The 55,685-nt window shown below is 45.4% G+C and carries 65 protein-coding genes and 1 riboswitch (2 of these 66 cut by a window edge); of the genes, 28 read left to right on the top strand and 37 right to left on the bottom strand.

All coding sequences use genetic code 11. The features are described 5' to 3' along the window. On the top strand, positions 1–44 hold the 3' end of the coding sequence (locus MTR82_RS03040) for a four-helix bundle copper-binding protein (RefSeq protein WP_246807658.1). The gene continues 289 nt to the left of window position 1, outside the view; 44 of the gene's 333 nt are visible here — the last part of the coding sequence; its start codon lies beyond the left edge, outside the window; it ends in the stop codon at positions 42–44. Positions 45–102: 58 nt separating this feature from the next. On the opposite strand, the gene MTR82_RS03035 is transcribed toward MTR82_RS03040, so the two are convergent. The 3 genes from MTR82_RS03035 to MTR82_RS03025 all read right to left on the bottom strand — a co-directional run bounded on the left by MTR82_RS03035 (position 103) and on the right by MTR82_RS03025 (position 3,173). Next, complete coding sequence (locus MTR82_RS03035) at positions 103–780, bottom strand: response regulator transcription factor (RefSeq protein WP_246807657.1); 678 nt, start codon at positions 778–780, stop codon at positions 103–105. After that, positions 752–2,161: a sensor histidine kinase gene (locus MTR82_RS03030; protein ID WP_246807656.1), complete on the bottom strand. Its 1,410-nt coding sequence runs from the start codon at positions 2,159–2,161 to the stop codon at positions 752–754. Before MTR82_RS03030 ends, MTR82_RS03035 begins: the two co-directional genes overlap by 29 nt. A gap of 103 nt (positions 2,162–2,264) precedes the next feature. Then, a complete protein-coding gene (locus MTR82_RS03025; protein ID WP_341801982.1) occupies positions 2,265–3,173 on the bottom strand; it encodes a F510_1955 family glycosylhydrolase in 909 nt (302 codons plus the stop codon). 241 nt (positions 3,174–3,414) lie between these two features. On the opposite strand from MTR82_RS03025, the gene MTR82_RS03020 reads away from it, so the two are divergent. Next, positions 3,415–4,002, top strand: coding sequence for a YdhK family protein (locus MTR82_RS03020; RefSeq protein ID WP_246807655.1), 588 nt, complete (start codon positions 3,415–3,417; stop codon positions 4,000–4,002). Between the two features lie 289 nt (positions 4,003–4,291). Beyond that, positions 4,292–4,744, top strand: a complete 453-nt coding sequence (locus MTR82_RS03015) for a DUF305 domain-containing protein (RefSeq protein WP_052651604.1) — start codon at positions 4,292–4,294, stop codon at positions 4,742–4,744. Positions 4,745–4,907: 163 nt separating this feature from the next. On the opposite strand, the gene MTR82_RS03010 is transcribed toward MTR82_RS03015, so the two are convergent. Further along, a complete protein-coding gene (locus MTR82_RS03010; RefSeq protein ID WP_279576960.1) occupies positions 4,908–5,687 on the bottom strand; it encodes an alpha/beta fold hydrolase in 780 nt (259 codons plus the stop codon). Between the two features lie 281 nt (positions 5,688–5,968). Next, entirely contained in the window at positions 5,969–6,487 is a 519-nt protein-coding gene (locus MTR82_RS03005; protein WP_246807654.1) for a helix-turn-helix domain-containing protein, read from the bottom strand. A gap of 217 nt (positions 6,488–6,704) precedes the next feature. Here MTR82_RS03005 and MTR82_RS03000 point away from each other — a divergent pair, with 217 nt between their 5' ends. The 5 genes from MTR82_RS03000 to MTR82_RS02980 are packed head-to-tail and all read left to right on the top strand — an operon-like array spanning position 6,705 to position 10,864. Continuing rightward, positions 6,705–6,956 carry a PLDc N-terminal domain-containing protein gene (locus MTR82_RS03000; RefSeq protein WP_246807653.1) on the top strand — a complete coding sequence of 84 codons (252 nt, stop codon included), beginning with the start codon at positions 6,705–6,707 and terminating at the stop codon, positions 6,954–6,956. Further along, positions 6,931–7,821 carry an ABC transporter ATP-binding protein gene (locus MTR82_RS02995; protein WP_246807652.1) on the top strand — a complete coding sequence of 297 codons (891 nt, stop codon included), beginning with the start codon at positions 6,931–6,933 and terminating at the stop codon, positions 7,819–7,821. The genes MTR82_RS03000 and MTR82_RS02995 overlap by 26 nt, the downstream gene beginning before the upstream one ends. Further along, positions 7,818–8,585 carry an ABC transporter permease gene (locus MTR82_RS02990; protein ID WP_246807651.1) on the top strand — a complete coding sequence of 256 codons (768 nt, stop codon included), beginning with the start codon at positions 7,818–7,820 and terminating at the stop codon, positions 8,583–8,585. Before MTR82_RS02995 ends, MTR82_RS02990 begins: the two co-directional genes overlap by 4 nt. A gap of 19 nt (positions 8,586–8,604) precedes the next feature. Then, entirely contained in the window at positions 8,605–9,318 is a 714-nt protein-coding gene (locus MTR82_RS02985) for an ABC transporter ATP-binding protein (RefSeq protein WP_246807650.1), read from the top strand. Further along, positions 9,311–10,864 (top strand): hypothetical protein, encoded by a 1,554-nt coding sequence (locus tag MTR82_RS02980; RefSeq protein ID WP_246807649.1) that lies wholly within the window; start codon positions 9,311–9,313, stop codon positions 10,862–10,864. Before MTR82_RS02985 ends, MTR82_RS02980 begins: the two co-directional genes overlap by 8 nt. Before the next feature lie 795 nt (positions 10,865–11,659). Here MTR82_RS02980 and MTR82_RS02975 read toward each other — a convergent pair. From MTR82_RS02975 to MTR82_RS02960, 4 genes are all read right to left on the bottom strand, one after another. Beyond that, positions 11,660–12,310, bottom strand: a complete 651-nt coding sequence (locus MTR82_RS02975) for a vWA domain-containing protein (protein WP_246807648.1) — start codon at positions 12,308–12,310, stop codon at positions 11,660–11,662. 98 nt (positions 12,311–12,408) lie between these two features. After that, positions 12,409–13,404 (bottom strand): macro domain-containing protein, encoded by a 996-nt coding sequence (locus tag MTR82_RS02970; protein ID WP_246807647.1) that lies wholly within the window; start codon positions 13,402–13,404, stop codon positions 12,409–12,411. 117 nt (positions 13,405–13,521) lie between these two features. After that, on the bottom strand, positions 13,522–14,511 hold the full coding sequence (locus MTR82_RS02965) for a bile acid:sodium symporter family protein (RefSeq protein WP_246807646.1): 990 nt from the start codon (positions 14,509–14,511) through the stop codon (positions 13,522–13,524). Further along, the gene (locus MTR82_RS02960; protein WP_246807645.1) at positions 14,508–15,911 is read right to left on the bottom strand and encodes an FAD-binding oxidoreductase; all 1,404 of its coding nucleotides are present in this window, start codon (positions 15,909–15,911) and stop codon (positions 14,508–14,510) included. The genes MTR82_RS02965 and MTR82_RS02960 overlap by 4 nt, the downstream gene beginning before the upstream one ends. 177 nt (positions 15,912–16,088) lie before the next feature. Between MTR82_RS02960 and MTR82_RS02955 the strand changes: the two genes are divergently transcribed. Further along, positions 16,089–16,820 carry a FadR/GntR family transcriptional regulator gene (locus MTR82_RS02955; RefSeq protein ID WP_246807644.1) on the top strand — a complete coding sequence of 244 codons (732 nt, stop codon included), beginning with the start codon at positions 16,089–16,091 and terminating at the stop codon, positions 16,818–16,820. Positions 16,821–16,865: 45 nt separating this feature from the next. Here the strand turns inward: MTR82_RS02955 and MTR82_RS02950 are convergent, their stop codons facing one another. The 5 genes from MTR82_RS02950 to MTR82_RS02930 form a co-directional block, all read right to left on the bottom strand. Beyond that, positions 16,866–17,636, bottom strand: coding sequence for an SDR family oxidoreductase (locus MTR82_RS02950; protein WP_246807643.1), 771 nt, complete (start codon positions 17,634–17,636; stop codon positions 16,866–16,868). Further along, positions 17,633–18,169: an NUDIX hydrolase gene (locus tag MTR82_RS02945; protein ID WP_246807642.1), complete on the bottom strand. Its 537-nt coding sequence runs from the start codon at positions 18,167–18,169 to the stop codon at positions 17,633–17,635. The genes MTR82_RS02950 and MTR82_RS02945 overlap by 4 nt, the downstream gene beginning before the upstream one ends. 51 nt (positions 18,170–18,220) lie before the next feature. Then, on the bottom strand, positions 18,221–18,658 hold the full coding sequence (locus tag MTR82_RS02940; RefSeq protein WP_246807641.1) for a GNAT family N-acetyltransferase: 438 nt from the start codon (positions 18,656–18,658) through the stop codon (positions 18,221–18,223). 133 nt (positions 18,659–18,791) lie between these two features. After that, entirely contained in the window at positions 18,792–19,274 is a 483-nt protein-coding gene (locus MTR82_RS02935; protein ID WP_246807640.1) for a hypothetical protein, read from the bottom strand. Next, positions 19,249–19,542 carry a DUF2087 domain-containing protein gene (locus tag MTR82_RS02930; RefSeq protein WP_246807639.1) on the bottom strand — a complete coding sequence of 98 codons (294 nt, stop codon included), beginning with the start codon at positions 19,540–19,542 and terminating at the stop codon, positions 19,249–19,251. Before MTR82_RS02930 ends, MTR82_RS02935 begins: the two co-directional genes overlap by 26 nt. A 183-nt stretch (positions 19,543–19,725) precedes the next feature. Here MTR82_RS02930 and MTR82_RS02925 point away from each other — a divergent pair, with 183 nt between their 5' ends. Further along, positions 19,726–20,286: a cysteine hydrolase family protein gene (locus MTR82_RS02925; RefSeq protein WP_246807638.1), complete on the top strand. Its 561-nt coding sequence runs from the start codon at positions 19,726–19,728 to the stop codon at positions 20,284–20,286. Between the two features lie 79 nt (positions 20,287–20,365). On the opposite strand, the gene MTR82_RS02920 is transcribed toward MTR82_RS02925, so the two are convergent. The 12 genes from MTR82_RS02920 to MTR82_RS02865 form a co-directional block, all read right to left on the bottom strand. After that, positions 20,366–20,554 carry a hypothetical protein gene (locus tag MTR82_RS02920; RefSeq protein WP_246807637.1) on the bottom strand — a complete coding sequence of 63 codons (189 nt, stop codon included), beginning with the start codon at positions 20,552–20,554 and terminating at the stop codon, positions 20,366–20,368. A gap of 47 nt (positions 20,555–20,601) precedes the next feature. After that, complete coding sequence (locus MTR82_RS02915) at positions 20,602–21,102, bottom strand: hypothetical protein (protein WP_246808548.1); 501 nt, start codon at positions 21,100–21,102, stop codon at positions 20,602–20,604. A gap of 182 nt (positions 21,103–21,284) precedes the next feature. Further along, on the bottom strand, positions 21,285–21,956 hold the full coding sequence (locus MTR82_RS02910; RefSeq protein WP_246807636.1) for a Type 1 glutamine amidotransferase-like domain-containing protein: 672 nt from the start codon (positions 21,954–21,956) through the stop codon (positions 21,285–21,287). Between the two features lie 44 nt (positions 21,957–22,000). Beyond that, on the bottom strand, positions 22,001–22,462 hold the full coding sequence (locus MTR82_RS02905) for an NUDIX hydrolase (protein ID WP_246807635.1): 462 nt from the start codon (positions 22,460–22,462) through the stop codon (positions 22,001–22,003). 144 nt (positions 22,463–22,606) lie between these two features. After that, positions 22,607–23,200, bottom strand: a complete 594-nt coding sequence (locus MTR82_RS02900) for an NADPH-dependent FMN reductase (RefSeq protein ID WP_246807634.1) — start codon at positions 23,198–23,200, stop codon at positions 22,607–22,609. 14 nt (positions 23,201–23,214) lie between these two features. After that, positions 23,215–24,198, bottom strand: coding sequence for a ring-cleaving dioxygenase (locus tag MTR82_RS02895; protein WP_246807633.1), 984 nt, complete (start codon positions 24,196–24,198; stop codon positions 23,215–23,217). A 212-nt stretch (positions 24,199–24,410) separates the two neighbouring features. Next, positions 24,411–26,324 (bottom strand): FtsX-like permease family protein, encoded by a 1,914-nt coding sequence (locus tag MTR82_RS02890; RefSeq protein ID WP_246807632.1) that lies wholly within the window; start codon positions 26,322–26,324, stop codon positions 24,411–24,413. Continuing rightward, positions 26,311–27,126, bottom strand: coding sequence for an ABC transporter ATP-binding protein (locus tag MTR82_RS02885; RefSeq protein ID WP_246807631.1), 816 nt, complete (start codon positions 27,124–27,126; stop codon positions 26,311–26,313). The genes MTR82_RS02890 and MTR82_RS02885 overlap by 14 nt, the downstream gene beginning before the upstream one ends. Before the next feature lie 101 nt (positions 27,127–27,227). Beyond that, the gene (locus tag MTR82_RS02880; RefSeq protein WP_246807630.1) at positions 27,228–28,250 is read right to left on the bottom strand and encodes a sensor histidine kinase; all 1,023 of its coding nucleotides are present in this window, start codon (positions 28,248–28,250) and stop codon (positions 27,228–27,230) included. A 14-nt stretch (positions 28,251–28,264) separates the two neighbouring features. Then, on the bottom strand, positions 28,265–28,948 hold the full coding sequence (locus MTR82_RS02875; protein ID WP_279576959.1) for a response regulator transcription factor: 684 nt from the start codon (positions 28,946–28,948) through the stop codon (positions 28,265–28,267). Between the two features lie 104 nt (positions 28,949–29,052). Beyond that, positions 29,053–29,658 carry a lipoprotein BA_5634 family protein gene (locus tag MTR82_RS02870; RefSeq protein WP_246807629.1) on the bottom strand — a complete coding sequence of 202 codons (606 nt, stop codon included), beginning with the start codon at positions 29,656–29,658 and terminating at the stop codon, positions 29,053–29,055. Positions 29,659–29,836: 178 nt separating this feature from the next. Continuing rightward, positions 29,837–31,879 (bottom strand): GAF domain-containing sensor histidine kinase, encoded by a 2,043-nt coding sequence (locus MTR82_RS02865; protein ID WP_246807628.1) that lies wholly within the window; start codon positions 31,877–31,879, stop codon positions 29,837–29,839. 201 nt (positions 31,880–32,080) lie between these two features. Here MTR82_RS02865 and MTR82_RS02860 point away from each other — a divergent pair, with 201 nt between their 5' ends. The 4 genes from MTR82_RS02860 to MTR82_RS02845 all read left to right on the top strand — a co-directional run bounded on the left by MTR82_RS02860 (position 32,081) and on the right by MTR82_RS02845 (position 34,646). Beyond that, positions 32,081–32,416, top strand: a complete 336-nt coding sequence (locus MTR82_RS02860; protein WP_246807627.1) for a hypothetical protein — start codon at positions 32,081–32,083, stop codon at positions 32,414–32,416. 92 nt (positions 32,417–32,508) lie between these two features. After that, complete coding sequence (locus MTR82_RS02855; protein WP_052651574.1) at positions 32,509–32,691, top strand: hypothetical protein; 183 nt, start codon at positions 32,509–32,511, stop codon at positions 32,689–32,691. A 152-nt stretch (positions 32,692–32,843) separates the two neighbouring features. Further along, positions 32,844–33,413, top strand: a complete 570-nt coding sequence (locus MTR82_RS02850) for a TetR/AcrR family transcriptional regulator (RefSeq protein ID WP_234398998.1) — start codon at positions 32,844–32,846, stop codon at positions 33,411–33,413. A gap of 57 nt (positions 33,414–33,470) precedes the next feature. Next, complete coding sequence (locus MTR82_RS02845; protein WP_246807626.1) at positions 33,471–34,646, top strand: MFS transporter; 1,176 nt, start codon at positions 33,471–33,473, stop codon at positions 34,644–34,646. Between the two features lie 72 nt (positions 34,647–34,718). Here the strand turns inward: MTR82_RS02845 and MTR82_RS02840 are convergent, their stop codons facing one another. The 4 genes from MTR82_RS02840 to MTR82_RS02825 form a co-directional block, all read right to left on the bottom strand. Next, positions 34,719–35,342: a flavodoxin family protein gene (locus tag MTR82_RS02840; RefSeq protein ID WP_052651571.1), complete on the bottom strand. Its 624-nt coding sequence runs from the start codon at positions 35,340–35,342 to the stop codon at positions 34,719–34,721. Between the two features lie 144 nt (positions 35,343–35,486). Then, entirely contained in the window at positions 35,487–36,029 is a 543-nt protein-coding gene (locus tag MTR82_RS02835; RefSeq protein WP_246807625.1) for an NADPH-dependent FMN reductase, read from the bottom strand. Between the two features lie 211 nt (positions 36,030–36,240). After that, the gene (locus tag MTR82_RS02830) at positions 36,241–37,191 is read right to left on the bottom strand and encodes a DUF4871 domain-containing protein (RefSeq protein ID WP_246807624.1); all 951 of its coding nucleotides are present in this window, start codon (positions 37,189–37,191) and stop codon (positions 36,241–36,243) included. After that, positions 37,178–37,729, bottom strand: coding sequence for a sigma-70 family RNA polymerase sigma factor (locus tag MTR82_RS02825; RefSeq protein ID WP_246807623.1), 552 nt, complete (start codon positions 37,727–37,729; stop codon positions 37,178–37,180). The genes MTR82_RS02830 and MTR82_RS02825 overlap by 14 nt, the downstream gene beginning before the upstream one ends. Before the next feature lie 271 nt (positions 37,730–38,000). Between MTR82_RS02825 and MTR82_RS02820 the strand changes: the two genes are divergently transcribed. Then, a complete protein-coding gene (locus MTR82_RS02820; protein WP_052651564.1) occupies positions 38,001–38,594 on the top strand; it encodes a DedA family protein in 594 nt (197 codons plus the stop codon). Positions 38,595–38,760: 166 nt separating this feature from the next. Continuing rightward, entirely contained in the window at positions 38,761–39,438 is a 678-nt protein-coding gene (locus MTR82_RS02815) for a YoaK family protein (protein ID WP_246807622.1), read from the top strand. A 37-nt stretch (positions 39,439–39,475) separates the two neighbouring features. Here the strand turns inward: MTR82_RS02815 and MTR82_RS02810 are convergent, their stop codons facing one another. After that, positions 39,476–40,135: a helix-turn-helix domain-containing protein gene (locus MTR82_RS02810; protein ID WP_246807621.1), complete on the bottom strand. Its 660-nt coding sequence runs from the start codon at positions 40,133–40,135 to the stop codon at positions 39,476–39,478. A gap of 167 nt (positions 40,136–40,302) precedes the next feature. On the opposite strand from MTR82_RS02810, the gene MTR82_RS02805 reads away from it, so the two are divergent. From MTR82_RS02805 to MTR82_RS02795, 3 genes are all read left to right on the top strand, one after another. Beyond that, a complete protein-coding gene (locus MTR82_RS02805; RefSeq protein WP_246807620.1) occupies positions 40,303–41,238 on the top strand; it encodes an LCP family protein in 936 nt (311 codons plus the stop codon). A 48-nt stretch (positions 41,239–41,286) separates the two neighbouring features. Beyond that, on the top strand, positions 41,287–41,574 hold the full coding sequence (locus MTR82_RS02800) for a hypothetical protein (RefSeq protein ID WP_246807619.1): 288 nt from the start codon (positions 41,287–41,289) through the stop codon (positions 41,572–41,574). Positions 41,575–41,698: 124 nt separating this feature from the next. Next, positions 41,699–42,169, top strand: a complete 471-nt coding sequence (locus tag MTR82_RS02795) for a DUF948 domain-containing protein (RefSeq protein ID WP_246807618.1) — start codon at positions 41,699–41,701, stop codon at positions 42,167–42,169. Positions 42,170–42,278: 109 nt separating this feature from the next. On the opposite strand, the gene MTR82_RS02790 is transcribed toward MTR82_RS02795, so the two are convergent. Then, positions 42,279–42,602, bottom strand: a complete 324-nt coding sequence (locus tag MTR82_RS02790; protein ID WP_052651552.1) for an IDEAL domain-containing protein — start codon at positions 42,600–42,602, stop codon at positions 42,279–42,281. Positions 42,603–42,922: 320 nt separating this feature from the next. Here MTR82_RS02790 and MTR82_RS02785 point away from each other — a divergent pair, with 320 nt between their 5' ends. Then, positions 42,923–43,624 (top strand): DNA alkylation repair protein, encoded by a 702-nt coding sequence (locus MTR82_RS02785; RefSeq protein ID WP_246807617.1) that lies wholly within the window; start codon positions 42,923–42,925, stop codon positions 43,622–43,624. A 147-nt stretch (positions 43,625–43,771) separates the two neighbouring features. Continuing rightward, positions 43,772–44,506, top strand: a complete 735-nt coding sequence (locus tag MTR82_RS02780) for a Bax inhibitor-1/YccA family protein (protein WP_246807616.1) — start codon at positions 43,772–43,774, stop codon at positions 44,504–44,506. A gap of 64 nt (positions 44,507–44,570) precedes the next feature. Here the strand turns inward: MTR82_RS02780 and MTR82_RS02775 are convergent, their stop codons facing one another. Beyond that, positions 44,571–45,236, bottom strand: a complete 666-nt coding sequence (locus MTR82_RS02775; protein ID WP_246807615.1) for a DUF1643 domain-containing protein — start codon at positions 45,234–45,236, stop codon at positions 44,571–44,573. 239 nt (positions 45,237–45,475) lie between these two features. Here MTR82_RS02775 and MTR82_RS02770 point away from each other — a divergent pair, with 239 nt between their 5' ends. Genes MTR82_RS02770 through MTR82_RS02760 form a run of 3 tightly spaced genes read left to right on the top strand, consistent with a single transcriptional unit; the run spans position 45,476 to position 48,540 of the window. Then, positions 45,476–46,636 carry a Gfo/Idh/MocA family protein gene (locus MTR82_RS02770; RefSeq protein WP_246807614.1) on the top strand — a complete coding sequence of 387 codons (1,161 nt, stop codon included), beginning with the start codon at positions 45,476–45,478 and terminating at the stop codon, positions 46,634–46,636. A 33-nt stretch (positions 46,637–46,669) separates the two neighbouring features. Next, positions 46,670–47,413, top strand: coding sequence for a ThuA domain-containing protein (locus MTR82_RS02765; RefSeq protein ID WP_246807613.1), 744 nt, complete (start codon positions 46,670–46,672; stop codon positions 47,411–47,413). Positions 47,414–47,430: 17 nt separating this feature from the next. Next, positions 47,431–48,540, top strand: a complete 1,110-nt coding sequence (locus tag MTR82_RS02760) for a Gfo/Idh/MocA family protein (protein WP_246807612.1) — start codon at positions 47,431–47,433, stop codon at positions 48,538–48,540. Positions 48,541–48,724: 184 nt separating this feature from the next. Here the strand turns inward: MTR82_RS02760 and MTR82_RS02755 are convergent, their stop codons facing one another. The 4 genes from MTR82_RS02755 to MTR82_RS02740 form a co-directional block, all read right to left on the bottom strand. After that, positions 48,725–49,495, bottom strand: coding sequence for a DUF4240 domain-containing protein (locus MTR82_RS02755; RefSeq protein ID WP_246807611.1), 771 nt, complete (start codon positions 49,493–49,495; stop codon positions 48,725–48,727). Positions 49,496–49,573: 78 nt separating this feature from the next. Beyond that, positions 49,574–50,188, bottom strand: coding sequence for a trimeric intracellular cation channel family protein (locus MTR82_RS02750; RefSeq protein WP_246807610.1), 615 nt, complete (start codon positions 50,186–50,188; stop codon positions 49,574–49,576). A gap of 188 nt (positions 50,189–50,376) precedes the next feature. Then, entirely contained in the window at positions 50,377–50,739 is a 363-nt protein-coding gene (locus MTR82_RS02745) for a Na-translocating system protein MpsC family protein (RefSeq protein ID WP_425023611.1), read from the bottom strand. A 178-nt stretch (positions 50,740–50,917) separates the two neighbouring features. After that, positions 50,918–52,210 carry a M48 family metallopeptidase gene (locus MTR82_RS02740; RefSeq protein WP_246807609.1) on the bottom strand — a complete coding sequence of 431 codons (1,293 nt, stop codon included), beginning with the start codon at positions 52,208–52,210 and terminating at the stop codon, positions 50,918–50,920. Positions 52,211–52,392: 182 nt separating this feature from the next. Then, positions 52,393–52,498: riboswitch (TPP riboswitch) on the top strand. 89 nt (positions 52,499–52,587) lie between these two features. On the opposite strand from MTR82_RS02740, the gene MTR82_RS02735 reads away from it, so the two are divergent. The 4 genes in view from MTR82_RS02735 to MTR82_RS02720 are tightly spaced (at most 1 nt apart) and all read left to right on the top strand, a layout consistent with a single transcriptional unit that may run on beyond the window. After that, a complete protein-coding gene (locus MTR82_RS02735; RefSeq protein ID WP_052651530.1) occupies positions 52,588–53,178 on the top strand; it encodes a YkoF family thiamine/hydroxymethylpyrimidine-binding protein in 591 nt (196 codons plus the stop codon). A gap of 1 nt (position 53,179) precedes the next feature. Beyond that, complete coding sequence (locus MTR82_RS02730; protein ID WP_052651528.1) at positions 53,180–53,761, top strand: ECF transporter S component; 582 nt, start codon at positions 53,180–53,182, stop codon at positions 53,759–53,761. Continuing rightward, positions 53,754–55,184 carry an ABC transporter ATP-binding protein gene (locus MTR82_RS02725; RefSeq protein WP_246807608.1) on the top strand — a complete coding sequence of 477 codons (1,431 nt, stop codon included), beginning with the start codon at positions 53,754–53,756 and terminating at the stop codon, positions 55,182–55,184. Before MTR82_RS02730 ends, MTR82_RS02725 begins: the two co-directional genes overlap by 8 nt. Beyond that, positions 55,165–55,685 carry the 5' portion of an energy-coupling factor transporter transmembrane component T family protein gene (locus MTR82_RS02720; protein ID WP_246807607.1) on the top strand. Its footprint extends 232 nt past the window's final position, so the window shows 521 of its 753 coding nt (coding positions 1–521); it begins with the start codon at positions 55,165–55,167; the stop codon falls past the right edge of the window. The genes MTR82_RS02725 and MTR82_RS02720 overlap by 20 nt, the downstream gene beginning before the upstream one ends.

The raw sequence follows: 55,685 nt of genomic DNA, 5'->3' as shown, positions 1-55,685 counted from the left end.
AAGCTTGCCGCAGATGCGCAGAAGCTTGCCGGAACATCGCCTAATTACATGAACTCCCCACCGGAAAACGTATTTCCGGTGGGGAGTTCTTTTCTTTGAGCGTTATTCTGTCTCATTCACCCATTTGTAGCCAATCCCCCAAACAGTCAGGAAATGGTCATCGATGGGGAATCCGACCTGCCGAATCTTTTCCCGAACATTCCGTACGTGCGAATCGATGGTCCGTCCTTCCGTTTCCGAATCGAATCCCCAAACCAATTGGATCAGCTGGTCCCTGCTGAACACTTTGTCCGGATTTTTCAACAGCTGCCCCAGCATCAGGAACTCTTTCGGTGTCAGCTTGATGGATTGGTTTTGATAGCTGAGTTCGAACCGGTCTTCATCCCAGAAGAGGCCCTTTACTTCAATGCTTTTTTTAGGCGCTCTTCTGCGCAGCAGCGCTTCCATCCGAGCCAGCAGTTCCCCTTCATTGAACGGCTTCGTGACGTAATCATCCGCCCCCAGTTTCAGCCCCTTAATAATGTCCTCCTGTTGCTCACGAGCCGTCAGCATAATGATCGGCACATCCGAGACTTTCCGGATTTCCCGGCATAGCTCCCAGCCGTCCATTTCGGGCATCATGACATCGAGGAGTATCAAGTCATAGGTTTCTTTGTCCAAATAGCGTAAAGCTTCAAAAGGTCCCAGCGCTTTTGTACTAAGATAGTGGTGGGGCTTTAAATACAATGCCACCAAATCCAGCATCCGTTTTTCATCGTCCACCAACAGCACTTTCTGCAAACGAATCCCCCCTTGTCAATTCAATACGGACCGTCGTCCCTTTGCTTTGTTTACTTTGAATCGAAATTTGGCCGCTGTGCGACTCGACGATTTCTTTGGCGATGGCAAGACCGAGACCGCTGCCGCCGTGCTGCCGAGACCGGGATTTGTCGACGCGGTACAGCCGCTCAAAGACAAAGGGAAGAGCAGCTTCTGGAATGCCTTCCCCTTCATCGCTGACACTAATCACTACCGTATCCTCCTCTTGCACAGCGAGAAGCGTCACCACCGTCCCTTCCGGCGAGTATTTCCGGGCATTGTCGAGTACATTCAACAGCACCTGCTGAAAGCGTTCCGGATCGATGAATGCCGTCATATCCGGAGGACACTGGACGACCAAGAAAATGTGTTTCTCATCGAACGCGGGACGGACCAAACCGGCAACCGAACGAAACAGCCGATTGAATGAAACCTGCTCTTTTCGGATGGAAAACTGGTTGTGATCAAGCTGGGCTAATTCGAATAATTGCCGAATCAATTCCGTCAAATGGGTCGTTTCCTCCCGGATGATATCAATGTACTCCCGCCGTTCATCATCAGACGTATCCGGACGTCCGGCTATGTCAGCGTAGCCCTTGATGTAGGTCAGTGGCGTTCGCAATTCATGCGAAATGCTGGCCAGGAATTCGTTCCGTGCCTGCTTTAAGCGATTCAGATCCGTCGATAAGGTGTTAATGGCGTTCGCCAGCTCCCCCAGTTCGTCATTCCGGTCGAGATGAAGGCTGACTTCATTATTCCCTTCGCTCAATTGCTCTGTGGCTTCCTTCATCCGAATCAGTGGAAGCGTGATCAAGCGCGATAAGATAAAAATTGCAGCAATGGTAAGGCCGAACGCAATCAATCCAACGAACAAAAATTGATTCCGAAGGTGTTCGACTATCCCTTTGATGTGGTTGGTTTCAGCAAACATAAATACATGCCCTCGGTGTTCACCTGCTACCGTAATGGGACTGTCGGTCGCAATAAACCGTTTTTCATCCCACCGATCCTCCACGATTTCTCCTTTTTGCGGAACTTGACCAAAATCAGTGTGCTGCAGCACATCCCTCATTTCGGGTTCAATCGTATCGGAATGGGTCAGCTCATTCCCTTCCGCATCCGTGATGATGACAATGAAATCGGAAGCCGATTCCATCATGGCTACATGGTTCAACGTGCTGGATTCAAAGCTGTCTTCCAGCACTTCGCTGTGCGTGTTCCCCCGGGCCAATAGATTGGACATGACTTCTTCCACCCGTTCTTCTACGTAGTTGACATATAAGATCAAGAACAACACCGACTCGATGAGGATGATAAAGACAAAAAAAAGCAATCCGATTCTCAAAGCAAGTTTATTGAACATGGCAACCCTCTTCCAGCCTCAAAGCATCAGGTTCAGGGGCATGCTGTCCCTTCCTGTGAGTCATTAGTTTCAATTCACGCATTCCCTTTCTAGTTTACGTATTTTATTGGGTTTTGCTGTTTTGCAGCAGCGGTTCCCAACTTTGGGTGCCGTCTTCAGACAAGAAGGCATCGCCCCGCAGTGTGTAAAAAGCCAGTTCCTGGTCATTCGCCGGATTTACGGCGATAAAAGCGATGCCATCTTCCGGAAGAGCCGGTATGTTCAGTCTTTTCAACGCCTCATTTTCACCAGTATACTGCATCAAAGCCGCCGCTGTCCCGAAGCTCCCGAAGTACAGCCCTTGCTCGGTGAAATGCACCGCGGTCCCTCTTTCTCCTTCAGCCGTAAGGGCTTGGAACGATTCTCCTGCATCTTCCGAGAAATAAATGCCTGTCGAAGTAGCCGCCGCCACAAAAGCTGAATCTGTCGGGTGAAGAGCCAGTCCTATCACTTCGCCTTCCAGTCCTTCAGCTTTTACAGGTTGCCACGACTCCCCTTTTTTCGTGCTTCTATAAACGCCTGCTTCCAGCAAGGAATTGGGCGCCGGATTAATCAAAAGGAGGTCATGGCTATTGTAACCGACAGCCATGGCATGAAAATCCGTCTCTCCCTGGAACGCAATTTCTTCAAGGGTTTCTCCACCGTCCACACTGCGCTGAATTCCAAGCGGATTGGGTAACTCAGAATCTGCGCTCGGGTGGCCAGACGTAATAAAACCGTCATCTGTCGCATTGAACCCCATGTAATCATGGAAATTATCCGTTGTTTCGAACCACTCACCGTCCCGGTAGATTTTCAATCCAATGTGTGACGCAAAATACAAGCCTTTGTCATTTCCCGCATAGCCCATTCCATGGACATGATTCATTTCTCCATCGTACGGGGCCTCAAAAGAGCCCGTATCCTCTCCGCTGCAGCCGGCCAACATAATTACCGCCAACAGTGCACCGATCGCTTTTCTTTTCATCTTCATTTCTCTATTCCTCCAGCTCTTTCTTTCTAGAAAATGTTCTTCTCCACCAGTTTACTAAATAAGTTTCGATTTTTTGTGCAGTTTCTTCTATAGAATAGAGAACTTCCCTTAGTGGTTCACGAACTTGCCATAATCCACTGTCCAGACTTTTTACACAAGAAAATGTCATGGTTCCTGCACACAATATGCAAAGTTAAGGGGTAGAGTATCTAAAGACAAATGTAGAAAGAAGGAGATCGCAATGCCGAAAAACAAATGGATAATGGGGATACTGTCACTTGTAGCCGCCGTCACGTTAAGCGCCTGCAATACAGATAGCGAGACGAGTGAAGAATCAATGGATATGAATAATGCAACCGAAGAAAACATGAGCGAGGATTCGGGGCATATGAATATGGACCATTCCGGTACAGGAGAAGTACCAGCAGATTTACAGGAAGCGGAAAGTCCAACCTATGAGGTAGGAAGCCAAGCCATCATTGAAACGGATCATATGGAAGGGATGAAAGACGCGGAAGCTACGATTGTTGGAGCTTACGATACGACTGTTTATGCCGTCACTTACACTCCGACCAATGGCGGCGAACCGGTGGAAAACCACAAATGGGTCATCCACGAAGAACTTGAAAATCCAGGAGACCAACCGTTGAAACCAGGTGATGAAGCAACAATCGCTGCCGATCACATGGAAGAAATGGACGGTGCCACAGCTACGATTGATACTGCCGAGGAAACAACTGTCTACATGGTTGATTTCACACCAACGACTGGGGGCGAACCGGTCACCAATCATAAATGGGTAACTGAAGCTGAATTATCAGCCAAATAACCCAGCTTAAGCTGTAGCTTCTCCGATTCCCAAGTGCTGAAGATCATGCAAAACCAGAAAATATGCAGGATGCCGGCTAATCTGAGGGTGATTGGCCGGTTTCTTTATATTTCAGACGAAAATTGCATGGAGTGACGATAAAATTCGTTGCAATTCTTTCTTCTACAGTAAATTATGCATTTTCTATGGAGTTTATATGGGAATTTAAATGGTAAACAGATAAGAAAGGCATCGATCCCGTTCAGGCATTCTTGTCAAAATCAATTTTTAACTATAAGGAGAGGATTTTATGAACAGTTACGTTAAGTTTGGAATCATGATTGTCACTTCGACCTTTTTGATGTATTGGTTGATGTTCTTAAACGTTTTTCAATTCGAACATATCACATTCAGTGAAACAAGAATCTATATGGCGTTGATTATGGGCTCTGTCATGGCCATTGTCATGCTGTTATTCATGTGGCCAATGTACAAGAACAAAAAAGTGAATTCGTTGATTTTAGCTGGCAGTGCAGTAGTATTCGCGCTTTCACTTTGGCTCGTCCGCAGCCAAATATTAATAGAGGACACCGGATGGATGAAAGCGATGATCCCTCATCATTCCATCGCTATCCTAACTAGCGAACGAGCCAATATTTCAGATCCACGAGTGAGAGAGCTGGCTGATGCGATTATCAAGACGCAACGCGAAGAAATCGCTAAGATGAAAAGAATAATAGAAGACCTGGAGGACGAGGAATAACCGGCTCAAAAAAGGAAGGCCAAGCAGCGATTGCAATTCGCTTTTGGCCTTCCTCTTTTTCTAGAAATAAATTTCTCTCCTTATCGATTTTCTGCCGATAAGTTTTGATATGTAAACTCTAATTTTAGTTAGTGCCTCTTGGACAGCAATAAGGTAAAGGGTATTATCTTATCGATATGACCTCATGTGGTAAAACATTCTTTTCCAGCCAGTTTTTAAGCATTAGATTAAAATAACTTGGGTTTACTAGAGATATGCCGTGACCTACACCAGGCATAATGATTCCTACACAATTTGGATTTTTCGATACTATATCCGAGGCTGACTTCTTCATTAGTCCTTTTTCTTTCTCTCCAACAGTAACCAACACCTTACTCCTTGTTTTATCAAATTCATCAGGTATTTTAAATGACATATTTTCTTCTAATATTCGAATAAGTGTAGCTGAACTCATTTGAGAACTCTCTTTATAATATTCTTCAAAATATTCTTCCTCAATATACAGGATTTTGGATTGGAGCTTTGAAAAATGTCTATTCTTCACTAGCAGTAAAGTAATTTTAATAGATGGTCTGATCATTTTTCGTACAAACTCATTCGGCCTTACTAATGCACTATTGATAATAGCGCTGTGAATTAAACTTGGATTCATACTCAACATTTGAATGAGCACTTGTGCACCCAATGAAAAACCGACAACAATTATTTTCTTACCACTAGCTAGCTTCTCTATTAACTTAGATATATCTTCCGCGCTTTTGCGAATTGAAAAGTATTCCGTACTCTTGCTTCTCCCTTGTTCCGGTAAATCGATTGTGATGCAATGATAGTCAGTAAAATATTGGATTTGCTTATCCCACATCCAACTGCTAACTCCTCCGCCGTGTAAAAATACCATTAGCGGAGCATTCTTATCTCCATGCTCTTGATAATGTAATTTCAACTAATCCATCTCCCTTAATATTTTTGATTCGTCATGATAAGGTTTAAAAATTCAAAAACTTAATATTAGATGTTATTTTACATTAAATTTCCATTTTATACAATTTTACACCAAAACCTTAAACCGTTTTAAAAATTACCCTTATACAAACTAAAAGGGAAAGCAATGCTGATCAGCACTGCTTTCCCGTTTGTATTTTGCTGATTTAATAACTGCTTCTGATAAGCGGGCATATGGAAACCAAATATAAATATAAAAATATTTCTCCTCCAAGGAGATAATCACGGAATAATTACTAACGAAATCGTGCGGTCAGTCCCTTCTTCCGTTTCTTTCATATTAAAGTATTTTTCCATTAATGTACTTAACTCCGATTGAAAATCGTTGAATGAATCATTTGTTAAGTTCAGTTTCACTAAGGAAAACGTTGATCGATCCGGCAATTGATTTGCAGCGCTGCTTTCATAATAGTTTTTATAGTTTTGTAAAATGTACATGAAATAGTAGGTGACAAATTTTATTTTTTCGTTATAAGTGGCCGACTGCCAATCTTCCTCACTGATCTTGTAGGCTTGCGTATTCAAAGCATATAGCTTCTCTTCAACTTTACCGATACGGTTTATTCCAACAATTTTCAACAAATCATCATCAACCATTGAATTTACATGCCTGTACAACGTCGCTTGCGATACCTCTTCTAGTAATTTGTTCAACTGCATGATTGATAATCCTTCATCGGCAGCTATTAATTCCAAAGCTATTTTAAATCTGACCTGGTTTTTAAATAAATCAAATTCCATTTCATTTTATCTCCTTTTTCTTTGTGCTTAGTTAGCTATTATATATTCTTTCTTGCCGTTTACCAAATTCCTTAAAAATTAGTCTCGGGTCTCCAATCATATACTAATTATTTTGTGCATAAATTAGTTTGCTTGGAAATATATATTCTTAAACTCAAGAATGTAGTTGACTTTTCAATTATCATTATTGATAATGATAATTGAAAGGGGAATACCTATGAATACTGACATTACGGCTTTACTTGAAATTGAATGGGCCGAAATACTTCCTTTTGCGTTGCCTGTTGTCGTTTTTAATTTTTTAATCATTGGAATTGCGCTTTACGATTGGTTCAAAAGAAGAAATCTGATTGCCGCACCGTATGTTTGGCTGGCCGCCATTATATTGCTCCAATTGCTCGGACCCATTTTATATCTAGTGATTGGAAGGAGATTGATACAAAATGATTACAGTCGAGAAACTTCATAAGACGATCAAAAAAAGAAAGATTTTGAGCGATGTCACCTTCTCGATTGCAGAAGGCGAGTGTGTGGGCTTGTTGGGACCAAACGGAGCAGGCAAAACGACGCTCATCAAATGCATGACCGGCATTCTGCAGCACGAGCAAGGCACCATCACGTTCAATTCCAACCCCATCGTGCAGCACAAGAAAAACATTGGCTATTTGTCTCAGCTTACAGACTTCAAGCCGTGGATGACCTGTGAGGAATCCCTTCTTTTCTTCGGAAAATTGTCGGGCTTGGATAAGGGATTTTTAAAGGGGAACATTTCAGCGGTTTTAGAAGAAGTCGGGCTTAAGGATAAAGAAAACTACAAAGTGGACCAATTATCCGGCGGCATGAAACAGCGGCTCGGGATCGCCCAAGCCATTTTGCACCAACCGCTGCTGCTGATTTTGGATGAACCGGTTTCTGCGTTGGATCCGATCGGCCGAAATGAAGTGAAAAAATTGATCTCCCGCTTAAAGAAGCGAACGACCATCATCATTTCAACGCATATATTGGACGACGCCAGTGAATTTTGCGACCGGTACATCATCATAAAAAATGGAAAGATTGTCGGAAACATAAACGGCGAATTTCAGAAATCAGACCGCAAACAAATTCTGGTTAAGACGGGGAATGTCCCGCAAACAAGTGAAGCATTGAAAAGTTCTGAGGTCGAATGCGTTGAATGGCTATCACCAAACACCTTTCTTTTAACGGGAGCTGAAGAATTGGATTTAAAGAAAGTCGTAAACGATTTCGCTGCAAAAGAAATGGATATTACGTCCATTGAGTTTTATGAAAGAGGGATAAAAGAAATTTTCCTGGAGATGGTGTCGGACACATGACAAACTTTTATACATTAACGCGCACTGAACTAGTAGAAGCCGCAAAAGAATTTAAGTTCATCTGGTTAACCCTGTTTTTCGTGATCTTGGGTATTACTCAACCGCTGATCACTAAATACATGGACGTTATCCTTGAAAATGTTGGCGGCGCAGATGGCATCACCATCGATCCGAACCGGCCGGTGCCAAGTTCTGCTGAAGTTCTCCTGTCGACCATTTCCGGCCAATTCAATCAAATCGGACTCATCATCTTGATTATTAGTTTCATGGGGCTGATTGCAGCCGACCGCAACAGCGGTATGCAAGATTTCGTATTGACCCGCCCTGTTTCGCTGCGCTCCTACCTATTGTCAAAACTAATGGGAAATTGGGTAATCAGCATGTTCAGCATCTCCATTGGGGCAGCCGTTTCCTATGGTTACACCATTTTCTTATTCGGTTCTTTCTCTTTTTCAAACTTTCTGCTGTTTGTGCTGTTGTACAGTTTGTGGATCCTCTTCATCGTGAGTCTGGCCATCTTGATCAGCACCTTTGTCAAGAGCCCCATCCTAATCGCCGTCACGACAATCGCCGTTTCTATTTTCTTTATTCTGGTCAAGGGATTCAATCACCTCTTGTTCCAGCTATCCCCAGGCGGCATCCTAAACCTGGCGGAGAACCAGTTGCTGTCGGTCCACGACTTAAACTACTTCAGTATTGCAACTTGTTTGGCATTCATTTTACTGAATCTCTCATGGGCCAATAGGAATCTGAAAAAGTCGTAATTGAAGGAGGCTGGTTCAAATGTTATCAATAAACAACTTGACCAAGTTATACAAAGGATCTGAAAAAGGCATTAGAAACTTAACCTTGGATTTGGTGGAAGGCGATATTTGCGCCTTCATCGGCATGAACGGAGCAGGAAAAACAACTTCCATCAAATCCATCGTGGGCATTCATGGCTTTGATCAAGGAGATATTGAATTAGATGGCGTGAGCATAGAGAAAAACCCACAAGAATTTAAACAGATGGTCGGTTACTCGCCCGACACTCCAGTGCTCTACGGGAATATGACGGGGTATTCGTACCTGGAACTGATTGGAAGCATTTATCAAATTGACAACGAGACGATAAACGAGCAATTGAACACCTTGCTGAAAAAGCTCAATTTCGGCAGTGCTTTCCATGAGTTGATTTCTACCTATTCGCATGGCATGAAACAAAGACTGGTGCTTATTTCCATCCTTATGCACAATCCAAAGCTGATCGTATTGGATGAACCCTTTGTCGGATTGGATCCGAACGCCACTTATTTTTTACAGGAAGAAATGAAAAAAAGGGCAGCCGAAGGATCCATTGTGTTGTATTCGACCCACGTTTTAGAAGTAGCGGAAAAGCTATGCAATAAAGTGGTCATGATCCACAACGGCGAAGTGGTCGTCAATGATACGATGATCAACCTATTGTCTGAGAGCAGCTTGGGCGAAAAATTCAGGAGCATCACAGCACATGAGTAAGCTAATTCAATTGCAAAAGTATATCTTGGCAAATGATTTTCAGTTTTCCAGATTGGAATCATCCAATAACCAGGACGACCGAAAGCACGCTGTTCTTACGTTGGCAGGCTATTGTGCCGCTGTTGTTATGGCCATTGGATATATTGTCTATATCGCTTTTGATTTGTACATCAACGAAGAATCCATGTTATTTTTTCCGATTCTTTCGTCTATTTTGTTTTGGGCCTTGGGGTTCTGGACCATCTTAAGCAGCATTAAAAAAATGATTTTTTCTTCAGATACTGAACTAATTTTCAGCCTGCCTATTCCATTATGGCAAGCCAAGCTCTTTAATGTAATCAAACTCATGATTCTTTATTTACTCATTACTGCAATAGCCGTTTTTGCTGGCATCTTGTTGCATATGTTCATTCTTCCCGACTTCTGGTTCGTTCTATTATCCAGTTTTATCCTTGTAGTGATACTTCCTTTACTAGTTATTACAACAACATTCATCATTTCATTAGCAGTAAAAATTCTTCTTAATTTTTTAAGAATCCATAGTAATGTGATCGAAGCTTTGCTTACATTTTTTTTATTCCTTTCACCTCTTTTATATATCACATACAACTCTGCGTCATTGAATTACAAAGACATTTTTTCTACTAGTTCCCCACTCTACTTGTTCGGCATCATTAGCAACTCTACCTCAGAATTAGGATTCTTTAACTTGCTGAGCTTGCTAGCAATAACTCTCGTTCTTGTTCTCATAACCGGATACGTATTTACTAAAAGATATGCTTTCTTAGTTGCAAGCTATTCTACTTCGTCAAAAAGGAGAGCACGTGATTCTAGCACGGTTTCTTCCAATAGTTCATTTAAAAGTCTATTCTCAAAAGAGCTGAAACTTTATCTATCATCTATTACCTATGTCAGCAATACAGTACTTACACCGGCTTTATTACTCATTGGCAGCCTGGCTTACTTGTTCAATAGTTCCCCTCTTTTGTATGACACTACCTTGGAACTGTCCTTTATCACGTTATCAAGCAAATATATCTTCATTCTATTTACGACTGTATGTATTCTTTTGACCACAACCACTTCATCAAGCCTATCTTTTGAAGGCCAAAGCATCTGGATTTTGTTGACGTCTCCCCTCTCTTTAATGGACCTTGCAAAAGCCAAAATCGCGTTAAACATGATGCTTTTTGTGCCAGGATTAGCTTGTGCTATTTTGGTCTATACTCAAAATTTCAGTTCATCGTTATTGGATTCATTGCTCTTCATTTCTTTTACAATCACAAGTTTACTGCTTATTAGTATTGTTGGCTTCTTTGTCAATTTGAAATTCCCTAATTACAACTGGTCCAGTGAAATGGAAGTAATCAAGCAGGGGAAATCTACTATAATCACCGCTATGATCAGTACATGTCTCATCTCGATCACTGCGATTTTGATTCTACTAGATTTCAATTTCACCTTTCATCTTCTCTTATTGGTCAATATCTCCATAATTTCATTCTTAATTTATAAACTAAGGGAATGCACATTACTTAGGGAATAAAGCAATAAGCTCCACCAAGTATGAATTAAACATCATCTTTGGAGCAATTGGCCCCAGACCCTTCGGCGCCATCTCCCTCTTAGTGTGGCTCTTGGGAGATGCATTTTGCATTCGTTGATTCTTACCTTTATTCGGCCTGTTATGAGCAGTGGCTGGCCTCATTGTAAGTACTTATTAAATGATACTTTTATCATTTAGTGCCTTTTCTTCGTTTTAGTATAGAATGTTTACATTATTCAAAAAAGGGAATTTTTAGTATAAAGAGTTATGAGAAAGGAGATTTCCATGTTTGAGTCAAGTATAGAGGTAGGAATTGTGCTGTTTCTATTTATTTACTCTGTCGTTGTTTCTTTTATGTTACTTTCTCAGAAAAGAAAAAAATCTACTCATTGATGAACTGAGCTCCATTTAATGGACAATCTAATAAAAGGATAGCTTAAGTTGGATTGAGATAAGATGACTTCGATGTTTTGCGGAGTCATCTTTTTTAAATTCCATTGTTTACAAACCTCCGTTGTAACAATCCATGTAGTCATCCACAAGCCCCTTCAACTTAAATTATTAATTGTCTATTTAAAATCGATATCATTTGTAATTCGAACTTGAATAGTGAACTGCTGGAATATGTGCAAAGTAAACCACTTCTCTATTGAAATAAGCGTTCGTAAAAGTACACTTATACGAACGCCTCCAGTACCAGCATAGAACCCACAAAAAAACGTTCGCAAAGCTCCTAAAGCACTTTACGAACGTTCTCCTATTCAGATAGATATTTACGAACGTTTTTTTGAGATTCTACTTTTGAGTGCGCTGGCTGAAATCAGCTTCGATGTCCTCTTTCCAATTCCGATGCAGTTTCTTGCCTTGGCGGAAGGAACTGACGGTTTCATTCAGAACGCGGAAGTTGAGTTCAGTGCCCAGTTCATCGGCATGGTAGTTGACAGCGCGGTCTTCTTGGATGCCAAAGTTTTTCGCGGAAGCGATGGCGTCAATATTGGCACCGAGGAAGATGAATTCCCAGCCGAATTTCTCTTTCTGGCAGGCGATCATCTTTCTGATTTTCGCGTAATTGTACTCACAGCTTGCGTTTTCCATGCCGTCGGTGGTGATTACAAATAGCACTTTCTCAGCCTGCTCTTCTGCACTGGTCCGCTTCTGCACATTCACCAGCTTTTGAATGGAAGATCCGATGGCATCCAAAAGCGCGGTCGTACCGCCGACTTCGTATTCTTTTTCGGTCATCGGCGCGATGCCGGCAATCGCAATGCGGTCATGCAGCAACTCGAAGCCGTGATTGAATAGGACGGTTGTGATTTTTGCGTCGCCTGCCTCTTTCTTCTGTTTTTCGAGCAGCGCATTAAACCCGCCGATTGTGTCTTTTTCAAGCCCCGCCATCGATCCGCTTTTATCGAGAATAAACACAATTTCAGTACTGCCTTTTTTCATCTTGATTTCCTCCTTGGGTGTCCTGTATGGTACAGGCGTTTGTGATACTCCAAGGATAATCAATTGGCGGGTACAATCGGTCGCTTCAAAAGCGACATTCAAGCTCCGAGCAGCTTCTGCTCAAAAGCAAAGAGGGCTTCGTTGATTTCGAAGATATCATAGATTTGGTGGGTAATGAAATATTCGATGATGACATCGAATTTTTGGCTATGGGAAAAAGCGTAGCCTGCGGTTCGCAGCAATTCCGCTGTTTCTTCCAGGTCCAGTTCCAGCGCAATCGCAAACGCGAATACGGTTTTTTTGAGCGGCGTATAGTCCGGTGAATTCCGGATCTTCGAAAACAATCTCCGGTCGATATTCGCTTTTTTATAAACCGCTGTATCGGTCATCCCTTTTTCGTCGATAAATTGAAGGAGCCTGTCCGAAAAAGTTCCTTCAATCCGGCTCAAGGCTTCTTCCAGGCCATTGATGGATTGCCGGCCCACTGCCCGTTCTTTGGTTGAATGGAACACTTCTTCTGAAATCCGATGGTTCCGAGCATATTTCAGCTCTTGCTGATGGACATAGTGTTCATCGAGGTAATTGCCGATGGATTGGGATAATTTTTCGCTAAAGCCGAATGACGCTTGGTCAAAGACGACCAGGTACACGAGCATTTCATGTTCCGGCTCCATTAAGAAACGATGGATTTCCGAAATGGCGACTTGCAATGCCTGTTCTTTTGGGTATCCGTAAATGCCGGAAGAGATTAGCGGAAAAGCGATCGAATCACAGGTTAAGGAATGGGCGAGCCGAAGCGAATTTGCATAGCACGACCGGAGACGTTCTTCTTCCTTGTGCTTTCCTCCATGCCAAATCGGCCCTACTGTGTGGATAATGTACTTGGCATCCAATTTGAAGGCTTCTGTACTGACCGCTTCCCCGACCGGGCAATAGCCGATTTCGTTGCAGGCTTGCTGCAGCTTTTCGGCACCTGCTGCATGGAATATCGCGCCGCATACGCCGCCGCCCATCTGGAGTTCTCTATTCGCGGCATTGACAATGGCATCCACCTGCATTTTAGTAATGTCATTTCTTACAATTTCTAACGGCATCTGATCGTCCCCCTTTCTTCTATTATATATTCCCTCAACTTTTAAAAGCAGCAAGCCTAATAAAAAAGCTTATCTCAAAATCCGGCCATGGCCGTTTTCAAGATAAGCTTCTGATGGTTATTTTTCAAGATTTGCTTTTGGTGTAGCATGAAGGTTTTGCGCCGGTTCCCTTTCAGCAGCAACAGCCGGTTTTTTCGACCAGATTGTCGCAAGAATCGGACCGGAAATGTTGTGCCAGATTGCACCCCAAACGCTTGGCAAGGCAGCCAATGGACTAAAGTGTGCGGTCGCCAAAGCCACGCCGAGGCCGGAATTTTGCATGCCGACTTCAATTGAAATCGCGCGGCGGTCGTTTTCATTTAACCCCAGTGCAAAAGCCGTCAAATAGCCAAGGAGCAGCCCGAAGCCATTATGAAGAAAGACTGCGAAAAAGACGATCGCGCCTGAACTGATGACGTTTCCGGCATTTGCTGCAGTGACTGCTGAAACAATGATCAAAATCGCCAATACCGAGATCAGCGGTACGATGGTGATGCTTTTTTCCACAAATTTCGGCAAGAAGCGCTGGACCATGAAGCCTAAAGCAATCGGAACAATGATCACTTGAATAATGGACATGAACATTGAAACCGGATCAACCGGAAGCCACTGGCCAGCGAGAAGCAGCAGCAGCAGCGGCGTCATGATCGGTGCCATTAATGTAGAAAGAGAAGTCATGGCAACCGACAAGGCGAGATTTCCTTTTGCTAAATACACCATGACGTTTGACGCGGTTCCTCCGGGAACACAGCCAAGGAGCACGAGCCCGGCCGCAAGTTCCGGCGGAAGATTCAATACTTTCGCGATGGCAAAAGCTGCAAGCGGCATGATGATAAATTGGGCAGCAACGCCAATGATAACGGGAAGCGGCCGGGTCAAAACAATTTTAAAATCAACGGGCTTCAATGTCAGCCCCATTCCAAACATGACAATTCCCAGCAAAATGGTGATGTATGCGCCGAGCGGAAGAAATGGATCGGGAAGTAAAAAGGCGATAAGTGCAATCAGGATGACCCAGAAGGCGAAATATTTGCCGGCAAAATTGCTGATGGATTCTAAAACTTTCATTGGACCGCTCCTCTCGTTTCTCGCTTGATCAATTTATTTGGATTTAACCGGTTGTCAGGATCCAGCGCCTGTTTAATTCGTTCCATGACGAGCAGTGCAGCCCCGTGTTCTTGCTGCTGGTATTTCTGCTTGCCGATTCCAACGCCGTGTTCACCGGTGCAAGTGCCTCCCCGTTCGAGTGCATAAAGAACAATCTGCTCATTCAGCAACTGGGCTTTAGCCACTTCTTCGGGGTCATTCATGTCCATCATCAGCAAGACATGGAAGTTGCCATCCCCAACGTGTCCGACAATGCCGCCGACCATGCCTAAGGCGAATACTTTCTCACGGGCATCGGCGACAGCGCCTGCCAGTTCCGAAATCGGCAGACAGACATCTGTCACCATCATTTTCTTGCCTGGATTTCCATGGATAAAGGCATAAGCTAAATTATGGCGCGCTTCCCACAACCGGTTGCGCCCAGCATTATCGGTTTCAAACTCGATGCTTTCGCAATTATGCCCTTCAACAATTTCGTTCATAAAGGCGATGTCTTGCTTCAGCCCGGCTTCATTGCCGTGAAATTCAAGAAATAAGGTCGGTTTTTCTGCATAATCCGTTTCGCTGAAAAGATTCACTTGGCGGATTGAGACTTCATCCACCAGTTCCACTCTCGCAATCGGGATGCCCGCCTGCAAAATCGAGACAACTGCTTCGACCGCATCTTTAACGCTTGGAAAAGAAGCACGTGCTGCCGATACATGCTCGGGGATGCCGTAGACTTTCAACGTCAATTCTGTAAAGCAGCCGAGCGTCCCTTCTGACCCCGTGAATAATCCATTCAAATGAAGGCCGGATGACGACTTCGCCGCTTTGTTGCCCGTATGGATTACCGTCCCGTCAGCAAGCACCACCTCGAGATCACGGACCTGGTCGCGCATGACCCCGTATTTGACGGAAGTCGTTCCGCTCGCATTGGTCGCCGCCATTCCGCCGAGTGTCGCATCCGCTCCTGGATCGACCGGGAAGAACAGTCCATATTTCTTTAATTCTTTATTCAATTGCGTACGGGTAACGCCTGGCTGAACTTTGACCAAAAAATCATGTTCCATCACTTCGAGCACCTGATTCATCTGAGAGAAATCGATTGTAATGCCGCCGTTGTCCGGTATCACATGCCCTTCCAAGCTCGAACCAAGCCCAAATGGAATAATAGGAACGTGCAAACTCTTTGAAATTTCCATGATGTTCACGACATCTTCCGTCGTCGCAGGAAATACCACGATATCCGGCAGTTTTTGGGCGTGATATGATTCGTCCCTGCCGTGCAATTCCCGCACCGTTTCATTCAAAGTAATCTGGTCTGTGCTCAACTTCGTTTGTAAAGCCTCAACGGCTCGTTCAATTTCCTGCAGCTTCATTGCCGTTCATCCCCTCATTTAACTATCAATATAAAGACATTTTTCAATTGGTCCGACCAATAAAATTTATTATACCGATTAATCTGAATTTTTCAATGATTATTTTAATTTATTGATTATTTTTTCGGTAGTTGATAAGGTGAAAGAACTAATGGTTTATCAGGAGGAGCGAAATGAATGGTTTCTGGAAAGAAAAAGACATCGCAAATTATTGCGGGAAAAATCGAAGAATTCTTTTTGAATGGAGATTTGCATCCTGGCTCCAGACTGCCGTCGGAGCGTGAACTCGCTGGCCGCTTCGGTGTTAGCCGCTCTTCTGTCCGAGAAGCGCTGCAGCAGTTGGAATTGGCTGGAGCCATTGTGATTCGGCAAGGCGGCGGCAGCTACATCAACACGAGCGAAGTTCAGAAAGTGAGCCGTTTGCTTTCCGATTCCATCGTTGAAGCAGAAAGCCATCTTGTCCAGGACATGCTCGAACTTCGGCGCGCACTCGAAATCGAAGCGATTTCCCTCGCAGCGGTTCGAGCTGTTCCTGCTGATTTAGCGAACATCAAACAAGCACTTGATGAGATGAGGAATGCCTTATACGATGCGGAAAAAGGAATCAAAGCGGATTTGCATTTCCACCAGCGCATTGTGGAGGCATCGCATAATCCCTTATTGATCCATCTTGTTCAGTCATTAGCGGAAAAAATGGAAGATTCCATCCGGGCAACCCGCACCCATCGGTTTATGGATGTGGACCGATATGAAGATACTTATGTGGAACACGCCGAATTATTCGAAGCCATCTCCATCCGGAATTCCGCGCTAGCAAAAGAACGGATGGAAAAACACATCACCCGCATTTTGGACGAACTTGATCTGCCGGATTTTCCATTGCCAGCCCAACCGGACAACGTGGGGTAAAACAAAAACGCCTGCTGAAAAGATCAGCAGGCGTTTCGTTTTCATCTACCGCATAAATCCGCCTTCGGAATGGATGATTTGCCCCGTGATCCAATCGGCATCCGGTCCAGCCAAAAACTGGATCAATTTTGCCGCATCTTCCGGCTTGCCGATTCGGCCAAACGGAAACCGCTCCTGCAAGTATACTTTCAAGCGATCGTCCATCCAGCCAGTGTCCGTCGGGCCCGGATTGATGGCATTTACCGTTATGCCAAGCGGCGCGGCTTCCGCTGCCAGCGTGATGGTCATCGCTTCAACCGCCCCTTTGGTTGCGGCATAAGCTAGTTCACCCGGCATCGCTCCTTGGAACTGCCCCGAACTCAAGTTGATGATGCGGCCTCCTGTACCTTTCTTAAACGCCTTGGCGAATTCACTGCAAAGAAGCGCCGTTCCGCGGACATTGACTTCGTAGTGGCGGTCCCAAATATCTGCCGTCAACTCGGTAAACGGACCGCTAGTGGAATAAGCGGCATTGTTGACCAAAATATCCGGCAGTCCCATTTTGCGGATAACCGTCTCCATCAACAGAGCCGGCGCTTCTTTTTGAGACAGATCCAATTCCATTGTTTCTGCTTTTACACCAAATTTCCTGAGTTTGAAAAGCAATGCTTCCGGCTCGTTAACCTCCACTCCCCATGGCATTTCCCGGTCATAAGCCGTCCAGTAACTAAAAAATAAGTCGCAGCCGTTTTGGGCCAGTTCCAGGCAGATGGCCGCTCCGATGCCATCCAGCCGGCTCGCACCGGTCACTACCGCCAATTTTCCAGCGAGTTTCATTCAACCACCCCATTCGGCTTTTCGGAATTCAAAAAAGGCATGATCCGGCTCCGGTTCAATTGGAACCGATCCCATATCCTTGAGACAATTAGTCCTTGCTGGACCATATCTTCAAATTCCGACAGAGTGACGAGTTTCGCATCGCAAACTTCCCCCGGCTGCAAGACGAGGTCTTCCGGCTGGATCGGAGCCGTTCTTTTCCAGATGTAGCTATCCAGAAAATAATTAGGATAGCGAATTTCCCCCAGAAACTCCAGCTCTTTTTCTTCCGCCACGAGGCCCGTCTCTTCTGCCAGTTCACGCACAGCCCCTTGTAGACTCGATTCACCTGCAGTCACGGAGCCTCCCGTCGTTTCCCAAAGGAGCGGATACGTTTTTTCCGCATCTCTTTGCGTCAAGAGAATCCGGCCATCCGCATTCACTGTTAAAATCTCCACTACCACATGGTATTCACCCGGCTGCTGGGATTCTCCTCTTGTATGTAATTTGTTTATCGGTCTTTTGTTCTCATCTACCAAATCCCAGACTTCCATTCGGATCTCCTCTTTTCTATGGCTTTCTTTTATATTGGTTAATGGCATCTTCTAAAGCTTCAAGCTCATGGAAATCGTTCTCGTTTGGAATCCGAGATTTTCATATAATTTCACAGCAAAATTCTCAGCTTTTGCGCTTAGTCGAACTTCCGCATAGCCTTCTTTCTGAAAATGGCTAATTGCTGCATCCATTAAAACTTTGGCATACCCGTTGCCTCGAAATTCCTTCAACACAAATAATTCATAAATAAACACATTCTTTTCATCAGTGAATTGGTCTTTACCGATGCCTAATAGTACCCACCCCAACAGCTGATCTCCTTCTGTAGCAGCTAAATAAAAGCACCCCTTATCCAGCAGCGACTGAATAAGCTGCCGAATTTTTTCAATGGTTGGCCTGGCTTCTCCCAGGGTACCGTCGAATATGGCCTGTGGAGACAACGAGAGAATCGTTTCCATCAATCCTTCATTTGGTTCGCTTATCTTCATATTCGTCCTCCTGTTGTAACAGTTTTTCTGGTATGCCATTTTACTCCCCGTAAAAGCGATAAAACCTTCGGTACTGGCTCGCAATGAGCCGGCATTCCGAAGGTTTTCTTTTACAGGATCAAACCATAATCGGTCAAACCAACAATGATTTTTCGTACTTGCCGAAGAATTGATTGATCGTAATGATGGAGCCGGTAATGATTGACATGATCTTTTGGTCGATCGTTTCTTTGCTGCCTTCAGTTTCCTTAAAAATCAGTGAGCTTCTCCACAACTCTTTCAAATTGCTGTATTCGTGCGGAAGCTTTTCAGCCAGTTCAAGCAATTGTTCTTTGTGCGTCACTTGTTCCAGCAAGGTTTTGACTTCCTGCAGCAGCTTGGAACTGACCGCCATCCTTTTGGTTTCAAATACATACTGGGATAATAGGCACATAAGCCGTATTTCGTCCTGTCTTAAAGCGTGAGAATTTGGGGCAGAAGAAGCCAGAGCCACGGTATTGTTTACAAATGGATGGATAATGGTGCAGTAAATGGTGCGGTCGATCATTTCATCACTTCCCCGTTCTAAATTTGCGGATTTTTTATCGCTCTTATTCTTTTTTCCAATAAGAAGCACCGTCTTTGCTCCGATTAACGAAACCGTATTCGATCAAATATCGGCGGATTGAAACATAGTCATGATAAACCTTTTCCAAAATTTCGTTCATTTGGAGTTCCGTGTAAGTTCGATCCGGATCGAACCTTGAGGCAATGGATTCTAAAAGAATCAGCTTTTTTTTCTCCTTGCTCGGAAACACTTCAATGCGGTTTGTAAAATCACCTTTGAAATAGTTTGCTAAAATCTTTTCTTTTTCTTCAGCGGAAATTCCAGCAGCAAGATTCATTTTTAGGCTCCTTAACAGAAAATGTCCAATCGTGTCATTTATTCCAAAAGTATAACAAAAATTCCGATAAGTTGATACGGCCCTCCCATCAAAATATTCTCGGATGCGGTTTGCTATCCTCGTTATCTGACAGGATTCTCTATATGATGAAGAGGCACGGAAAATTAACGATGAGGTGAAAAAATGGGCACAGCATTGATCCTAATTGATATTCAAAATGATTATTTTCCAACGGGCAAGATGGCGCTTCACAATCCGGAAAAGGCAGCCGAGAATGCAGCAAAAGTTTTGGATTGGTTTCGAAAAAATCAGAAGGACACCATTTTCCATGTTCAGCACATCGCTGCCAACCCGGCAGCCGGTTTCTTCCTCCCGGATACAGAAGGCGCTGAAATTCATCCAACGGTCCAGCCACAGGAAAACGAACCCATTGTGGAAAAACATGCACCGAACAGCTTCCTCCGGACAGACTTGGAAAGCCAGTTAAAGGATAAAGGAATTACTAAGCTTATCGTGGCCGGCATGATGACCCATATGTGCATCGATGCCACTGTGCGCGCTGCAGCTGATTTAGGCTATGAAACCACACTAATCGAAGATGCATGTGCAACACGTGAGCTCACTTATCAAGACAAAAGGGTGCGGGCCGAACATGTGCATACTGCATTTGTCAGCGCACTCCAATCGTATGCAAAAATAATAACGACTGATGAGTTCTTAACACAAGATGGATCGGTCCATTGATCAGAAAAAGGAAGCTTGTTCCATGCAAGCTTCCTTTTTTGTTCCTATTTTATGAAACCCGCCCGTATAAACGACGCAGTCAGAGGAGAATCATCCACGAAATGCTGAAGATGATATAGACCGCTGGTATTGTCATCCAGAACGTATTTGTTGAGGTGTCTGGGTGTTTTTCTTTAATGACTTTTTTGATGATAGCGACTAAATTCAGGCAGAACACGATGGCTAAAATTGGGTTTAAATAAATCCCTGCTAATATTAAATTTTCCATCTCCCTGACTCCTTGCTGGTTTTTTTATATTAGAAATTCATTTTAATTTACAATACGGCATTGCGTTGCTTCCGGTTCTCTTTAATCAAATTCAAAAGCTGCAGGCCGTCACTTCGGCCACCGCCTAGAAATCGCGGATATGTAAATGGAAGCAATGGGCTCGCAAACAAAAAGAAGCAAATGCCTGCAAGATTGACAAAAATGCTCTCGGGCACACCCGAAGAAAAAATGGCAGCTGCATAAAATAAGGCAGCCCCTACAAGTGAAAGGAGCGGCCCGCCCAATAAAAAGATCGTTCGCGGACGAACTGCCGAAAGCGGGACTTCTCGCCAGTTAGGTTGAATGCAGAATCCATACAGAGCCAATGTCAGGTAGCATGTAATCCGGCCAAGTTTGATTTTCAGCTTCTTTTCTTTACTTGAAGACCCCAAATATATTTCGGCTGTAGCTTTCTTATTTTGCATAACTGTAGCAACAGCATGCCCTAGCTCATGAATAAATAGCCCCGTTGAAATCATCAGCAGAACCAGCATTATTTCCAGTATCATCCCCAATGCGTTCTCCCCCTTTTATACTGGCTCAACTCTTTAATTGAATTATTCGAGATCTTATAGATAATTTTACCATTTAAGATCATTTAATCCACTAATTTCTAAAAAATCCAATAAATAAAAAAGGCGCTTAAACTTAAGCACCTCTTCTCTATCGTTCACCTTAGTCAGTGAATGAATCAGCCGGTCGAAAAGGATTTCCATAGCCCTTCTGAAATCACTTCCACTTTTCCATCGGTCACTTTAATCGCCGTTTGATCGTCGATGGCATAAGACGGCCCCTGGATTTTCGATGCCCATTTTGCTGCATGATCCAACGTGTTTTCCGGAAGCGATTCGTTTTCCAGATGCGGAAAAATCGAGAAGCCGATGAGGCTAATGCCTTCATCTTTTCCACTGGGCGGCATCCAGCCCATAAAATCTTCGCCAATCCGCGGAGCCAGCGCCATACTGCCGGCACTCATGCCGACATAAACGGCCTCTAACTCTGGCAGCAATTGCGCAAGTCCGGATTCGCGCATCCAATGCGCCAAATAGAGTGCGTCCCCTCCTGAGACAAGAAAGACGTCCGTTTTTTCGATCAGCGGCAACCATCGTTCCCGTGGAATACTCGGGAGAGCCGTAAGTTCCAATATTCCGACGGATTTCCAGCCAAAATTCACCATCGGGTTTTCCGAATTGCCGCTGATAAATTCCCAAGTCTTTATACCGGGGCCGACCCACGGATGCCCGTACATGGCCGTCGGTATGCAAAGCGCCGAACATTCTGATACGGGTTTTCCGAGCGATTTGACCAATGCATCCTCAATGCTTTTATTTGTGATGCCGGCTGATGTGAGCATATACTTCATGATTCCCTCTCCTTTCACGCCATTCACTATCGTCTTAGACGGAATTATTTTAGGATAGGCAGATTCGGTTGATGGACCCAGTCCAAGATAAATCTGGCTTGGTGGGGATTCAAATGCGGAAACTGATCCGGCGAGAAGAAACGGTGTTCCTTGCTTTCTTCTGCATCTTGGATCAACTCCCCTGCAAAATCCGTTGCATGGAAAATAATTTGGACACTGAAAACTTGATCTCCATTTGCGTATTCAGCAAAACCTTCTTCGCCAGAATAAAGGCCGAACAGCTTTAAATCTTCGACTTTCAAACCGGTTTCCTCGAGGGTTTCACGCACCGCTGTCTCCTCGAAAGTTTCTCCAGGTTCCATCACTCCTCCAGGAATCCCCCAGACATCATCGTCTTTCCGGTGCTGCAGCAAAATCTGGCCATTTCTTTCAATTATGATCCCGCAGCCGACAGTCATAAGCATCTTCGTGCCGATTACCTTCCTCATTTCTTGGATGTAATTCATGTTAGCCTCCTATGAGAAAAAAATTGTATCTTGTACCAAAGCCTTCCTTCCATGTATTTGAATGAAAAGCACATTGTCTACGAATCCAAAAAAAGCTGTCCCATCTGCCACAACATGTGGCCAGGCGGAACAGCTTTTCAAATTTTAACGGATCGTTTTCAAAGCGGTCGACCAAGGAATGACTTGGTCGAGCATTTGGTTTACCGAGGCTGCTTGCACAGGTGCAGGTTTGAACTCAGCGCCGTTCACGAAATCAGTGAACAACGAAAGAGCCGGATGGACGCGGACGTCCGCTACCAATAATTCGCCCAGGATACCGCGAAGGTGTTCAGCTGCGCGTGCACCGCCTACGGAACCGTAGGATACGATGCCGGCTGCTTTGTTGTTCCACTCAAGGCGCAGATAATCCAATGCGTTTTTAAGTGAACCTGTGATCGAGTGGTTGTATTCTTGCACGACAAAGACAAATCCGTCCTGGGCTGAAATTGCTTCTGACCAAGCGGCTGCGCCTGATGCGTCCCCGCCGTTTTCACCTAGCAAGGGCAGTTTGTAATCTGCGATATCAATGATGGTATAGTTCGCATCATTGCGTTGATCCGCCAGTTCTTTCACCCAATTCCCTACTTGCGGGCTTAAGCGCCCTTCGCGTGTTGATCCTAAGATGATGCCGATGTTTAACTTCGTCATTTCTATTTCCTCCTGTTGTTTGTTTCCAAATAGTTTTGATAAAAAGCTCATTTAAATGATTCTCCTTACAGATACTCTTTTTCGATCGTTTTCGTGCTGCGCACCGTATCGATTGGGCGAACCATTGCTTCGATCTGTTCACGCTTCGGCTCTAAAAACGGCGGCAATGATAATTTCTCGCCGACTGTTTCGTATGGTTCGTCTCCCATGAATCCAGGGCCGTCTGTAGCCCATTCAAAGAGAATTCCTTGCGCTACCCGGGCATAAAGCGATTCGAAGAAGAAGCGGTCCACGTAGCCGGAAGTACTGAATCCTAGCTGCTGCATCCGGTCAATCCACTCTTTCAAGACATTCGTATCCGCTACCCGGAATGCGGCATGGTGCACCGTGCCAAAGCCTTGCTGGCCGCGCGGCAATAACGTATTGTGCTCAACAATCACTTGTGCACCATTCCCGCCTTCGCCGACTTCAAATAAATGAAGCGATCCTTCTTTTGCGATTTCGCGCATCAACATCGCTTTTTCCAGCACTTCTTTGAAGTAATCGAATTCTGCAATGCGGACGTGGATCGGGCCCAGCCCTGTAATGGCATATTCCAAAGGAACCGGCCCATTCTGCCAAGGGGTTCCGGAAGCGACGCCCACATTTCCTTCATCAGATACCAGCATGTATTGCTGGTCGTCAAAATCCACGAAGGATAACGTCTTTTTGCCGAACACTTCTTTGATGCCTTTATGTTTCACTTCATATTTATCAAAACGCTTCACCCAGTATTCCAGTGCAGCGTCAGTCGGCACCCGGAAAGCCGTTTTGTAAATTTCATTCGTGCCGTGCGTTCCTTTCGGGATGCCCGGGAAATCGAAGAACGTCATATCGGTTCCTGCCGACCCTTTATCGTCTGCAAAGAATAGATGGTATGTTTGGATATCGTCCTGGTTGACGGTTTTCTTAACTAGGCGCATTCCAAGTACATAGGTGAAAAACTCGTAGTTTTTTTCAGCACTGCTTGTAATAGCCGTTACGTGGTGGATCCCTTTTAATTCGTTCATAGCAAATCTCTCCTCTAATCAATAATTATCTCGAATTCGAGATATATAGTTAAAAAAATAAAACCGTGGCAAAATGGCTTATCCATAAATTATCTTTAATTCGAGATAATCATATCATGGCATTTTGAACTGGTCAAGCATAAAGTTTTTTCTTTGCCTTCAATTAAAAAGAGCATCCACTCGCGGATGCTCTTTTCGGCTCGATCGCTTGGTTATCTCAAAGCCATTTTCACGGTTTTCCGGTAATACCCTACCGTCAATAAGGCAAAAAGCAAATAAATGGCAGCAAATAAAATCATGACAGTTATCGCTGAAACCAGTATGCTCGACTGGAAAAAGTAAGATAATGCTTTCAGGGCAAAAATCGAATGAATCAAACTGATTGCGAGCGGCAACCCAAAAACAAACAGCTGCTTGCGGATTATGCCATTCATAATCTCATTCACCGAAAATCCAAGCTGGCGCAGCGTCAAATAGCTTTGCTTTTCTTGTTCCGCTTCGTTCATTTGCTTGAAATACAGGATGCTTCCGGTAGAAACCAGGAACACGAGCCCCAGGAATCCAGCGATGAAAATCATCAGTCCGTTCGACTGCATTCCGTCTTGAACCGTTGAATAATAATCTTGGCGCGGATTGGCCCCATAATATTTCGGCTGGTGATAAATCGAGGATGCCGCTTCCAAGTCTTGTTCATTTAATATATGGAATCCATCGATTCGGCGGATTTCAACCGAGCCGCTGGCTTGCAACTCTTCCTTTAGTTGTTCATACTTCGTTGGGTTCACCACCACTTGGGTATAGAAAGTCTCCCAGTTGATGACGTTCCCTTCCCCGAATGCAGCAATTTCAATCGGTTCTTCTAAATCATCAAAGTAAAGGTCCGCCGGCAAGCGTTCGTCGTCCATGAACATGGAAAGGGATGACGTAGAATGCAGGCTTGCGCTGGCAGTTCCAGGCGCTTCGATGTCGATTCCAGCGTTTCGCAGCTCTTCATCGCTCACAACGGCAATGTACAGGGGATCACTTGGAACCGCCAAAGCGCCTGCTTCCAATTGGCCGCCTGTTACGAGAATTTCCATTGTGCCATGCTGGAATTCAATGCCTTCCTCTTTCATTTCCGCACTTATTTCTGCCGCAAAAACTTCCTCGTCTTCAAAGATGAAGTCGAATGGCATTTTGGCCAGGGCTTCTTGTTCCGTTGAATAATAGAACGAGTAAGCACCTGCAATCATCGACAACGTCATGGCCGACAAGACGGTGATGATCGTCAGGGAATTGGCGTTGCCTTTTAAACGGTGCATCAAAGGCGCAATTGATAAACTGTTGGCCAGCCCAAGATGCCCTTCTTTTCGGCTTCTGATTTTGTACAAAAGCCAGCTGAGCGTCACCCGGAAGATCAGATACGTGCCAGCAACGGTTGAAACCATCACACCGAAAATGTTCAAAAAGAAATTCGTATCGAACATTCTTTCAGAAAGCCAGTAGCCAAATACGATGAATAGTACGCCAGCAGCTGCGAGAATAGCGGCGGCAGCCGTTTTCGGTTTTTTTGGATGTTCCCCGACTTTTTCTTTGTTAAATAAGGACAGCAGCGTGTTGCGGTAAACCATCCGGATCATTTGGATTGTCGTTAAAGCAAAAATTCCAATAAACACGGCAATCGTCTGCAGCACTGCCTTCATGGAGAAAGAAACACTGATGGCGGTCTCAAATCCAACCAATTTCAGCAAGAGCAGGAGGAAAACACGGGATACGAGCATTCCAATTAAAATGCCGACAAGTAAAGCCCCGATTCCCAACAAAGTATTTTCAACCACCAATAAACGGGCAATTGTGCTTTTTTTCAAGCCGATCAATTGATAGAGCCCAATTTCCCGGCTTCTTCTCTTCAAAAAAATCGAATTTGCATAAATGATGAAAATTCCGGCGATAAAGACCAGCAAAATCCCGGCAGCGAGAAACGCCGTGCTGATCATCTTGTTTCCTTGTTCCACTATGGCTTGATCATATTGCAGCGTGGCAAACACAAAATACAGAACCACGCTCAGGATAAGTGCAAAGAAGTAAAGGTAATAATGCTTGACGTTTTTCCGCATGCTGCGGATGGCCAAATCAAAGAGCGTCAATGCTGTCACCCCCGAGCACAGCTTGAACGTTCAGGATTTCCTGGAAAAACGCCTGTCTTGTTTTAGCGCCTTTGTACAGTTCGGAATAAATTTGGCCGTCTTTCAGGAAAACCACGCGGCTGCAATAACTGGAAGCAAGCGGGTCATGTGTGACCATCATGATGGTCACTTCGCGCTTTTCATTGACGTCGGCCAGGTTGCCGAGCAGAGAAGAAGCGGCTTTTGAATCAAGCGCTCCGGTCGGTTCGTCCGCAAAAACCATCGATGGCTGATTGATGAGCGCCCGCGCAGCGGAATTCCGCTGCTTTTGCCCTCCTGAAATTTCATGCGGATATTTGTTTGCAAGTTCCGTGATTCCCAGAATGTCAGCGATCGAGCGGAATTCCGCTTCCGCTATTTTCTTTCGCATCTTGCCGAGCGATACCGGAAGCAAAATATTTTCTTTCACCGTCAGCGTGTCCAGCAGGTTGTAGTCCTGGAAAATGAATCCGAGACGGTCGCGTCGGAACGCCGACAACTGTGCGTCTTTCATTTTCGATATATCCGATCCGCTGATCGTGATCGTCCCTTCAGTCGGCCGGTCAATCGTGGCGAGCACATTCAGCAAAGTCGTCTTGCCGGCGCCGGAAGGGCCCATGATGCCGACGAATTCCCCTTTTTCCACACGCAGGTCGATGCCTTTTAAAACTTGCTGGACATTCCCTTTAGAGCCGAATGATTTTCCTATATTGTCGGCTTGGAGAACGGAGTGCGAATCTGGTTTCTTATTGGTTTTAATCGCCTCTTTTATTTTTGTAAACATAGTTTTGCCTCCCTGTTTTCTTATATCCCTATCGTACCGTGTGCTTTGCACCCGGTCGTTTGATTTACATGACAAACAGGAAGCTCAATGTGACAATGCCGTCACTTACGGATATGATCGAATTCGTTTTCCATGGAAAAGGCCAATTCCATCGTTGTTCCTTTTGCCAATTCGGATTTGGCGTTCAACTGGATGCCGATTTTCTCTGCCACCATCTTCGCCAGATACAAGCCGAGGCCCGTTGCTGCATTCTGGATTCGGCCGTTCGAGCCTGTAAAACCTTTATCGAAAATTCTCGGCAAATCGTGCGGAGCAATGCCCGGCCCTTGATCTTTCACTATTAACACTGTATGCCCTGATTCTGCGGTTCGCACGGAAATGGCGATCGTTCCGCTGTCCGGGCTGTACTTAACGGCATTTGAAAGAATTTGCCGCAGGGCAAAACGGCTCCACTTTCTGTCCGTTATCACGCTCTGTTCCAGCCCATCCATTTCGACTTCCACGTTCTTCTCTAAACACCAGGACATCAATTCACGGATTTCGGCTGAAACCAGTTCTTTTAATTCTACTTCTTCCAAAGCATAATCGCTTTCGAGTGTCGGCAGCCGGCTTATGTATAATTGCTGGTCGATCAGTAAATAGATCCGCAGCCATTCCGCTTCAATTCGACTTGCAGCCGGCATGTCCCGATTCGAATCAATGATCAGTTTCATGGCCGTCAGCGGCGCTTTCGCTTCATGCACCCAAGCCGCTGTATAATCGACTTGAATCATGCTGTTTTTCCGAACTTCCTCAAGCTGTCCTGCGAATTGCATTCCCTTTTCGATTAACAGGTCATTGATGATTTCTTCTTGTTTAAATCCAGCATCCGGCAGAGCTTCGACCCAAGCCATGCCGTTCGTTTCATCCATAGAAGCCAGTTCTTTTACATAAGCGGTTTCTTTGAAGTAGCGCCAAAGGATAAAGCAAACAAGAGAAACGATCACTAAAGCGTTCATATATAAAATGGAGGATGCCGCAACATCAATCCCAGGATCCAGCCACAGCAACAAGTCAATGGCACCCAATACAAAAATGATGAAAAAGATCCAGCTCATCCGGTCGCGCAAAAAACGCAAGAACATCGAATCCCTCTTTTCTAAAAAGTGACGGCCACATAGCCAAGCCCTTTTTTCGTGATAATGGCGTCGCCTAAATCGAGTTCCGCAAGTTTTTGCCGAAGCCTCGTGACATTCACCGTTAACGTATTGTCGTTGACAAACCGTTCATCGTCCCACAATTTACGGATCAATTCATCACGTGAAACGATTTCATCTTTCGCATCGACCAGTACACTTAAAATGAAAAATTCGTTTTTCGTCAATTCGACTTCCCTTTCATCTCGCCGAATCAGGCCGCGTTTTAAATCGATGACGGCGCCGTTCCATTCTTTTACATCGGAGGATTCTTCACCGTAGGAATAGACGCGCCGCAGCGTCGCTTGGATTTTGGCAATCAGGACGTCTGAATGGAACGGCTTTTGCACATAATCATCGGCCCCCATCTGCATCGCCATTACCATATCCATCGGGTGGTCGCGCGAAGAAAGAAAGATGATCGGCACTTTGGAAATCGACCGGATTTCACGGCACCAATGGAATCCATCGTAAACCGGCAACTGGATATCCATGATGACCAGATGCGGTTTCTGTTCCATAAACCCTGTTAAAATTTCCTGGAAACTTTCAGGTCCGACCGCTTCAAGCCCCCATTTTTGCAGCCCTTCTTTCAGCGCTTGAAAGATTGCCGGATCGTCTTCTACGATGTACACTTTCATATCCATCACCCACACACGCCCTTTCTTTCTTACATTCTACTGGAAATCCGAATCGACAAGCAACGACAACGCCAAAAGGCCCCGCCCGGTTAAGGGCAAGGCCTGGTTGATCAACCTTTGATTTGGACTAACTGATTGCCTTCTACATCGTATTGCATCATCCGAACACTTGGATCCTTTTCGTATTCCAGAACCGCCATTATTTTTTCTTCTCCGGCTACTGCCTCCCAGTCCGCATCGTACACTACCAGGAATTTATCCACATAGGCCCTGCCATCACCGATAATCGAGTTGCTGCCGTATTCCGCTTTCAACTCCTGCCCGCCAATTGTCAACCTTTCCTGCTCCTCTTTTGCATAAAGCACCGCTTCGCCTTTCGCTAAATCAGGCACGCTTTTTAGTGCTTCCGTCTTGTCTCCTCTGATTACTTCTCTCAGCAATTCCTTATCAACCAAAGCTTGCGCCGTCTGTTCACTTAGCACCATAACTTTTTCGCCGTTATCTTCCACTATTTTAATTTGATACTGATCGTCGCTGACCATGTTGATTTCTTCTTTTTTATCTTCAATAGCCGCCTGTTCTTGCTCCAATACCTCTTCGATATTCGGTTCATCCCCGTATACAATTAGGCCGTTCGCTTTATCGAACCATCCGCATCCTGAAAGCAAAGTTCCTGCCAGAATAGCGGATGCACCGATCAATGTCATTTTCTTCATATGAATTTCCCCCTTTCAATTAAGAACATGCGTCTTTCAGAAGCTCGTCCTTTATTAACTTTAGTATAAGAGGCTGCGCGAGAAGTTTCGTTCGTTCTAGATGACGCTATGCTTACAATATTGCAAGGAACGAAAAAAGAAGCTGCTTTTATGAAGCAGCTTCTCTCTAGCCATGAATTCAGAACATCGGTTTGAACAGTGTGTAGAATACGGTCCCTTCCGGACTGGTCTCGATCTCGATTTTTGCATTATGCCTTGCTGCGATTCCGTAGGAGACTCCAAGGCCAAGCCCTGTGCCATTGTCTTTTGTCGTGTAGAACGGCGTTCCCAGTTTTTCCAGAATCTCTTTTTCAATTCCCGTTCCTTGATCCCGCACTTCCAACACGACGTCGCCGTCTTCTTTCATATAGGTGGAAATGGAAAGGGTCTTTCCGGCTTCCATCGCTTCCAACCCATTACGGCATAGATTGATCAGCAATTGCTTGATTTCATCCGGATTCAGGAAAAGCTCCGGAATCTGAGATGTCTGGATATCGATCAATTTGTTTTGGTTGATCGTATCAATTTCCAGCAAAGGTGCCACATCGTAGATCAATGCGTTCAAATCAGATTTTTTCAAATCGGATTTGTTGATATTGCCCATGGCCAGGAATTTCGTGATAATCGAATTGGCGCGGTCGAGTTCATCGATCATCAATTTAAAGTATTTCTTGTGCTCGCCCAAATCTTCCATCGTCAACAATTGCAGAAAGCCTCGGACAGTGGTCATCGGATTGCGAATTTCATGGCTGATCCCAGCCGCCATATGGCCAATCAGCTCCAGGTTGGCCAGGCGCTTCAATTCTTTCTCGAAGTTCTTTTTTTCCGTTATGTTTTTGGACAAGCAGCAAATTCCTTCATCGTATGGATAAGCCACCATTTCCTGCCAGAAAACACCGGATGGGGAAGACAACTCGAAATGGACTGGCACTCGGTCAAACATCGCCTTATGGAATTGTTCGAACATAGCCGTCTCAGCCAATTCAGGAAATGTCTCCCAAATCGATTGGCCGAGGATATCACTCGGCTCCATTCCTTTTGGCAGCGGCTGATGCTTATTGATATAGATAAACTTCCATTCTTTGTTGAGTGCGAAAAAGCCATCGGTGATGCTTTCAATCACATCGGTCACACGTTCATTGGCATTTGCCAATTCTTTCGTCCGTTCATCCACGAGTTCCTCCAGCTGTTCCATCTGCCAAAGGTTATCAAAATTGATGGCAGTGGCATCCAAAATGGATTGGACCAACTGAATGTCCGGATTGTTCAGCGAAATCGTTTTTTCGAAAAAGGATTCCACGGTTAAAACGCCCAGCACCTTCCCTCTGGAAATCATCGGGAATAACAGGACTCTGCGCTTGCCGTCCAGCGGAATGATCGCCATCTCCTTGTTGCGGAACACTTCATGCAATGTCGGCCTAAAGACTTGGCCCGTTTTTTCATTCATGCTTGAAGTCCATTCTTCCATTGGCCATAGGGAGTTTTCGCTGACTTTTGCAATTGCAATTTCTGAAGTGCTGCCGTCCCGGATGTGCAAAGCGGCATTCCGGCTGCCCCAAATTTTTCGCACGTAGGAAAAACTGATCGTTAAGCAGTCTTTGATGGAAGAACAAGCTGAAAGTTCCCGGTTTGCATCCAATAAAAGCTGTTTCTCGCTGACCACTTTTTCTTTTTGCTCCAAGTTTTTTGCGTTCTGGATGGCAATGGCCGCCATATTCACGTAAGCTTCTGCACTTTGCAGTTCGGATTCATCCATTTGAATCTGGTTAAAGTAAAACAACTGGACCATTCCGAGCATTTCTTCTTTATAGATAATCGGCAAGGCTAATAACGATTTGATCCGCAGCGCTTCACAGACTTTAGGGTCCGGCCTGGGATCATGCAGGGCATCTTCGATATAAATGGTTTTTTTGGCCTCAATTAATTCTTTGGCTAAAAGATCCGTTTCCGGGTCAATGACCAATGAATAAATGGACATGCCATTCATATAATCCGGCTTGCCTGCGCTGCCTCTGAACGTGCCATCGCCAACCGGAAGGAAAATTCCAACAGCATCGCATTGGATGATCTCTTCTGATATCGCAGAAGTCACATAATCCAAAACTTCATTCAATTCAAGTTTTTTATTGATGATTTTTGTGATTTCAAAAATCTTAGAGTTTCCGGTCGTCTCTTTTGCCATTGTCATTACTCCGTTCTATAAAGGAAACTATCAAGGAATAGAAGGAAAAATAGTCCATTCGGCTCCTTGTACATAAAAATTTCATTAGATACCAATAGCTTACCATATATTCCTATTTTATACTTACTCCTTTTTCTATATTTTAATCTTGCTTTTCAAGACCCTGATTGAATATGATTAGAAACGAAAGGAGTTGAGAAAATGAAAAAAGTGGCCATCGCAGAAATAATGATTTTGTTGTGTTTTTTCCTATTCGCAAACCCGGTTCAGGAAGCAAACCAGCTGCCTTCCCAACCGTTTAAAGAAGAACCGGTTATTTCTTCAATGAAGATCGTCACAAAAGTGGACGCCCTCAGCCCCTCTACCTTGATGCTTGTCCAAAAATGGGAAAAGCAAACGCCTGCAGCCGTTCTGCCGAGGCCATTTTTAGTTCGAGCTGAAACCTCCTTCAGCAAACCAGAAGTTCCGTTTTTTAGGAACGCTGTGTTTTTAGGATTTATCCACGTGATCCACCACCAATCCAATTATCTCTCCTAAGGCCCTCTTCACCTTCAAATTCAACTATTAAAAAACAACGTCGCCTCGTTGCTTTTTAATAGAAGAAACGAGGCGCATAAGGGGCCAATAACATGAACGAAAAAAGTGAATTCCGAATCGCTCTGGAAGCGAATTTAATCGTGGGCGCATCTGCTTTATTATTTTTCGGCAGTATACTCGCTGTTGCGCAGTGGACAGGCAGCGACTTGATATCCATCTTCTCTGACCTTCCCTGGAACGAGATCAATACTTGGAGTGACATTCAGCGCAATTAATGAGGCGACAACAATCAAACGGATGGGGAAAGCATGCCTTTCCCCATCCGTTTTTATTTTGCCCTATTTCGTATTCCCTCTCCGTTTGACAACGCGCATCTTTTATGAGATTATTTCCTAACGACCGTTAGGAAGGTGAGAAATTGAAAGCAATGCTATTACTTGAAACAGCGATGAAGCACTTTGCGGAAGAAGGCTATGAAGGAGCCTCGCTCAGTAAAATCGCTGAAGAAGTCGGGATTAAAAAACCCTCTATCTATGCCCACTATAAAAGCAAAGACGATCTGTTCCTATCCGCTTTACACGATTCAATGGAATCCCAAAAAACGCAATTGGCTTCCTACTTTAATCTTTCGCGCAATCAATCGCTGGAAAAGACCTTGTTCGGCTATTTCCACTGGTTTGCGAAAGAATCGGATGAAAATGTCCAGATGAAGTTTATCTTGCGGACCGCTTATTTTCCCCCGCTGAAACTGGAAAAAGAAGTCGGCCAGCTATTCAATCCTTTTTTTGAGGACATGCATCGCCACCTTGCCCGGATGCTCCGGGAACGGGAGCGCCAGGAAAGGGTCCTGTACGAAGAAGATTACAGCAAAGCGGCATTGGCTTTTCTCACAATAGCCGAAGGAACGATGACGGAACTTGTATACAGCGGAATGGAGCAATACCAAAAGCGGCTTGAAGCCATTTGGCCCATTTTTTGGCGCGGCCTTTCGCTTTAAGGGATCAACAAATCTGGACGGATTAACTTTGCTTAATCATCTAAAGGAGAAATCTATGTGAAAACCAACAAACTTGTTTTAGCCACTTTATTATTGAACTTATTTATCGCCTTTTTAGGCATCGGCCTTGTCATTCCGGTAACGCCTACCATTATGAATGAATTGGATATTTCCGGGACCGTGGTCGGCTATATGGTTTCTGCATTTGCCCTCGCTCAGTTGATTATGTCGCCCATCGCGGGGAAATGGGTGGACAAATTCGGCCGTAAACCGATGATCATCATCGGCTTGCTTATTTTCAGCATATCCGAACTTCTTTTCGGAATCGGTGAAAATGTAGAAGTCCTTTTCGTTTCACGGATTCTAGGAGGCGTCAGTGCTGCATTCATCATGCCCGCTGTCACAGCTTTTATCGCTGACATTACAACGAGCAACACACGCCCGAAAGCATTGGGCTATATGTCGGCAGCCATTTCCACCGGATTTATCATCGGACCGGGAATTGGCGGATTTCTAGCGGAAATCGGCACCCGGCTTCCGTTTTTCTTTGCAGCGGGATTTGGCCTTTTCGCGACCATTCTGTCGCTTATCACCTTAAAAGAACCGGCTCGAAATGATGAATACGACGATCAGCCGATTCAAAAAAGCGGATTCGGCAGAATCTTTGCACCGATGTATTTTATCGCATTCATGGTCATTTTAATTTCCTCTTTTGGACTTGCTTCATTTGAATCGCTGTTCGCTTTATTCGTGGACCATAAATTCGGCTTTACTGCCAAAGATATCGCCATTGTCATTTCGCTAGGCGCCATTGTCGGAGTCATCGTCCAAGTTGGGCTGTTTGACCGTTTGACCCGGTGGATTGGTGAAATTAGTTTAATCCGTTATAGCTTAATCATCTCCACTGCCCTCGTGCTCGTCTTAACGTATGTGACGAGCTACTGGGCGATTCTTTTAGTGACCATGACCGTGTTTACCGGATTCGATTTGATGCGTCCGGCAGTTACTACGTACCTTTCCCGCATTGCCGGGAATGAACAGGGATTTGTCGGCGGCATGAACTCCATGTTCACGAGCATCGGCAATATCATTGGGCCTATCATCGGCGGCATTCTTTTCGACATCGATTTGAACTATCCTTTCTATTTCGCCACTGCCGTTTTGGCCATTGGAATCGCGCTTGCGTTCGTCTGGAAGACTCCAGTAGCGCTTGGCACAAAAGCTAAAATCTAATTTGAACGTAAAAACCAGTGAGGCTGCAATTTCCTCACTGGTTTTTTTATGTTTCCTCTATACTGTTTTAATTTATTCCAGCGTATTGCCTTCTGCTGGGATCGGGCTGTTTTTCAACAGGCCGGCTAAATGGTACGTATTATACGCCAAGCGTTCGATCGCCGATTTTGTAAAGTCATTATTCCGGCCTGCTTCGATATAAGAAGGGCCCGGCCCCGCTTCTCCCACCCAGTAGGCGTCCACATTCGGCGGAATCAAAAAACCGATATGCGACAATCCGTAAAGGATCGAGGCCGCTGAGTGCTTCGCACCGTCTTCATTTCCGGTGATGACAGCCCCACCGACTTTATTGTAGAAAATGGCTTGCCCTTTGTCGTTCGTTACACTGCTGCTGCCGTAAAGGCGCTCAATGGCCACTGTAGCGAGCGAACTTTTCTCGCCAAGCCAAATCGGCGTTCCGATAATTAGAATATCCGTTTCTTTGACCTTTTCCAGAATTTCCGGCCATTGATCGTCCCCGCCCATATCTTCTTGCACGCCAAATGCAATGCGGTAGTCGGCTAAACGGACGATTTCCGATTCCACTCCGAGGCTATTGTAATGCACTTGGACATCGTTCATGAACCCTTCCGTGTTGGACGTTTCTCCGGAACTTTTCAGCGAACAGTTTAAGAATAGCGCTTTTAATGGCTGCATGCCTCTCATCCTTCCGTATTGAAATTCATTTTTGCTTCTATTATCAGGTGTTCCCTAGTCCGCGAAAACAAAACAGCCTATCCATGTACCTTAAAAAAATGCTGTGTCTTTTAAATGGACGCAGCGGTTTTTTACTGAATTTTTTCACAGAAATTTTTCCATCCATTTTTCGAAATTGGCAACAACGATATCCAAATATGCAATCGTTGCTTCATCGGTAAGATTGCCTTCTGCATCCATTTTCGTATGGACAGCGCCGATGTAGACATCATTGCCGATTAAGACCGGTGATTGAAGGCCCGCTGCAAATAAAATATCGCGTAAATGCATTTGTGCTTTTACGGTCCCTAAATTGCCCATGGATGCGCCCATAATCCATGAAGGTTTCCCGATCATGACTTTATCCACGCGGGATAGCCAGTCGATGGCATTTCCTAAGACGCCAGGAATGGTGGAATTGTATTCAGGCGTCACCCAAAGAACGGAATCTGCTTCTTTAACTTTGTTCTTAAACTCGACAATTTCCGGCGGCATGTCGTTTTCAATGTCCTGGTTGTATAAAGGCAGAACGCTCAGATCCAAAATTTCAATTTCAAAACGATCCGCGTAGCGGTTTTTCACATATTCCGCTAATTTGCGGTTGAACGATTCTTTCCGGACACTTCCGACAATAACTGCAACTTTCATCCAAATGACCTTCTTTCATGTTGTAGTAGCGAATAAATCACTCTAGTGCTAAAAATCAATCTATTTTCTAGTTTAAATGAAAAAGAGCATAAGTGCCAATGACACAGGCTACCACAATCGCTTAACTGCAACTCTTTAAATAATATTTCAATAAGAAACAAATTGAAAGGCCGTCAGAATTTTTCTTACGGCCTTTCTCTTAAAAAGATAATTATTTGTCGTGCACTTCCACATAAACGGTGCCAATCACTTTTTCATTGAAGACCGCTTTTAACTGCCACATGCCTCCTTCAGGCAATTCCATAGTCGTCGGGATATGGTGGTCTGCCCCGTTATTCGGGCTTGGAATGGACTTCTCTTCTGGCACAACAATGATTTCTTCACTGCTGTTTTCGTGCTTTCCGAGTACTTTGAAAGTACCGGTAAGTTCAACGTCGCTCCCCCAGAAATGCCACATGTATTTTTGCGGGCTGTTTGCGATGAAATGAGCCGCCTCGCCGTAAATGAAACCGGCGCGCCCTTCTTCTCCAATCATTGTATAGCCGTTCGCATCAAATAGGGGACTTTCATGCCATTTGGACTCTGTAGTTTTTTTCAAAAGCATAAACTCCTTTTGCCCCTCCCACTCGATTTCTCCTGGAATTTCGTCCGTACCTTTATAAAGGATGCATCTTAAACATTCATCAAAATCAACAGTTGCTTCATTCAATCCTTCATTTAAGAGCAGGGATCCTCCGAACGACTCCAGGTTCTTTTTATAAGTGAAGTCATAATTGATTTCTTCCGGCTGCTGCCCATCGCCGATAAATTCCACCGACATAAACGCCGAGCGGACGCCGTCGCCAAGATCTTTTTGTGTATAGGTCACTTTCCAATTCTCACTTTGGTCTGTAAAGTTTGTGATTGGGACCATCCTTTGTCCAGATGATGCCGGCTGCATCTCGCTTCCATTTTGGGCAAGAGCATAGGCGAGAAAAGATCCGACAAATGCCAACAAAATGAGAAATAGCGCAGAAACTTTGAAAGTGTTGAAACGATTCCGTGATTGTTTCGTTGACTTGGTTTCATCGTTCATCTTCAAAAGAATTTTATCTTTCATCGACTCAGAAAAGCGGGGTTTTTCTCCAATAACCTTATCCATTTCCCGTTTAAATTTGTTCATCCAGTAGCCCCTCCCATTCCTGTGCATGAATCTTCTCTTTCAGTAGGCTCTTTGCTCTTCGCAGCCGAGTTTTTACTGTGTTTTCAGAACAGCCCAGCACCTGGCTGATTTCTTTTGTTGTGAATTCCTGGTAATAATAAAGAAGAATCGCTTCCCGGTAATGGATAGGCAGCGCAAGAACTTTTTTCATTAGCACTGCTTGGCCAGACAGCTGTTCTACCGCTTCTTCTGGCGTTTTGTTCCGTGAAATCAACTGGCCGATCGATTCTGTAAACAGGGAGCGCCGATTTTTCCAGCTCCGGAGATGATCATGGCATTTGTTGACGGCGATCTTGGAAAGATATGTTTTTAGCGATGCGCGCTGTTGAAACTGCTCCGCTTTCTGGTAATACGCCAAGAAAACTTCTTGTACGATGTCTTCTGCTGCCGCCCAATCCTTCACGTATAAATAAGCGAGCCGGATCAAGTATTCCCCGTGTTCGTCCATGGCTTCTTTTAGCTGCTCTTTTGCAGTCCATTCTATGTATTCATTTGCCACACCATCACTCCCTTTTTAAACACCCCATAGACGTAAGTTTCAAAAAAATAGTTTCACAAGTTTCTTTTTAAGAATTCCTCGAACTTTTATTTTCTTCTGGCGTCCTAAAGAAATAGAGGAATTCTAATCTTCAGGCAATCCGGGCTCTTTCTAATATAAACGAAGTCAGCTGGATTAAACGACAGTAACGAGGAAATTCCTATTTTCCGTTTCTTTACAGTATGGTATACTTTTTATTTCGTGGACCGTGAACATTAATGGAGGTTGTATGATGGAAGTTTTGATTTTGCAGATGATGGAGGCGCTGAAGAGTTTATCCTATTTCGGGATCATGCTTGCGCTGACGTTTGAATTTGTGCCCGCTGAGCTGGTGCTTCCTTTGGCAGGCTATTGGGTATATGAAGGTGACCTCGTTTTAATTGGCGCGATTTTAGCCGGTTCGATCGGCGGGGTGCTTGGGCCGTTGACTTTATATGCACTGGGACGCTACGGCGGACGACCAATGGTTATCAAATACGGAAAGTATTTTCTGGTCAAGGAAGAGCATATTGATAAATCCGACCGCTTTTTCGAAAAATACGGCGCGGGTGTCGCCTTTTTAGGAAGATTCGTTCCCGGAGTCCGTACAGCCGTTTCCATTCCATGCGGGATGGCTAAAATGAATGTGTGGAAATTTATGTTCTTCACGTACCTCGCCATGCTGCCGGTCACAGCGATCTATGTATACTTGGGCTATCGCCTCGGGCCGCAATGGGCAATGGCTGGTGAATTATTCGGCCAATACGCCAACTACTTATTGATTCCGATTGCCCTTGTCGTGATTTGGTTTGTACTGAAGCAGCGGCGTAAAGTGAGATCCATTTAAAAAATTATGCAAAGCCAACAGACACGGTCTGCTGGCTTTTTATTTTTACGATATCTCGTTTGCCGCGGCTCTTCACCTTTCGCTTTCCTTTTGGCAATGGGATATGCCATACTTCAATTGGCTTTTATAGATAGGTTGATCAATTCGCAGAAAGGTATTGGGTGCAATGAAAATTTCTCATAAAAAATACGCAGTTTCCAGCACAATTCTCACCATCATCGTCTGTTTCTTGATGGGCTTTATCGATGCCTATACTTTTCTGGTGCAGGACGAGGTATTTGCCAGTGCCCAAACCGGCAACTTTGTCAGCATGAGCGCCAAGCTCTTTTCTGGAGAATGGCAGGAAGCCCTCAGCCACGTTTGGGTCATAGCGGGATTTGCAGCCGGCGCATTTGCCGGAGAAGCGATGCTGCATCGATATAAAGAAAAAGGGTTTGCCAAATACCGCTATTTTCTTTTCTTCCAGTCCATCCTTTTGCTCTTTCTCGCAATTTTTGAAAAGCGGACGGAGGACTTGATCGTCTTAATTGCCTTGGGCCTCCTTGCCGGTTTTGTCCTGACTACATTCCGAAACGTCAATGAAACCATGGTTAATAACGGAATTATGACCGGCAATTTGAGAAATCTGATGGGCCTCTTTTATCAAATGATTTTCCGGAAAGATGCAGAAGCCAAACGGCATCTTGTCAACCTGGCAGCCACCATCCTTATTTTTGTGCTTGGCGTCGGGGCAGGCACTCTCACCATTTTATTGAACGCCGACTACCATTTATGGGCCGCTTTCTTCATCTCCACCGGTGCTTTTGCCTGGGCTCTGCTTTCTCCTGCCTTGTCAAAACCATAAAAAAAGCCATCCGTTGGGATGGCTTTTTTAAATTGCTTTATCCAATTTTTGATTCGAGGCGGCTATTCGCCAATTGGATGGCCAAACAGTCGTCCAAATAGCCGATGGCAAAGAGGTAGTCATGGAGAAGATCAAGCGGCATGATGAAATACAGCAATGCTCCGCCCATGATGGCCAGCTCTTTTTTTGTGCCGTTCGCTTGGTCGTAATGCTGCTTCCATTTTTTTAATAACTGCAGGTAGCGGCCGGCATTTCCGAAATGCTTTACTTTCGAGCTGAACGACTCTTTTAACATTTCATGCCCTTCCTCGGTTTCCGCAAATAAAGAGCAGCCGTCCAGTTCGGCAGCAATCCGGTCCATCGTGATGCGTTCATCCTGCATTTTCACCAGTGCCAGCATATGCCGCATCTCAGCCGTCGCCGCTTTTTCTTCCCCTTCTTCCGAGGCACTTCGCTTTGCCGCTTTCGGCAAATCCACTGCCGTGCTTTCAGCAGCAATTAAATCAGAGAGCGGCATCTCTAATACTTGGGCAAAAACTTTTAAATGGTCAAGCGTAGGCTTTCTTTTGCCATTGAGGATCCGAGAAATTGTCGCTTTATCCACTCCGGTCAACTCCGCAAAATGCCGGAGTGTATAATTTCGTTCATTCCACTTTTTCTGCAATAATTCGCCGATGCCCTTTTTTATTTCTGGCAAATGAACTTCCTCCTTCCATTTCTAATGGCTGGTGTTTAAATCTTGATGGTTTCTACTTTAAGCACTCGTTGATATATTGTCAAATTAGCTATTCGTTGACAAATTGTCAACACCTCTTTAAACTCTTGGTAGACTGACCGTTTTCCAAGAAAAGATGAGGTGATGGAATGAAACGAGCAAAAATCAGGAAAATCAAAAGAAAAAAAGTCTCCATTTTGCTGATGGGCATATTAGCAGCCAGTTTAGCGCTTGCTTGTGCTACCGCCTACAGCCAATTTAACCCGAAAAAAAACGAAACTTCCGGTCCCGCTCCATACATAAACAAGGAATCTGACGAGACAGACGAGGAAATTGCAGACTTTGACATGGAGAGCATCAATCTTCTCTTGATCGGAAGCGATCGAAGAGAAGAGGAATATGGATTATCGGACGCGTTGATGATTGTAAACTACCAACCCGAATCTAAAAGAGTCCGCCTTGCCTCCATCATGCGCGATGCCTATGTCCATATTCCCGAACACGGCATGCAAAAAATCAATGCTGCCCATGCCTTCGGCGGCCCTGAATTGGTCAGTGAAACAATAGAAGAGAATTTTGGCATCAAAACGGACTATTATGCAGCCGTTGATTTTAACGGGTTCCCTAAGCTTTTAGACCTCATCATCCCAAGCGGCATCGAAATCGACATTCCATATGAAATGTCCCACGGCATCGGCATGACGTTAGAACCTGGAAAACAGACCTTGCATGGCGATCAATTATTGGGCTATGTCCGTTTCCGGCATGACAAGAACAGCGACTATGGACGCGTCGAAAGGCAGCAGGAAGTGCTGTCCGCGGTGAAAGACCAAGGAGTCGAATTTAAGACCTTGCTCAATCTGCGAAAAATAATTGCAGCTGCCGATACGTATATCGATACGGATATTGATAAAAAGTTAATGCTCAGCCTTGGCAAGTCCCTGATCCAAAACGGAACAGCCGATATGGAGACGCTTCGCATCCCGGCGGCAGACACATTCACAGAAGAACGGAAAGATATTGGGGAAGTGCTGGTATTGGATTTAAAAGCAAATCAAAACGTGTTAGAGGAATTTTTCAAGTAAGTTTCCTCATACAGAATGCATTTATTGCTCGAGGAAAGGAGTTTTCACATGCACAACTGGGAGTTTATGGAGTGGACAGAGAATATCGATCATGGAACGACCACAAAAGGCTTTCCCTTCTATCAAGTGGGCATCAGCGGTTGGAACGCCGAGGGCCCATCACCCAATAAAGAACAGCTGATCCGTATTCGGACCGTAAAAAATAATTTGTCGATCACGACGCATATCGACTACCTCCACCCGGATGCCCGATTTAACTTAAATGCCCGCAGGTTGGCAAAAGAGATCACGTTCTATTTGGAAGACTCATTTCGGGATGAATTTTCCCGTACTTGATTTTCATCTCCTTTTTTCCTCTTCCGGTTTTACCCATCAGGCAAGGCGGCCAGCTTATGTTAGTCAATTGCCGGTATCGGGTATAGCACATCAAAGACATTTATCGATTTGAGGAGGAAACAGAATGGATTCTACAATTTGGCTCTATGCAGCACTGGGGATCGTCGTACTTGGCATCATTATCGCAGGTGTCGGAGTGTTCTTAATGATCAAAGGGATTAAAGAACCGATGAAGGAAATCAAAGGGTCTGCGAATAATTTAAAAGACCGGATGGACAATTTAAAACTTGAAACGACAAGCCTGCAGCACCATGCCAATGAGATCAAAGAAGATGTACAAGTGAAGTCAGAGAAAATCACGTTGTTCCTCGATGCAGCCAAAGGCACTAAGAATTCAGTAGTGGATTTGAACTCATCGGTTCGCGCCATTACGACGGATATTACGCATCAAGTCGACAATGACCGCCATCAGCAAAAGCAAGTCGAACAATGGAGCAATACCGCGGTGACGATGCTTGCCATGGCACAGGAAAAACAGCTCCCGAAGCATAAGCTGGAAGAACATGCAGACCCTGTCTATGAATTTGAAAACTAGTCTCGGATTTAAAAAAGGGCAGCCGAAGCGGCTGCTCTTTCTTTTTGCACAAAAAAGCCGGCATGTGAAACCCTTGCCGGCTTTAGTAAATTCTATTGCAACCAACGGATTAATTAACCGCTTGTTTTTTCTCATTTAACTGGCTTGAAAGATCCTGGAACCATTCTTTATCATCCGTAGCTAAGGCAAGATCAATCAGGAATTCCAACTCCGCCACTTCCTTCGATTCTGCTGCGGGCAGGCTTTCGACGATTTGGATCGGCATTGCGATCGTCATGCCGATAATGGCTTCATTGTCGCTTTCTACCACAGTAACATTCACAGCTTCTTTCAGGACATTCATGGAATCGATATAGCCGATAATCAGTTCACCGTGGCGGGATTTGCCTTTTACCCAATCACTTGTCTTTAGAATCATCTTGTTCGTTTCCATACTGATGCACCTACTTTATGATTTTTTGTTTCCTCAGCTTAAATCTATTGCTTAATGTCCTTGATTCCCTATTGTTTCCGTCGCAAACCACTTCTCGGATGAAAATGAAACGATCCGGGTAGCTGCTTTTAATTTTACTCCTCCCCCGTGCCCGAAACAATTTATATGCCTCGAATTCAAGATAAGATCTCTCACGGTTCTCTGTTACAATAATTCCACTGGAATAGATCGAAATCAATGAATTTTGTGGTAAACTAACGAATATACGTTCTGCTATTTCGACATTATTTTATTCTTCTAAACGAAAGGATGCGACGGAAATGGATCGGGATACCGTATTAAAAGAACTGGAAGCACTCGGCACAGAGCGCACGAAAAAAAGGTACCTCAGCAACGGGGCACGGGAGCCGCTTTTCGGTGTCGCTACAGGCGCAATGAAGCCGCTTGCCAAGAAAATCAAGAAAGACCAGGCTTTAGCTGATGAGCTTTACGCTACCGGCAACTTCGATGCCATGTATTTTGCGGGCGTGATCTCTGACATGAAAACACCGGAAGAATTTGACCGCTGGATGGAAGACGCCTATTTTTTCATGCTGTCCGATTATGTAGTAGCTGTTTCTTTGGCGGAAGCGCCATTTGCCCAGGAACTGGCGGATAAATGGATAGCGAGCGGCGAGGAACTGAAGATGTCTGCAGGCTGGAGCTGCTATTGCTGGCTGCTCGGGAGATGGCCGGACAGTGCGTTCGACAAATACAAACTTTCCGCAATGCTTGACCAAGCAAAAGAACAGATCCACGACGCACCAGACCGCACCAAAGTATCGATGAACAATTTTATCTTGACCACCGCAATTTCCTTCGAACCGCTTCATGAAAAAGCAGTGGAAACGGCTGCAGCCGTCGGTCCGGTAGAAATCCGCAAAGACGAGAAAAAAAGCAGCACTTTGCTTGCTTCTGAAGCCATCCAAAAAGCGGTGGACCGGGGCCAGCTCGGGTTCAAACGGAAATATGTGCGGTGCTGACACTCGCCTTCCCCATCATTTGCCCATTGCGGCAAGGTGATGGGTTTCTTTCTTTTCAGCACCATTCAAAAAGCAGCTTTCATTAACAGGGTTTGACGATTAAAAGATATAATGGACTCTGAGTACAATTTTAGATAGGAGGATAACATGAGAAGCGGCAATCCAAGTTTAAAAGATGACAAATTTATCCGCACCACTTCAAAGGATAATGGCCGGTTGATGACGATTCAAGGGACGGTCAATAAAACCTTCATTCTCCTGCTTTTGGTGTTGGCTACGTGTGTCTATTCATGGAATCAATTTCTCCACGATCCGGCAAGTGCAACTCCGTTAATCCTGATTGGGGCGATTGGCGGCTTTATCACAGCTTTAATTACCATTTTCGTTCCTAAGACTTCTCCGATCACCGCACCGATCTATGCATTATTGGAAGGCCTGTTCATCGGAGCGATTTCCGCTCAGTACGAAGTCCAATTTGGCGGAATCGTGTTCCAGGCTGTGCTATTAACCATCGGGGTGTTATTGAGCTTATTAATCGCTTATAAATCCGGTTTGATCAAAGTCACTCAGAATTTCAGGCTTGGGGTCTTTGCGGCTACCGGCGCAGTCTTTGTCGTTTACCTAATTTCCTTCATCGGCAGTTTTTTCGGTTTTCAAATCCCGTACCTGCACGAAGCAAGCCCGATCGGCATTGCGATCAGTGCTGTAATTGTCATTATTGCTGCATTAAACCTCGTGCTGGATTTTGACTACATCGAAAATGCAGCAGCCAAACGCGTGCCGAAATACTTTGAATGGTACGGGGCATTTGGCTTACTTGTGACGCTCATCTGGCTGTACCTCGAAATTCTTCGGCTTTTATCGAAAATCCGGAGCCGATAAAAAAAACGCCAGCTGGGCGTTTTTTTTATTTTTTAAGATGGCGCTGTGCAAAGAATATTAACAGCTACACATGGGCTGCTTGCTTCAATTGACTTTCCATGTCGTCGAGCCATTTCACGCATTTATTCTGTATCCACGGGAATGGATGGTAGTAAAGCGGCTGTTTCTTATAGGCGAGCCCCTGTACATTTCCGTGTGCCGCTAATATTCGATAGGCTTCCGAAGCTTGCGGAACGATTGCCGATTTGGTTCCCCATCCCGCAATGACCGCATCTGCCTGCTTCAACTGATTTTGCAGCTCATGTTGCCGGCCGCTCGAAAAAATAGTATGGCGGTTATCTTCCTGTTGACCCATCAACTGCTGCGTTTCCCAATACTCTTCAAACTTCCCTGTTCTTATGTCCGTCAGATTGATGACGTTGATCCCGTCCCAGTCCATTCGCTCCATTAGCCGCATCAGCTGATGCAGCGAATTATCGGGAACAGCCGGAACCAATGGAGACATCTCCACTTTCCCGCGAAATACCGGAATCGATTCTACTCCTGAAAGCGGCAGGCTCTTCCCCGGATTCAACAGCACCAGTAAGGCATTTACCCGCTCCACTTCCCTATTCCTTCTGCGGATTGCTGCAAGGCTCCGGCAAAGGCGGCGCTGGCCATCCACCTCCAAATCATAGAAAGTTCCTTCAGTCGAATAAATGGACTCCAACTCTTTTCCTGACAGAAACATCTAATTCCTCCCCAACTTTATTTTCTTAATTGAAGAAGCGTCTTTTGAATGGCCAGCAACGGAATCTGCCATCTGATATGTAAGTAAGTTCATAGTAACATAAGGAACATACGTTCGCAATCAATTTAAAAAACTATTCAAATAAACAACTTATGAATTAAAATTTGACAGAATATTAACTTTTCAGCACAATGAAACTGTGTTTGTTTAACAATTGAACAAAGATGGGAGATGTGCAAATGAAGAAGTTGAATATTGGGATGGTCGGCTATAAATTCATGGGGAAAGCACATAGCAATGCATACCGTGCGCTGCCGATGTTCTTTCCCGACCGCCTCCACCCTGCGATGAAAGTGATTTGCGGACGAAATAGAGAGGCAGTCGCATCCGCTGCTCACCAATTTGGTTGGGCGGAATCCAGCTCTGATTGGAAAACACTTGTTTCCCGGGAAGACATTGACGTGATTGATATCAATGCCCCGAGCAATGCCCATAAAGAAATTGCGATAGCTGCAGCTCAGGCCGGCAAACATTTGTATTGTGAAAAACCGCTGGCCCTTTCATTGGCGGATTCCCGTGAAATGCTCGAAGCGGCCGAAAGTGCAGGCATAAAGCACATGGTCGGCTTCAATTACCGGTTTGCCCCTGCAGTGATCCTTGCGAAGAAATTGATCGACGAAGGGCGGTTAGGCGATATTTATCATTTCCGGGGGTGGTTTCTGCAAGACTGGCTGGTTGATCCGGACTTCCCTCTTGCTTGGCGCCTTCAGCAGGAAATCGCCGGTTCCGGCGCACACGGAGATTTAGGAGCCCATCTCATCGACATGGCGCATTACCTCATCGGCGATATGGCAGAAGTCATCGGCATGAGCGAAACCTTCATCAAGGAACGGCCGCTGCCAAGCGACTCAGGCGGTCTATCTGCGACAAGCGGCGCAGCAGCAGAAAAAGGACCGGTCACGGTGGATGATGCCACGCTATTTATGGCGCGTTTTGCAAACGGCGCACTCGGCAGTTTTGAAGCGACCCGCTTTGCGAGCGGCCATCGCAGCACCAATTCATTTGAGATCAACGGTTCCAAAGGCAGCGTCATTTTCGACTTTGAGCGCATGAATGAGCTGCAGGTGTATTTCACTGATGACCTGGAAGATGTCCAGGGATTCCGCCGCGTGCTCGCAACCGATTCAGCCCATGCGTATTCAGGCGTATGGTGGCCAACGGGGCATCCGATCGGATATGAGCATACCTTCACCCATGCTTTTGTTGAATTTCTGGATGCCATTCAAGAGGATCGGCTGCCTTCCCCAAACTTTCACGATGGGGTTAAATGCCAGCAAGTGCTCGAAGCGGTGGAACAATCAATAAAAGAAAGAACATGGATTGACGTGGCAAGCCTTTAACAGAAGTAATTTATCAGTCAGGAGTGAACAACTTTGAAGAAAAAAGCATTGATTGTGCAGGGCGGCTGGGATGGCCATGAACCCGAGCAAGTTGCAGGTATCTATAAAGAACTGCTTGTTTCGGAAGGGTTCGAAGTGGAGATTTCCGATTCACTGGAAGCCTATGCAGATCCCGAAAAATTGAAAGCGCTTCACTTGATTGTGCCCCATTGGACGATGGGAGAAATCGACCCTCAATATGTGCGGAATGTATCGGAAGCGGTCATTAGCGGTGTCGGGCTCGCTGGAAGCCACGGGGGCATGTGTGATTCTTTCCGGAAAAATGTGGACTGGCAGTTTATGACCGGCGGCAATTGGGTGGCTCATCCAGGAAATGACGGCATTGAGTATACCGTCAATATTAAGCAATCTTCGAGTCCGATCTTAGAAGGCCTTGACGATTTCAAAGTCATCAGCGAACAATACTACCTGCATGTCGACCCGGCCGTCGAAGTGCTGGCCACTACCCGCTTTCCGGTAGCTCACGGGCCGCATGTCCTGAATAAAGCCGTAGATATGCCAGTGGTCTGGACGAAGCGGTGGGGTGTCGGGCGCGTATTCTACAATTCGCTTGGGCACGCAGCGGATATCGTGGCGATGCCTGAAGTTTCATTTATTATGAAAAGAGGATTTTTATGGGCCGCAGAAGGAAAAGAGCTTTACGGTGAACCGAATCATCAAAATCGGAATGCTTTTGATAATACTCAAATTTATACCGGTATGGGCGACAGCCAATAACATCGAGGAGGAACAGGATGAAGCCATTTACGGTCGGCATTATCGGCTGCGGATACATAAGCTCCATTTACATGGAAAATATCCCGGCTTACAACCATTTAACGTTAGCAGCTTGTGCAGATCTGGATTTAGAACGCGCTCGATCGCAAGCCAAACAGTTCGGAATTCCGAAAGCTTGCAGCGTCCAGGAATTGCTGGATGATCCAGAAATCGATATGGTCATCAATTTAACGCTGCCGAAAGTCCATGCGGAAGTTTCGCTTCAAATCTTGGAGGCCGGCAAACATGTATATGTCGAAAAACCATTGGCGATCGATCTCGAAGATGCAAAACGCGTGTTAGCCAAAGCCGCTGAAAAAGGGTTGGCTGTCGGAAGCGCCCCGGACACTTTTTTGGGGGCCGGCATCCAGACCGCTCTTCAGCTGATTGAAAACGGAGAAATTGGCGTTCCGATCGGCGCGTCGGCTTTTGTCATCGGACGCGGGCACGAGCATTGGCATCCGAATCCCGCTTTCTATTACGAAAAAGGCGGCGGTCCGCTATTTGACATGGGCCCCTATTACCTGACCGCTTTGATTGCCCTTCTTGGCCCGATCAAACGAATTGCGGGATCCGCCCGCATCAGCTATCCGGAACGAACCGTCACCAGCGAACCAAACGCCGGACAGAAAATCACCGTTTCGACTGAAACCCATATAGCCGGGACGATTGATTTTGCATCCGGCGCAATCGGTACGCTGATATCAAGTTTTGATGCGTTTGGGGGCTCTTCCCTTCCACCCATTGAAATCTACGGCAGCGAAGGCACCCTGCTCGTTCCGGATCCGAACACCTTCGGCGGCCCAGTGCGGATACGGAAAAAAGGGGAAGAGAATTTCACCGACATTCCGCTGGTTTCTGATTTGCAGGAAAACGAACGCGGGCTCGGTGTCGCGGACATGGCCGACGCTATTTTGAACGGACAGAAGCACCGGGCGAGCGGAAAGCTTTCGATGCATGTGCTGGAAGCGATGCACGGTTTCCTGATTTCTTCGCAGAAAGGCGTTTATTACGAAATGGAAAGCAGCTGCGAGAAACCGGATGCAGCGCCTTTGAACGGCAAAGTATTTAACCAAGCGGAAGCATAAGACAGAATGATTAAGGGTTGACCCTATTTGAAGAAAAAAGATTTTTCATGGTGCAGGCCCTTCATTCTATGAATGGTGCATCTATTTCAACAAAGTTAAAAAACCTCCAGAACACCGGAGGTTTTTTGACTTTGTTTATAAACTGTTTTTCTTTTTATGAATTCCAATCAGCAGCTCGACCGTATTATCCTAAAGGATATTCCCCGTATTTCGCCCATAGCTTCGGAAACTTGCGGCTCAAGGTTTCTTCGTCATCTTCATCCCAGTCAAAGTCGATTTCCGGATCCGGCTTTTCATCTGCCAGCGAATAATAGATCTCGAGGTAATCCTCTTGCTCAAGCCCCGTCTTTTCTTCAAACGCAATCGTCGCGCACGTCAGCAAATCTTCAAACTCCGGTACATCTTCTTCTTTTCCCAAATAAGGCATGATGCTCTCAGGATCGGCCAACGCCTTTTCGTACGAATCTTTCCCTAAGAACACGAGCCAGGCGCGAAAATAATCGAAGGAATCGTCTGAACAGCCGCCCATAATGATGTAGGCTGCAGCCCACAAATCGGACGTATACGATTTTTGATAAACCCGATTAAATTGAATATCAAAATGAACGATTTCATGGATGGATTTTCTCGACAAATACGCTGTGAGCCATTCGAGCTGTTCTTCCATGTAGTCGCCCCTTTGGCGGGCGGCATCGATTAGCCGCCAAAATTCCGCTTCAGTCATTTGCATGGCTTGACCGCTTTCCTCTTCCTGGTCCCGGTAGCCTTTTTTCAGTTTTGACTGGATCAGCTTATTCGCTTCTCTCAGGCAATGTTCTTCCGAAGAAAACTCTTTTGTATTAATGGATCCTTGCGTTCCGATTCTTCCGTAAGACACGATAAACATATTCCCTTGCACTTTAATTTTCCAAAATTTATTGGAAAATGCAGTGATGCAGACAAGTGACCTTTCCATGTGATTCCACCTTTATTCGCATATTCTTCACTCAAGGGTAGCATACTTTGCATTGGTAAAATCGATGGTTTATTTTCGTTAATTCTCGATTTGCGCTTTTCTTCCGAAGCGGAAAAACATGAAACGCAGACCATAATTTACTGCTAGCATCCGAATGCCCACGACGATGAAAACAGCAAGGGTCAACAGCAGCGGCGAAGTCCAGCCGAGCCAGACATAAACGCCGCAGAACATCGCCAATACAGCGTGGATCTCTTCTTTTAACGCGAGCGGTTTTTTGCCTGCTAGTAGATCGCGGATCATCCCGCCGCCAAGTCCCGTGAACATTGCAGCCAATAGCATGAGACCGAGATGGCCATCAACAAGTTTTACCGTCAGCGCACCTTGCAGCGCAAAAGTGGCGAGTCCAATCGAGTCAAATAAGAGTCCCCACCTTTTCCAGTGCTGGGTCCACTTCAAGGGCAATAGGACAATGATTGCGAGGGTCGCAAACACAATCGCAATTGTCTGTGATTCCCATAGAGCAGAAACCGGCGCCCCGATCAATAAATTCCGGATCGTCCCTCCCCCAAAAGCAGTCGTTAATCCCAATACAAATACGCCAACAAATGAAAATTCCGCTTCAATGGCCACCAGCGCTCCACTGGCAGCATATGCGGTTACTCCAATAATGATTAAAATCGTCCAAAACACGCCCAATTCCTCCAATTTTTCAACTCGACCCCGCATGAATACTTTGCTAATGTCAGTCTATTGTGAACTTCTAAAAATACAAAAACCACCATTCTACAGGTATGGTTAACCTGTAGAATGGTGGTTAGTTAATTGCACTTGCGTACCTTATCCCAATCCGCCGCTTTTTATATGCAATTCGTTTTTAACTACTCAACAATCGGCTGATCAAAAACAAATATCGAAATCACTTCGTCGTTCTCGACATGAATATCTGTAAACAACTTCTCGAATTTTGCACCAACCAATTCTTCCATATCAGTGGGGGGAATTTGATTGTACAGCTCCTTGATCATCTGCGTTCGAGCCTGCCGAATCATATCTCTTCCATTTTCGTTCTGAATCATAAAATGTTCCACTGGACTTAGGCTGCCACTCATATGAGCGATGGCCCAATTGTTTTGAAACGTCACTTTTATTTTTTCAGGACCTTTGCCCACATGTTTTTTCCGATAAGCACGAACTAAATTAGCAAACTGCTGTTCACGCTGCTGTATTGAAAGTGTAATCACTCAAACCTTCTTTCAACTAACTATATGATCTTAGACTAATTCGTTAAAAATTGATTGCCAATTTTCATTTAAACAGTATACCACTATATTAAAGATATGCCACATTCTAAGCACAAAAAGAACCTGCCAATCTTTCGGCAGGTTCACTTTTTTCACATTTTGCAGAAAGTTTGCAGACTCAGTTATTTGCTGTCAAATAATCCGCAAACTCAGCTTCCGTTGACGCTTCCGTATAATCCATGGCTGACATGCCGTCATTTCCTGCAATGGTCGGGTCCGCACCTCTCTCAAAGAGTAGCTGTGCCATCCCATAGTCTTCGTAGTAGATGGCCGTGCCGATTGCTGTGTCGTAATCGTCTTCCGTATTGACATCGGCTCCCGCATCAATGAGGAGTGAAGCCATTTCGCTGTCGCCGTTATAGACGGCATACATCAAGGCGGAGGCACCGCCGGAGTCGACAGCATTCACATCGTCGCCATCCGCTATAGCCGCTTCCGCATCAGCGAGATTCCCTTCGTCCGCGGCCGCAATAAGCGCTGTTTGCCCTTCAACGGAAAACCCTTCGTCGCTATAAAGTGCATCATCAAAGCCGCTTAGAAATTGAGAATAGACCAAGGTCCCACCAGCAAAAAGAGCGATACTGACAAAATAAACGCCCATGATCCCTGCAAAAATCAGCGCGGCGCCGATAGCAATTCTTCCGGTGTTCTGGGTATAGACCCGGGAATCGCTCTCTTCAAATTGCTGGATCGCCTGAATGCGTTTTGGCAAGAGCGGGTGCGAAGAAAGCACTTCGCTCAACCAGACGATGCCGTTTGATTCGGTCGAAATCTGTTCGCGGTATGCCTCTTCATTGACTTCGGTGTACATTTTTTTGCCGATGCCAAGAAGCGTCAGCGCCCGTTTCGCTGCTGCAGCGTTCTGAATGGCAAAAGCAGCATGCCGGTCGCACGTGTATTCACATGAGCGGCTGTACGCTTGGCTCAGGAATGGAATAAACCCGGCTGGCACAATCAAAAGGTTCTTCCAGACATGGCGGCGTTTTACGTGTGCCAGTTCATGCGCGATGATAAAATCGAGTTCTGCTTGTCCCTGTTCGCGTGCCAGTTCAAACACTTCCGAATACAAAACGACCATATCGCGCCCGAAAAAGCGGGTCGCAAAGGCGTTCAATGCACCTTCTGACTGGATCACAAAAACTTCCGGAACTTTCTTAAGCTCCATTTCTTTTGAAAGAATTTGCACTCTCTCGTAGACATCCGGAAATTGGCGTTCGTGGATCCGCACGCCGTTTCCGCGTATGGATCCGAGCATCATCGCGTTAGCAAAAAGCATAAAAGCAAAAATAATAAGTGCGATGGCAATGCCGACGACGGAAATGATGGCGAATACATAAACCAGGATGCTAAAGATTAAGCTGATGGTAAAATAAATGGTTTCTCTGTTCGATTGAATTGCTGACCTGTCCAATAATTCTCTTCCCTTCATAATGGAATAACTTACATATAATAGCACATTACTTTGGAAAGAAATAATTGAATTCAGAGTATCTTCACCTTTCCTTTTTAGATCTTTTGGCCTTTACTTATTTATTCATATCCGCTACACTGAACTCAACCGGGCAAACCCGGCCCACAAAAACCGCATACCGTTTACTGCACTAGGGGTGCCCATTATGGCTGAGATGCAAGCGCAAGCTTCGATCCCTTATAACTCGATCAGGTTAGGACCTGCGTGAGGAAGTGCGGCGCATTTCTGAAATGATTCCTTTTGAAATTATTTGTAGATTATGGCTGCATCTTCACGGATGCGGCCTTTTTTGTGTACATTTTTAGGAGGAATTCAATATGGAACCATTGCAATGCGGCACGAGCCCGATTGTCGGATTTCGCTTTTCGCTTCATCCGATGACTGGCGATTTCATCAAAATCATCAAAGGGGCGCTGAACGAAACCGATACCTCAAATGTTTGGATGCACACAGACGACGTCTCGACCGTCATTCGGGGAAAACAGAATCACGTCTTCAATGTCGCAAAAGCGCTTGCCTTGCATGCGGCGAAAACTGGTGAACACGTGGCACTTTCCGGCACGTTTTCCATCGGCTGCCCTGGCGATTCGGCAGGAGATGTGTATTTGGAAAAATCGGATGAACTGTTGAATACGGATGCGACGAAGCAATACGTTTCTTCGCAATTTGCGCTTTATCCGATGAACAATCCGGATTACATGGCGGTCATTTACCGGGAAGTTGACCGGGCAAAAGAACGCGGCGTCTTCAACGACTCGATGCATTACGCGAGCGGCATCCACGGCGACATCCATGACGTCTTTGCCTTTTACGAAGAAGCATTTGCAAATGCGCGTTCTGAGGAGCATCGCCACCTTGTCATGACGGTTTCGATGAGCATCAACAGTCCTTCCCACGGAGGCAAATAAAATGCTGAAATCGTGGAAATTAAAAGAAGTGGTATTGATGTCTTTGTTTGCGGTCGTGTTCGGCATCGTTTACCTAGTGTTCGTCCATGTCTCGAACATCTGGGCCGCTGTGATCGGACCCCTCGCTTATGAATGGATGTTCGGCATCTGGTTTATTGTCTCCATCATCTGCATGAACATCATCCGGAAACCCGGTGCAGCCGTCCTATCGGAATCGATGGCTGCGGCAATTGAAGTCCTGCTCGGGAATGCGGTCGGCCCCCGCCTTCTTCTGTCCGGCATCGTTCAAGGATTAGGCGCAGAAGCCGCATTTGCCCTAACCGGCTATAAGCATTTCAATCTTGCGGTGCTGATGCTTGCCGGTGCCGGTTCGGCCGTTTTCAGTTTTGTTTACGGCTATTTCATCTCCGGCTATGCCGCGCTTGATCCTTCCTTTGTCGCTTTGATGTTTACGCTTCGCGTGATCAGCGGCATGGCCATTGCGGGAATCGGCGGGAAATTCATCTCTGACGGGCTGCTTGCGACCGGTTCGCTTCGCGGCTATGCGATTTCCCGTTCAACGAAGGGTGATGCCCGTGCATGAGACGATTTTTTCTTTTCGAAATGTCCGTTTCCGTTTTCCTGATGACGAACAACTTACTTTAACCGATTTATCTTTTGATATTCACCGCGGCGAACGCGTTGTCATTTCAGGGCCGAGCGGCTGCGGAAAAAGCACGCTGGTCTATTTGCTGAATCGCTTATATCCGTTCAACTGCGATGGAATAATTTCAGGAAGCCTCCAGCTTTTTGGCAAAGATGCTGAAGAATATGCGCCTGGTGAAATCAACCATCGGATTGCGACCGTTTTTCAAGACCCCGATTCCCAGTTCTGTATGCCGACTGTCGAGGAAGAACTGGCCTTTACGCTGGAGAACTTGCATGTTCCGCGCGAAATGATGAAGCAGAAAATAACGGAGGTTTTGGCGTTGACCGGGTTGTCCGCTCTTCGCCACGAAGTGATCCAATCCTTATCCGGCGGAATGAAGCAGCGAGTGGCTGCTGCTTGTGCACTAGTCATGGAGCCTGAAGTGCTGCTTTTGGATGAACCGATTTCACATTTGGATCCGGTGACTGCAAAAGAATTCATCCTCTGGCTCGACCGTCTGCAGCATGAATTGGATTTGACCATTTTCGCTGTGGAGCACCGGCTGGATTTATGGGATTCCTTTTTCAGCCGGGAAATCCAATTGGATCGTTCCGGCTCTATAATTGGCGATAAACTAGCCACAGCTCATTTCCCTGTTTTATTGCCGGAACGGGCTTCGACGATGGTTCCAGAAACAGTTTTGAAGGTCAACGGAATGGCAGTTAAATCCCATGGAAAAGAGCTTTTATCCGGGTTATCATTTACCGCAAACCGGGGCGAAATCATGGTTGTCGCTGGGCCGAACGGCAGCGGAAAGTCGTCATTATTAAAAGCATTGTGCGGCATTTATGCGCTTGATGCGGGCAGCATTCAAGCGCCTGGCATCGGATTTGTGCCGCAGTCTCCCGAGTATCTATTTTTGGAAAAAACTGTAGGAAGAGAGTTGGCGTTTTCAGGCATTGCCTCTTCAGCCCAATTGAACGATTTAATGGAGCGCCTCCGCTTGAAAGAAATTGAAAACGCCCATCCGTTTTCAGTGAGCCATGGTCAAAAGCGCCGTGTCGCGACCGGCGCGATGCTTGCCGACCGCCGCACAGTCCTTTTGATGGATGAACCCACTTCCGGGCAGGACGCTGCGGCACTTCACGAATTGCACCGGCTGATTTCAGAACGTGCGGATGAAGGAGTCACTTTCTTGATCGTCACACACGATATGGAATTTGCTGAGAGCCTTGCCGATTCTGTCCTGCTGATAAAAGACGGAAAAATGACAGGAAAATATCCTGCTCAAGATGTTTGGAATCATGCCGAATTGCTTGCTGAACATCACTTGCTTCCGCCGAAAGGAGCTGGACGGCTTGCGGAATCTTTTGCATGACATGAACCCTTCGCTAAAGTTCGTCTTAGTGGCCCTTTCGATGTTTGCCATCGCCTTTTTCTTTAATCCGTTGACACCGTTCATTTTTTGGATTGGCATTCTGCTCTTGCAAGTGTTCATGAGCAAAGTGAACTGGAAGGCCTGGTCCTTGTTCATGCTGCCCTTTGCGTTAGGCGCTTTTGGCTATTTATGGACGACCATCGTATTTGCTGCCGATACTAACGGCGACGTTGTATGGTCATTTCTCGAATTCCAAGTGACTGCTGAACAGTTGGAAACCGCCTTGTCGCTCGCGTTCCGAGTGATGGCATTTTCCACACTCTCACTCATGTTTGCTTTTACAACCGATCCAGTGAAATTCATCATGAGTTTGATGCAGCAATTGAAACTGTCTCCAAAACTTGCCTACGGCGTTCTCGTTGGCTATCAATTCCTACCCGTGATGAAAGATCAATTCCAGCAAATCCAGCAAGCCCATCGGCTCCGCGGCGCTGAACTTGA

This window comes from Planococcus ruber (assembly GCF_022819085.1).
GTDB lineage: Bacteria > Bacillota > Bacilli > Bacillales_A > Planococcaceae > Planococcus > Planococcus ruber.
The sequence above is the reverse complement of the archived record's forward strand: the minus strand, read 5'-3'. Positions and strand labels throughout refer to the sequence as shown.

Coding starts and splice junctions, on each gene's coding strand:
- MTR82_RS03030 (WP_246807656.1), bottom strand. CDS start 2,161: ATGTTCAATAAACTTGCTTTGAGAATCGGATTGCTTTTTTTTGTCTTT.
- MTR82_RS03025 (WP_341801982.1), bottom strand. CDS start 3,173: ATGAAGATGAAAAGAAAAGCGATCGGTGCACTGTTGGCGGTAATTATG.
- MTR82_RS03020 (WP_246807655.1), top strand. CDS start 3,415: ATGCCGAAAAACAAATGGATAATGGGGATACTGTCACTTGTAGCCGCC.
- MTR82_RS03015 (WP_052651604.1), top strand. CDS start 4,292: ATGAACAGTTACGTTAAGTTTGGAATCATGATTGTCACTTCGACCTTT.
- MTR82_RS03005 (WP_246807654.1), bottom strand. CDS start 6,487: ATGGAATTTGATTTATTTAAAAACCAGGTCAGATTTAAAATAGCTTTG.
- MTR82_RS03000 (WP_246807653.1), top strand. CDS start 6,705: ATGAATACTGACATTACGGCTTTACTTGAAATTGAATGGGCCGAAATA.
- MTR82_RS02995 (WP_246807652.1), top strand. CDS start 6,931: ATGATTACAGTCGAGAAACTTCATAAGACGATCAAAAAAAGAAAGATT.
- MTR82_RS02990 (WP_246807651.1), top strand. CDS start 7,818: ATGACAAACTTTTATACATTAACGCGCACTGAACTAGTAGAAGCCGCA.
- MTR82_RS02985 (WP_246807650.1), top strand. CDS start 8,605: ATGTTATCAATAAACAACTTGACCAAGTTATACAAAGGATCTGAAAAA.
- MTR82_RS02980 (WP_246807649.1), top strand. CDS start 9,311: ATGAGTAAGCTAATTCAATTGCAAAAGTATATCTTGGCAAATGATTTT.
- MTR82_RS02975 (WP_246807648.1), bottom strand. CDS start 12,310: ATGAAAAAAGGCAGTACTGAAATTGTGTTTATTCTCGATAAAAGCGGA.
- MTR82_RS02970 (WP_246807647.1), bottom strand. CDS start 13,404: ATGCCGTTAGAAATTGTAAGAAATGACATTACTAAAATGCAGGTGGAT.
- MTR82_RS02965 (WP_246807646.1), bottom strand. CDS start 14,511: ATGAAAGTTTTAGAATCCATCAGCAATTTTGCCGGCAAATATTTCGCC.
- MTR82_RS02960 (WP_246807645.1), bottom strand. CDS start 15,911: ATGAAGCTGCAGGAAATTGAACGAGCCGTTGAGGCTTTACAAACGAAG.
- MTR82_RS02955 (WP_246807644.1), top strand. CDS start 16,089: ATGGTTTCTGGAAAGAAAAAGACATCGCAAATTATTGCGGGAAAAATC.
- MTR82_RS02950 (WP_246807643.1), bottom strand. CDS start 17,636: ATGAAACTCGCTGGAAAATTGGCGGTAGTGACCGGTGCGAGCCGGCTG.
- MTR82_RS02945 (WP_246807642.1), bottom strand. CDS start 18,169: ATGGAAGTCTGGGATTTGGTAGATGAGAACAAAAGACCGATAAACAAA.
- MTR82_RS02940 (WP_246807641.1), bottom strand. CDS start 18,658: ATGAAGATAAGCGAACCAAATGAAGGATTGATGGAAACGATTCTCTCG.
- MTR82_RS02930 (WP_246807639.1), bottom strand. CDS start 19,542: ATGAATCTTGCTGCTGGAATTTCCGCTGAAGAAAAAGAAAAGATTTTA.
- MTR82_RS02925 (WP_246807638.1), top strand. CDS start 19,726: ATGGGCACAGCATTGATCCTAATTGATATTCAAAATGATTATTTTCCA.
- MTR82_RS02920 (WP_246807637.1), bottom strand. CDS start 20,554: ATGGAAAATTTAATATTAGCAGGGATTTATTTAAACCCAATTTTAGCC.
- MTR82_RS02915 (WP_246808548.1), bottom strand. CDS start 21,102: ATGATACTGGAAATAATGCTGGTTCTGCTGATGATTTCAACGGGGCTA.
- MTR82_RS02910 (WP_246807636.1), bottom strand. CDS start 21,956: ATGAAGTATATGCTCACATCAGCCGGCATCACAAATAAAAGCATTGAG.
- MTR82_RS02905 (WP_246807635.1), bottom strand. CDS start 22,462: ATGAATTACATCCAAGAAATGAGGAAGGTAATCGGCACGAAGATGCTT.
- MTR82_RS02900 (WP_246807634.1), bottom strand. CDS start 23,200: ATGAGCTTTTTATCAAAACTATTTGGAAACAAACAACAGGAGGAAATA.
- MTR82_RS02895 (WP_246807633.1), bottom strand. CDS start 24,198: ATGAACGAATTAAAAGGGATCCACCACGTAACGGCTATTACAAGCAGT.
- MTR82_RS02885 (WP_246807631.1), bottom strand. CDS start 27,126: ATGTTTACAAAAATAAAAGAGGCGATTAAAACCAATAAGAAACCAGAT.
- MTR82_RS02880 (WP_246807630.1), bottom strand. CDS start 28,250: ATGTTCTTGCGTTTTTTGCGCGACCGGATGAGCTGGATCTTTTTCATC.
- MTR82_RS02875 (WP_279576959.1), bottom strand. CDS start 28,948: ATGGATATGAAAGTGTACATCGTAGAAGACGATCCGGCAATCTTTCAA.
- MTR82_RS02870 (WP_246807629.1), bottom strand. CDS start 29,658: ATGAAGAAAATGACATTGATCGGTGCATCCGCTATTCTGGCAGGAACT.
- MTR82_RS02865 (WP_246807628.1), bottom strand. CDS start 31,879: ATGGCAAAAGAGACGACCGGAAACTCTAAGATTTTTGAAATCACAAAA.
- MTR82_RS02860 (WP_246807627.1), top strand. CDS start 32,081: ATGAAAAAAGTGGCCATCGCAGAAATAATGATTTTGTTGTGTTTTTTC.
- MTR82_RS02855 (WP_052651574.1), top strand. CDS start 32,509: ATGAACGAAAAAAGTGAATTCCGAATCGCTCTGGAAGCGAATTTAATC.
- MTR82_RS02850 (WP_234398998.1), top strand. CDS start 32,844: ATGCTATTACTTGAAACAGCGATGAAGCACTTTGCGGAAGAAGGCTAT.
- MTR82_RS02840 (WP_052651571.1), bottom strand. CDS start 35,342: ATGCAGCCATTAAAAGCGCTATTCTTAAACTGTTCGCTGAAAAGTTCC.
- MTR82_RS02835 (WP_246807625.1), bottom strand. CDS start 36,029: ATGAAAGTTGCAGTTATTGTCGGAAGTGTCCGGAAAGAATCGTTCAAC.
- MTR82_RS02830 (WP_246807624.1), bottom strand. CDS start 37,191: ATGAACAAATTTAAACGGGAAATGGATAAGGTTATTGGAGAAAAACCC.
- MTR82_RS02820 (WP_052651564.1), top strand. CDS start 38,001: ATGGAAGTTTTGATTTTGCAGATGATGGAGGCGCTGAAGAGTTTATCC.
- MTR82_RS02815 (WP_246807622.1), top strand. CDS start 38,761: ATGAAAATTTCTCATAAAAAATACGCAGTTTCCAGCACAATTCTCACC.
- MTR82_RS02805 (WP_246807620.1), top strand. CDS start 40,303: ATGAAACGAGCAAAAATCAGGAAAATCAAAAGAAAAAAAGTCTCCATT.
- MTR82_RS02800 (WP_246807619.1), top strand. CDS start 41,287: ATGCACAACTGGGAGTTTATGGAGTGGACAGAGAATATCGATCATGGA.
- MTR82_RS02795 (WP_246807618.1), top strand. CDS start 41,699: ATGGATTCTACAATTTGGCTCTATGCAGCACTGGGGATCGTCGTACTT.
- MTR82_RS02790 (WP_052651552.1), bottom strand. CDS start 42,602: ATGGAAACGAACAAGATGATTCTAAAGACAAGTGATTGGGTAAAAGGC.
- MTR82_RS02785 (WP_246807617.1), top strand. CDS start 42,923: ATGGATCGGGATACCGTATTAAAAGAACTGGAAGCACTCGGCACAGAG.
- MTR82_RS02780 (WP_246807616.1), top strand. CDS start 43,772: ATGAGAAGCGGCAATCCAAGTTTAAAAGATGACAAATTTATCCGCACC.
- MTR82_RS02775 (WP_246807615.1), bottom strand. CDS start 45,236: ATGTTTCTGTCAGGAAAAGAGTTGGAGTCCATTTATTCGACTGAAGGA.
- MTR82_RS02770 (WP_246807614.1), top strand. CDS start 45,476: ATGAAGAAGTTGAATATTGGGATGGTCGGCTATAAATTCATGGGGAAA.
- MTR82_RS02760 (WP_246807612.1), top strand. CDS start 47,431: ATGAAGCCATTTACGGTCGGCATTATCGGCTGCGGATACATAAGCTCC.
- MTR82_RS02755 (WP_246807611.1), bottom strand. CDS start 49,495: ATGGAAAGGTCACTTGTCTGCATCACTGCATTTTCCAATAAATTTTGG.
- MTR82_RS02735 (WP_052651530.1), top strand. CDS start 52,588: ATGGAACCATTGCAATGCGGCACGAGCCCGATTGTCGGATTTCGCTTT.
- MTR82_RS02730 (WP_052651528.1), top strand. CDS start 53,180: ATGCTGAAATCGTGGAAATTAAAAGAAGTGGTATTGATGTCTTTGTTT.